This window comes from Roseomonas sp. CAU 1739, assembly GCF_039839775.1.
Lineage (GTDB): Bacteria > Pseudomonadota > Alphaproteobacteria > Acetobacterales > Acetobacteraceae > Neoroseomonas.
Genome location: NZ_JBDOQQ010000006.1, coordinates 1 through 56,198, shown reverse-complemented (window position 1 = coordinate 56,198; position 56,198 = coordinate 1). Strand labels below are relative to the sequence as shown.

Sequence of the window (56,198 nt, the reverse complement as noted above, 5' to 3'; positions counted from 1 at the left end):
CGATCGCCTGCGGCCCGATATTGCCGAGCAGCAGGGTCGTGCCGTCGGGGCGGGAGCGCACCACCTCCAGCGAGCCGATGGTGCCGCCGGCGCCCGTGCGATTTTCCACCACCACCGCGCTGTTCCAGCGCGGATGCAGGAATTGCGCGAGCATGCGCGCCATGATGTCGGTGGTGCCGCCGGCCGCGGCGGGCACGACGATGCGGGTCTGTCCGGGCGGACGCCAGGCCTGCGCGCGGGCCAGGCCCGGCAGGGCGATCAAGGGCGCGCCGAGCGCGGCGCGACGGGTGATGGCGGCCATGTGGTCCTCCCCGGGACGTTTCGTTTGCTTGCGGGGAGCATGACGCGGCGAAGGCGGGCGGGGAAGTCCCTCGCCCGCCGCCCGGGATCAGGCGGGAGAGAGCATCGGCATGATGGTCTTCCAGGTGTCGATCTCCGCGCGGATCAGCTGCTCGAATTCGGCCGGGGTGCCGAAGCGCGCGGTGACGCCCAGCGGGGCGAAGCGTTCCAGCACGTCGGGCTGGCGCAGGATCCTGTGGAACTCGGTGTTGAGACGGGCGACCACGGGCGGGGGCAGCCGGCGCGGCCCGATGATCCCGTTGTAGCTGGTGTGCAGATAGGGCACGCCGCGCTCCATCGCAGTCGGAATGTCGGGCAGCGTCGTCGTGCGCTCGCGCCCGGTTGTCGCCAGCGGACGCAGGGCGCCGGACTGCACGAGCGGCAGGGTCGGGGCGATGACCTCGATCCCGGCGTCGAGATTGCCGTTCGAGATGGCGGTCAGCAGGTCCGGCGTCGTGCGGAAGGACACCGCCTCGACCTGCAGGTTGCCCTGCATCCGCAGCTTGTCCACGCGGGCCGGGCCGACGGCGCCGACATTGACGTGCCCGGGCCTGGCCCGCACCGCCGCCATGAAGTCCTCGAAGCTGCGCAGCGGCGAATTGCGTGCGACCAGGATGACGTGGTCGAAATAGCCGCATTGGGTGACGAAGGAGAAATCCTCCAGCGGCCGATACGGCAGGTTCGGCACGATGAAGGCCGAGGTCGCCAGCGCCTCGGATGACAGCATCAGCGTATGGCCGTCCGGCTGCGCCTGCGCGGTGAACTCGGCGGCAAGGACGCTGCTTGCACCGGGCTTGTTGTCCACGACGACGGGCTGGCCCAGCGCCTCCGACAGTTTCGGCGCCATCAGCCGCGTCATGATGTCGGCAACACCACCCGCGGCGAAGCCGACGACGATGCGGATCGGCCGGTTCGGCCAGGGCGCGTCGCGGCCCTGGGCGAAGGCGGGCAGCACCGGTGACAGCGCAAGGGAGCCTGCCAGGGCGGCAAGCCGGCGTCTTTGCATCGTTGTTCCTCCCCGAAGTCGTATCCCACCCGTTTGGGGTGGTTCAGCTACCCAGCAGCGCCGCCGCGTTGCTGGCGATCAGCTTGCGGATGGCCGCCTTGGGCATCTGCTGGTCGAGCAGCAGGTGCACCACCTCGCGGAAGCCTTCGACCGGCTTGGGTCCGCCAAGCAGGCCGAGATCAGACGACAGCACGGTGTGGTCGACGCCGGCGACGTCGATCAGATGGACCAGCTCCTCCGGCGTGAACTTCTTCTTCGGGCCCACCCACATGCAGATGGAATGCTCGATCTGCGCGCCGATCGACACCAGCGTGCGGATGTCGTCATCCGTGCAGCCGATCAGGAAGGTCGGATGGTTCACCAGCATGCGGTTCACGCCGCGGCGCTTCGCTTCCTCGAACACCTTGATCATCTCGGCGACATCGAGGTGGCCGCCGGCGAGGATGATGTCGGCCTCGGCGATCAGGTCGAGCACCTGAAGCGTATTGTCGGTCAGCCGGCCATTGGCATCCGTCGCGCGCAGCGGGATCGGGTCCAGCATCTTCTTCGCCGTCTTGGGGAAGTTCTTGCCCGCGCCGGACGCCTGGTCGATGTGGTTCGCCGCCGAGAGCGTCGGCATCCAGATGATCTTCGCGCCGAGCTTCGCCGCATGGTCCACAGCATGCGGGTTTATGCCGCCCGAGGCGTTGTTCAGCGCCAGTCCGGAATACAGTTTCACGCCAAGCTCGGGGAACAGTTTCTCCAACATGATGGCGTGGGCGGTGCCCAGGTAGAAATGATCCTTGTAGAGCAGCGCACTGAACTTCGCCGCCGCGCAGTCGAGCAGCGCCTCATGGTGGTCGAGGGTGCGCGGCATGGCGGCCGGGCCGGAATGGCAATGCAGATCGACGGCGCCGACCAGCAGCTCGGCAACCTCCGCGTCGCGTTCCTCGGTGCGGTCCAGGGTGGTGGTGCTCATGATGCGGTGTGTCCTGGCGATGGTCGGGATGGCGGGATCAGGCGGCCGCGGCGGTGCCGAGCGCGCGGATATCGGCGAGCGCCTTGCGCGCCGCCTGCTTCATCAGCCCCTGGTCGGAGGAATAGACGAAGGCGCTGGCCCCCATGCCGCGCAGCCATTCGGCTTCCTTCATGCCGCCGACGAAGACCATGACGGGCTTGCCGGCACGCTTCGCGGCCTCCCCGATGCGGGCGACGACGTCGCGGATGCGGGGTGAATCGCTGCTCGCCTCGCCCATCGCGGCCGTCAGGTCGCCGCGGCCGATGAACAGCGCGTCGATGCCGTCCGTCGCGGCGATGGCGTCGATCTCGTCGAGCGCCTCGGGGTCCTCGATCTGCGCGACGACGGTGGTCGTGGAATCCGCCGCCTCGATGTAGTCCCACATCTTGCCGCCGCCGTAGCCGGCCGCGCGGACCGATCCGGAATATCCGCGCTTACCGCCGCGATAGCGTGCCGCGGCCGCGATCTGCGCGGCGATCGCCGCAGTCGCCACATGCGGCACGAGCACGCCGGTCGCGCCGCAATCGAGCACCGAGAGCAGATGATGCGGCGCGGGGCTCTGCACCCTCACGAAGCCCGCGGCACCCGTAGCCCGGGCGGCGAACAACGCGGCGTCGGTGGATTGCCGGTCGAAGGGCGAATGCTCCTCATCCACGATGACGAAGTCGAAGCCGAGGCTGCCCATGATCTCGGCCCCATGCAGGGTCGGGGTCTTGAGGAAGGTACCGGTCAGGATATCGCCGCGCTGCAGGCGGGCGCGAAAGCTCTCCGGTTGCGTGCTGGTCGCCATGGACGGTTTCCTCGGGGCACGGCCCTTGACGAGCCGATGTTTGTTCTGATAAACGGAACATGATATTTACAATCAGAACATCCGACACGCCCCAGGCAGTGTCAAGCGTGATGTGACCGCTGAGGGAGCCTCGCCATGCCGCGCATCAACGGCCCGTCGCAGGGCGAGGGGTTGCAAGCCGTCGCCATGGCGTTCCGCATCCTGGAATTTCTCGCGGCGCAGCGCGGCGGTGTCGGCGTCACCGATCTGGCCCGCGCGCTCGACACGACGAAAAGTCGCATCCACCGGCACCTGCGGACCCTGGTCGAAAGTGGCTACATCCTGCAGTCGCCGGAATCGGAGAAGTATCGGATCGGCAGCCGGTTGGTGACGCTCGGCCGCGCCGTCGCCGAGAATTTCGACCTGACGGCGATCGCGCGCGACGAGATGTATGCGCTGCGCGACGCGCTGGGCCAGACCGTGGTGCTGAGCCGTGCGGAGGCCGCCGGCGCCGTCGTGCTCGCCACGCTTCCAGGGCCCGAACCGATCGAGATCGGCGTGAAGCCCGGCTCCATCATGGCCATGCACCCGACCGCGCAGGGCAAGCTGGTGCTGGCCTTCGGTGATCCGGTGCTGCGCGACCGCGTGCTGAATTCGCGCCTCGACATGCGCACGCCGCGCACCATCACCAGCCCCAGCGCGCTGCGCGAGGAACTCGACCGCGTGCGCAGCCGCGGCTGGGCGGTGGCACCCGGCGAAAGCCTGGTCGGCGTGAACGCCCTCGCCGCGCCGATCTTCGAGGGCGGTGGGCATATGGTGGGCGCGATCGCGCTGCTCGGCTCGATTCAGTTCATCGAGGCCGAGCCCTCCGAGGCTCAGATCCGCCGCGTCTGCCTGGCGGCGGCGCGGATCTCCGCCCGGCTCGGCCACGCGCCGCGCAGTCCGCTTGACGTGGCATGAGGTGCGCGGCAGCCTTATGGAACAGCGTTCCGAAGAACGGAACGCACAGCGAGAGGAATGCTCCATGGCCTATGACGCCTCGGACCCGCGGGCCAGCCTCGTCACCGCCTCGAAGGCGGTCACCGGCCGATTCACGGCGGCGCAATACGCCCGCTTCTACGAGACGAAGCCCGATGAGGAATCGCCCGGCATCCGCACCTGGTACGCGCGCGGGCAGAACTTCATCATCGCCTATTCCGAGGTGGAGGCCGGCGCCGTGCTGTCGCGCAGCGCCCAGCCGGACGAATACGCGCTGCTGCTGCCCGATGCCCCGATGGCTGTGACCATCCGCGCGGGGACGGAGGAGAAGCCGCTCGGCGGCTATTCGCTCGCCTTCATCCCGCCGGGTGCGAGCAGCATCACCGCCACGGCGAAGGGCCGCCTCACCCGGCTGTTCACGCCGCGCTCGGCCGATCTCGCCGCGCTGTGCAGTAATGCCGCTGCCTTTGCCGAACTCGATCCGCGCATCCCGCCGCTGCAGGACTGGCCGACGCCACCGGATGGCTTCCGCATCCGCACCTACAGCCTGGACGTGCCCAAGGAACCCGGGCGCTTCGGCAAGATCTGGCGCAGCACCACCTTCATGGTGAACTACCTCGACCCCGCCGCCGGTCCCCGCGACAAGACCAAGATGTCGCCGCATCACCACGATGATTTCGAGCAATGCTCCCTCGTACTCGATGGTGCCTACACCCACCACATCCGCTGGCCCTGGACCACGGACATGACGGCCTGGCGGGAGGACGACCACGAATACTGCAAGGGGCCGTCGGTGACGGTGATCCCGCCGCCCTCGACCCATACCTCCCGCGCCGAGGAAGCCGGGCAGATGGTGGACATCTTCTGCCCCCCGCGGATGGACTTCTCGCTGAAGCCGGGCTGGGTGCTGAACGCGGCTGACTATCCGATGCCGAAGGGCTGACGACGTCGGCGCGGAAGCGGCCTGGCTGGTTCGAGGTAGGAAGGTAGAACCGGAGAGGGCTTTGCCCCCTCCGGACCTCCCCCACCAAAGGCCTAAGGCCTTTGGAAATCTCGACTTGGTGCCTGGCCAATACCGCCGCCGCCACGGGGAAAGGCGGGCCGGGCGCATGACAGAATCCGGACAGTGATCCCGCCGCCAAACGGATCAGCCAAGGTCCGCTGGGGCGGGGATAACTATCCGGGTACCGCTTCTGTCAGTTCCGCCCTGGACCCGGAATCGGTTTCCAAAGGCCCTGGGCCTTTGGCGGGGTGGCTTGGAGGGACAGCGCCCCTCCAACCTTCAGCCCATCCTGGCGCACCTGAAGAACCCGCCCCTCCCGGCCTCAGGTCGCATCCATCTGCAAACCTTCGCGACGGATCACCCCGCCCCACTTCTCGATCTCGCTGCGCACGAAGGTCGCGAAATCCTCAGGCGAGCCGGGGGCCGGCACGCCGCCCATCTGGGCGAAGCGTGCGCGCGTGTCGGGCTGGGCGAGCAGCGCCTGGATCTCCGCATTCACGCCACGGATGGCATCCGCCGGCGCGCCAGCCGGCATGAACAGCCCGAACCAGGTGGACACGTCGTATGGGGCGAGCGCCGGCATGGTCTCGCGGATTGCGGGCAGGTCGGGCAGTTCGGCGCTGCGCTCGGCGCTGGTCACGCCCAGCGCGCGCAGGCGCCCACCACGGATGTGGTCCATCGAGGATGTCAGGTTATCGAAGGCGAACTGCACATTGCCGCCCAGCAGGTCGATCAGCAGCGGCCCGGCACCGCGGAAATGCACCGCCTCCGCCTGGGTGCCGGCCAGCTGGTTGAACCACACGGCGGACAGATGCGGCGACTGCCCCATGCCCGAAGTGCCATAGGTGGCGCGCCCATTTTCCCGCTTCAGCCAATCGACGAATTCCGGGACGGAGCGCGCCGGCACCGAAGGATGCACCACCAGCACGTTCGGCCCGCGGATGACGTTGGACACGGCGGCCAGGCTGTCGGGCCGGTATTGCAGGTTGCGGAACAGCGCATAGCCGATCGCCTGCGGGCCGATATTGCCCATCAGCATGGTGCGGCCATCGGCGGCGGCGCGGACGACTTCCATGGTGCCGATGACGCCACCGGCGCCGGAGCGGTTTTCCACCACCACCGGCGTGCCCCAGCGGGTCTGGAGGAACTGCCCGAGCAGCCGCGCCATGATGTCGGTGGTGCCGCCCGGGGCGGCTGGCACGACGATGCGGCTGGTCTGGCCGGGGCGCCAGTCCTGGGCCCGTGCGGCGATCGGGAACAGGGCGGGCAGGGTCAGCGCGGCGCGGCGCGTCAGGCGGTTCATGGGTGTTCCTCCGGTTCGTGGCGGCGTTATCGCGCAGCCGCGCGGCTGCGTCACGCGCGGCGGTGGCCGGTGGCGAGGCGTGCGACGGCGACGAAGGATCGCGGCCCGTCCGGCCCGCCGGCGAGGTAGGCGCGGCGTGCCAGCGCCTCGACACGCGGCAGGCGGTCGGGCGGCAGGGTGGCGACGAAGGCGCCGGCGATGCCCTGCCCGCCGCTCGCCCAAGGGTCCCACCAATCGGCGAAATCCGTGAAGTCCTGGCGGATGACCAGGTCGCGCTCGACGACGTCGCGCATCCCGGCATCGCGCAGCAGTGCCGACAGCCGGCCGGGCGAACCCACCGGATCGGACCAGTAGCGGGCGCGAAAGGCCTCGCCATCCGGTTCCGTCGCGGCGACCGTGTCGGCGAAGGCGCGCAGGAACGAAAAGCCGCCGGTGAAATCCCACATCGCCGTGGCGACCAGGCCACTGGGCTTCACGACGCGTGCCATCTCGGCGAGGGCGGCGGCGCGGTCGGGGACGAATTGCAGCACCAGCAGCGACAGCGCGGCGTCGAACGCGGCATCCGGCAGGTCGAGCCGCGTCACATCCCCCGTGCTGAAGCGGCCGCCCGGCACCCGCGCCTGCGCGGCGGCGACGAAGGTTTCGCTGAGATCGACGCCGGTAATGCGCGCCGTCGCGTCGCGCGCCGCGATGGCGGCGGACAGGGACCCGGTGCCACAGCCGGCATCCAGCACGGCGGCGCCGCTCGGCAGCGCCAGCGCATCGAGCATCACCTCGGCGAGGCGCGCGCTCCAGCGACCCATGCTGCGGTCATAGGCCTCGGCGCTGGTGGCGACATAGGCCGCCATGCGCTCACTCCTCCATGCGGTAGCGGAAGTCGCAATGGGTCGCGCCGCCCATGATGGTCTGCGTGCGTTCGAGTTTCAGCCGCGGGTCGTAGCCCTCGCAGAAGGCGCCGTCGCGGTTGCAGGACAGCACGGCGCCAAGCTCGGCGATGCCCATCTCCTTGTACATCTCGGCATAGCGGCAGCGGGTGACGTTGAAGTCGTACTGCGTGGCGTCCTTGCGCAGCGTCTCGATGCGCAGCGCATCGCCCTTGGTCCACAGCGGTTGCAGGGCGATGAAATGTTCGAGACTCGGCTGCCCGCCGGGTCCCTCCTTGGCCATCTCGGCGGCGGTGGACTTGGCCAGCTTGACCACGGCGCGTGACAGGATGGCCTTGGCCTGCACCTCGCCGAGTTCGGCCTTCATCTCCTCATAGACCCCCTTGGCGAAGGCGGCCTCGATGCGGCGCTGTTCCAGGATGCCCAGGCGGTCCTCGGCCATGATACGAAAACTCCCCGACGTCGGTGACGCCGGGGAGCCTATCGCGCGGCCGGCGCTGCGGCGAGCGGGTTACTGCGCGTAGAGCCCACGATTGGTGACGACGATGCGGCTGGCGCGGCAGATGTTGATCTGGCGCAACTCGGCGGCGCCGCCGCCATTCCAGGTGATGCGGAAATCATAGAGGCCCGCATTGGCCGCCTGCGCATTCCACACGCCGTTCACCGGGATCATGCTCTGGCCGAGTTGGTCGGGGCCCCAATCATTGCGGCTGGCGTGGCTGTATTGCAGCGAATAGATCGGACGGGAGGAATTGTTCACAACCTGGAAGCGCGTATCGCAGCCCGGACCGACGGGAACCTGTGGCACCCCGACGGGCGTCGGCACATACACGGTCTGGGGCGCGCAGGCCGAAACGGCCGCGGCGCCCATCAGGGCCAGGATGGCAGGCAGCAGGCGGCGGAACATCGTGGCACACTCTCCCGGTTCGTGGTGCGCGCCGGCAGGCCCGCCCATTTGTCGACCCCGCGACGGTATGCAAGGGACGTTGCGCGGGCAAGATGGCGGTGGCTTGCGCGGCGCCGTGTCGCCGTGGTGCTGTGAAGTGATTCGGCGGGAAGGATCGGGCGGATGACGATCGGGCAGTGGTTCGGCTTCCAGGGGCGCATCGGGCGGAAGACCTGGTGGCTCGGCTATGTGCTGCCGATGATCGGCATCTCGGTGCTGTCGACCGTGCTCGACATCGGCTTCGGCTTCATCACGCTCGAGGATGCCGCGCCGGTCGATGGCTATGGGTTCGAGACGCGCGGCGTCGGCGTCTTCGGCCTGCTGTCGCTGATCCCGCTGGTCTGGATCAGCCTGGCGGGCCAGGTGAAGCGCTGGCACGATCGCGACAAATCCGGCTGGTTCGTGCTGGTCAACTTCATCCCCTTCATCGGCGTCATCTGGGCCTTCGTTGAAACCGGCTTCCTGCGCGGCACGATGGGCACCAACCGCTTCGGGCCGGATCCGCTGGGCGGGGCGCCGCAATGGCAGCAGCCGGGCATGCCGCCGCAGCAATGGCAGCAGCAGGGGCCGCCCCAGCAGTGGCAGCAGCCCGGCCAGTGGCAACAGCCGCCGCAATGGCAACCGCCGCCGCAGCAGGGTTGGCAGCCCCCGCCCCAGCAGGGCTGGCAGGCGCCGCCGCAGGGCTACCCGCCGCCGCAGAACCCCGGCGGGCCGCCACCGGGCTATGGCCAGCAACCGCCACCCGGCTACGGCCAGCCGCCGCAGCCGCCAGGGCAATGGGGCGGACCCGGGCCGGGCGGCAGCGTACCGCCGGTGCGTCGCGACTGACATGGCGAGGCATCGAAGCGCCGATGCCGCGGAACCATCCCGGCAGCGTCGCATGTGACGCCGCCTGGGCCAGGCAGGCCGCAGGCACCGCTGGCCTGCCTGATGGCGACCGGCGATGACCATCGGCGCGTGGCTCAGCTTCCGGGGGCGGATCGGCCGGCAAAGCTGGTGGTTGGCCTATCTGCTGCCGATGATTGCAGTCAGCGCCGTGGTGGGCGCCGCCTACAGCACCTCCGTCGGGATGGCGGCACCGGGCATGAGCCGTTCGGTGGGCCAGCAGGGCCTTCTGGTCCTGTCGGCCCTGTTATCGCTGCTGTCGATCTGGCCCATGCTGGTCGGGGCCATCAAGCGGATGCACGACCGCAACCGCTCGGGTTGGTGGATCGGCGCCCAGACCCTGTTGCTGGGCTCCCTTGTTCTCCTGACGTGGCAGGTGGATCAGCGCGGACGCCTGCATGACCCGATCGTCGCGGCCGCCTTGATCGGCGCGGCGGCAGGCGTGGGCGTCCTCAGCCTGTGGGTTTTCATCGAGATCAATGTCCTGCGCGGCACCCGCGGCTTCAACCGCTTCGGTCCGGACCCGCTGGTCACGCCGGACATGGCGCTGTGGCAGCAGACGGCGCCGGACGCCTGGCAGCAGCCGGGCTGGCCGCCGCAGTCACCGCCGGGGTGGAAGTCGCCGCCGCCGCGCCAGGGTTGCTGGAATGGATCGCCGCCGGGGCGGCGGGACTGAACGCGCGGGCGGCGTTCAGCGAGGATCGACAGGCGAGGCCGGCACGCCGGCAGCCTCGATCACCGCGCCAGCCTGCAGCAGCACGTCCTCCCGATACCGCCCGGCCAGCAGTTGCACGCCGACCGGCACGGTGCCGACCAGCCCGGTCGTCACGGTAAGCCCCGGCAACCCCATCAGCGGCAGGCCGACCTGCGTCAACTGCGCGTCCATGATGCGGCGGAAGGCCTCGGGGCTTTCGACATCCTCCTGGTCGCGGAAGGGCAATTCACCCGACACCGGCGTGATGGCGACGGGGAAGCGCTCGAAGAATTCCATCCATTCCCGCACGAAGGTCGCGCGCTTCTGCAGCCCATCCATGAAGGCGTTAAGGTCGGGCTGCGGGCAAAGCGCCTCCATCTGCGCGAAGACGAAGCTCGCATCCGGGTCGGCTTCCTGGTGCAGCGCGGCGTTCATGCCGCGGCGGGATTCCGCCAGCCACAGCATGGCCTGCAAGGCCGCCGGTTCGCGCAGCGGCGGCGTGTCGGCTTCCTCGATGGTCCAGCCGGCGGCCTCCAGGCGCTTCGCCGCATCGCGCAGCGCCGCGGTCACCGCCGGCTGCACCGCCATGCCATCCGGATTCAGGCAGAGTGCGGCGCGCTTCGGCACTGGCGCACCTTCCAGCGGCGCATCCACCCACCAGGGGTCGCGGACATCGCGTGCCGCCATGGCGGCGAAGGCCAGGCGCAGATCCCCGATCGTTCGCGCAATTGGTCCCGACACGGCCATCAACTGCCCGCCGGCATGCCGTTCTGCCCCGGTCTGGTTCCAGGCTGGGATGCGCCCCAGCGTCGGCCGCAACCCATGCACGCCGCAGGCATAGGCGGGGTAGCGGATCGACCCGCCGATATCCGTGCCATGCCCGATCGCCCCGATCCCCGCCGCGACGGCCGCCGCCGCCCCGCCGGATGACCCGCCCGGCGTGATCGACGGATCGCGCGGGTTCTTCGTATGCCCATGCAGGGAATTGCGCGTGAACCAGCGCAGCGAGAACGCCGGCGTGTTGGTCCGACCCAGGATCACCGCCCCGGCACGGCGCAGATTGGCGACAACCGGACTGTCCGCCTTCGCCACCAGGTCCTTCTGCAACCGCAGCCCGTTGGTGGTCGCGTAGCCCTGCTGGTCCGCATTGACCTTGATCGTCACCGGCACGCCGCCGAGCGGCCCCGCATCCCCGCCACGCGCAATCGTCGCGTCGATCGCGGCGGCCTGGGCCAGGACATCCTCCGGCCGGTGGTCCACCACGGCATTGATCCTCGGGTTCGCCGCATCCAGCCGCGCCAGCGCATCGCGCGCGACCTCGGTAGCGGAAACCTGCTTCGCACGGATGCGGTGGGCGAGGTCGGTGGCGGGAAGGCGCCAGAAATCGGTCATGGGGGCAGGGTCCACGAAATGCGATCGCGCATGCTTTCGCGCACTCCGAGAACGGTCAATGCGGATCGAGGGGGCAGCCGCCCCCTCGAGCACCCCCGCCAGGGAGGCTACGGCCTCCCTGGACCCGCGGAAATCTATAGAAAACCGCCGGATTGGCGTTTCCACAGCGAGGCATAGGTGCCGCCACGGTCCAGCAGCGCGGCGTGCGAACCCTGTTCCACCACGCGGCCATGTTCCAGCACCACCAGGCGGTCCATGCTGGCCAATGTGGACAGACGATGCGCAATGGCGATTACCGTCTTGCCCTCCATCAAGCCCACCAACTGTTCCTGAATGACGGCTTCCACTTCGGAATCGAGCGCGGAGGTCGCCTCATCCAGCACCAGTATCGGCGCGTCCTTCAGCAGCACGCGGGCGATGGCGATGCGCTGGCGCTGGCCGCCCGACAGCTTCACGCCGCGTTCACCGACATGCGCCTCATACCCCGTGCGGCCGCGCCAATCGGCGAGTTGTTCGACGAAGTCATGCGCGGCGGCACGACGCGCAGCGGCGATGATCTCCTCCTGGCTCGCGGAGGGCCGGCCATAGCGGATGTTGTCGCGGATCGACCGGTGCAGCAGCGCCGTGTCCTGCGTGACGACGCCGACCGCGCCGCGCAGCGATTCCTGCGTGACCGTCTCGATATCCTGCCCGTCGATCAGGATGCGCCCGGCCTCGGGGCTGAAGAAGCGCAGCAGCAGGTTCATCGCTGTCGTCTTGCCCGCGCCGGAATGGCCAACCAGGCCGACGCGTTCCCCGGGCGCGATCGCCAGGTCGAAGCCGTTCAGCACGCCACGTTCCTGGCCGTAGCCGAAATGCACGTCCTCGAAGCGGATCTCCCCGCGGGTGACGACCAGGGGCTTCGCATCGACCGGATCGGGTGCGGTGGGCGGCACCGCGATGCTTCCCGAGGCTTCCTGCACCACGCCCACATTCTCGAAGATGCCGGTGACGTTGAAGGCGACCCAGCCGGAGATATTAGCGATCTGCCAGCCCATCGGCAGTGCCGCGGCGACGGTGCCGAGGCCGATCTCGCCTTTCTGCCACAGCCAGATCGAGACGATGCCGAGCGCGGTCAGCAGCAGCGCGTTCAGCGTGGACAGCACCAGCCCGTTCAGCGTCACCAGCCGCATCTGGCGCTGGAAGGCGGCTGTCAGCTGCGCGATGCCGTCGCGCACGAAGCTGTCCTCATCCTCGGCGCGCGCGAACAGCTTCACGGTCAGGATGTTGGTGTAGCTGTCGACGATCCGTCCCGTCAGCAGCGAGCGCGCCGCCGACGCCGCCTTCGACCGGTCCCGCATGCGCGGTACCAGGAAACGCAGCAGGATGATGTAGGCGGCGAACCAGACCAGCACGGGCAGCGCCAGCCTGACATCGGCCTGGGCCAGCCAGATCACCGCCGTGCTGCCATAGACGAGGATGTACCAGACGGCCGTCACGCCCTGGACCACGCTTTCGCGCACCGCAGGGCCGGCCTGCATGACGCGGGTGGCGATGCGGCCGGCGAAATCCTCCTGGAAGAAGGCCCAGCCCTGGCGAACGACATGGAAGTGGGACTGCCAGCGGATCATGCTGGTGACGTTGGCGCTGATGCCCTGCTGGGCGACCAGGTTCTGCGCCGTGATGGTCAGCGGGCGGGCGACCAGCAGCACGGCGGCCATGGCGGCCAGTTGCGGCCAGGTCTCCGCCAGCAGCCGGTCAGGGCCGTGGATCGTCAGCATGCCGATCACGCTGCCGATGAAGATCGGGATCAGCGCATCGAGGATCGCGACCGCCATGCCGAGCACGAACAGCAGCACGAACAGCGCCTTCGCCTGGCGGATGAAGTACCAGTAGAAGGCAATCAGCCCGGCGGGAGGCGGGCTGTCCGGGACGGGAGTGCCGGACAGCCGGCTGGCGGTCGCACCCGGCGGCGCGACCGGATCCACGGTGGATTCGAAGGGCAGAGCCATGCAGCCATCCACGCTTGCCGGAAGGCCCTGTCAATCGCGCGGCGGGAAATCGAGCCTCATCGTTGCTGTTCCTGCTTGCGGGCTGCTGATGAGAGCCTCCAACCACGCACGGCTTCGATCCACAGGGAGGGCTCGCCGCGGTGCGCGGAGGCATTCCGGTGGGCATAATGCCTGAAAATTACCGTGCCTTCCGAAGACAAGCTGGATACGGTCGCCACTCACAAAACTGTGTAGGGCTCTCCGATGAGCACGCCGGACGGTGCCGAGAAGATCGGCCGCGATCTCTATCTTTTCCGGTCCCAGACCGACACCACGACCTGCGCCATCGACGCCCATGGCGGATACTATTTCGAAAATCGATCCTTCAAGGTTCCCGAGGGCGTGACACTGAAATTCTACGCGTCGCACGGGAATGCCTTGATGGATGAGGGCCTGCAGGGGCTCAAATTGGCAACGAAGGCCTTCAAGCCTATCGAGGAAATCACCGGTGGCGAGGACTGCCACGACTACCTGCTGCAGAAAGCTTGGGACGCCCACACTTTCAAGAATGAGGCCGACGAGGAATTTCGCATTACCTATGAGCGCGCGAAGGCTTTCCTCGAACGAACCGACCGGAAGTGGCAGAAGGAATACATCGGCCACACATTCGACGATGTCGCTTCGCTCGTTACGATCAGGAACCGTTGGGACAATCTATGCGGCGTTACGATCAAAGACGTCATCCACGACGTCCGAAAGGTCATGCCGGCGCTTACGACCTTTCATTGCTCGTTCTGCCGCACTTGCTTGCTCAGCCCCGGTGGGCAGGACACGGCGCAGCGGCTCTGAGGCGCCGTATCGACCTGGGCCCTACAGCGTGATGGCCGCAGGTGCGAATGCACCGGAGCTCTGAATCACGCGATCAAACAATAGGCTGGAGCGTGATCGGTGAACGAATGTGAACCAATCATGCTCCAGCTCCTTCAGCCCGGCAGCCCCAGCACGTTCTTCGACAGGATGTTGCGCTGGATCTCATTCGACCCACCATAGATCGTGGCCGGCCGCGCCTGGATGTACTGCCCAGTCGGGTTGAGGTTGCGGTTGCCTTCCATCGGTTCCAGCAGCCCGGCATTCTCGCCGGCGATCTCCAGCATCGTGTCGGTGATGCGCTGGAACAGTTCCGTCTGGAACACCTTCAGCATGGATACATCCGCACCGAGCGTCTCGCCCCGCCGCAGCTTGTCCACGAAGGTGCCGTACAGCGACTTCAGGTCTTCGAGATCAAGGCGCAGGCGCCCATAAGTGTCCTGGAAGGCTGCGTCCTCCCAGACCCCCATGCGTTCGGCCAATTGCCGCAACCGTGTGAAGGCGTAGGCCGACAGGCGCGGTGACCCGAGATAGATGCGCTCGAAGGACAGCAGCGCCTTCGCCATGTCCCAGCCGCGGTTCGGCGTGCCCACCAGGTTCTTCGCGGGCACGCGGACATTGTCGAAGAACACCTCGCAGAATTCGTCATGGTATTCGAGGTTGATGATCGGCTTCACCGTGATCCCCGGCGTCGCCATGTCGACCAGCAGGAACGAAATCCCCTCCTGCTTCTTCGCGTTCTTGTCCGTGCGCACCAGCAGGAAGCACCAGTTGGCGTCGGACGCGAGCGTGGTCCAGATCTTCTGGCCGTTGACGACGTAGTGATCGCCATCCAGCACCGCTTCCGTGCGCAGCGCGGCGAGGTCCGAGCCGGCATTGGGTTCGGAATACCCCTGGCACCACACATGCTCGCCATTGAGGATCTTCGGCAGGAAATGCGCCTGCTGTTCATCCGTGCCGTGGTTGATCAGCAGTGGGCCGACCATGACGATGCCGTGGTCGTTGGTGCGCGCGCAGCCGTGGCGCTCCACTTCCTCAGTGAAGATGATCTGCTTGGCGGGTGCGAGGCCCAGCCCGCCGAACTGCCGCGGCCAGCCCGGGCACAGCCAGCCCTTCTCGGCCAGCATGAAGTACCAGGGCTTGTTCTCCTCCCAATGCAGGCGCTTGGGCGGGTTGCGGAGGTCCGTGGGATAGTTCGCCTCGATCCACGAGCGGACATGGGCGCGGAAGGCCTCGTCCTCCATCTGGTTGAGGTCGGTCGTTTCCTTCGGTGCGATGCTGACGGCCATGGCTCAGCCTCCAAACTTCGGCTTGCGCTTCTCAAGGAACGCCGCGCGGCCTTCCTGGAAGTCGGATGTGGTGAACAGCAGGCCCTGGAAGGTCTGCTCATCGGCCAGCGCCTCATCGAGACCTTCCGACAGGACCTTCTTCGTCAGCTCGATCGGGCCGGCGGCTTCGGCGGCGAGGAAGCGCGCCTTCTCCATCGCCACCTCCAGCGCCTTGCCCGGCGGCGCCAGGTAGTCCACCAGGCCGATCCGCTCGCCTTCCGGCGCGTTCACCACCTCATGATAGAACAGGATGCGGCGCGCCCGCCCGACACTGACGCGGCGCGGCAGGAAATACGGCAGCCCCATGTCGGACATCAGCCCGATCTTGTGGAAGCCGGCGACGAAGCGCGCATCCTCGGCGGCCACGATGGTGTCGCACGCACACGCCACGGCCATGCCTGCCCCGGCCGCCCAGCCTTCGACCGCGGCGACGATGGGCTTCGCCCCACGCGCCATCAGCCGCACCAGCCGGTGCGTGCGGCGCATGCGTTCCCGCCCGTCCAGTGCGCTGCCGACATCCATCGCCGAGATATCGCCACCCGCGCAGAAGGTCCCGCCCGCACCGGTCAGCACGATGGCGCGCACCGCCTTGTCGGCATGGGCGCGCTCGATCGCTTCCTCCAGCGCCTGGCGCACGCCGAGCGCAATCGCATTCTTCCGCTGCGGATAATCGATAGTGAGGACGAGGACGTTGCCGTCCATCTCCTCGCGGACGCGGGCGGCCTCGCTCATTCCACATCCTCCGGCGCGAGCGCCATGAATCGCCGGCGATGCAGGCTCGCCGATCCGTACTGGTTCGCGATCACCATGCCGCGCCGCAGATACAGCCCGACATCGTATTCATCGGTGTAGCCGATGCCGCCATGCAGCTGGATGCATTGGCGCAGCACCAGCAATCCGGATTCCGCCGCACGATGCTTGGCCTTGGACACGGCAGCCTGGCGCACCTCGCCCGTCGCGCCGGAATCCAGCACCGCCGCGGCGGTCTCCACCGCCGCCCGCGTCAGCGCGATATGGATCTTCAGATCCGCCGCGCGATGCTGCAGCGACTGGAAGGTGCCGATGATCCGCCCGAATTGCTGCCGCGTCTTGAGGTAGCCGAGCGTCAGCTCGAACGCCTTCTCCATCAGCCCGAGCATGTGCCCGGCCGTGGCCAGCGCGGCTTCGTCGATTGCCTCCGCCAGCACCGCGCCGACGTCGTCGGCGACGCGCGTCGTGCGCGTCAGGTCGGCGCGCAGCGTGCCGACCGTGCCGCCATCCATGGTCTTTTCCAGGACGACATCGGCACCCGCCGCCGGCAGCGACACCAGCGCGATGCGATTGCCTTCCCGCACCGGCAACAGGAACGTATCGGCGCCCGCCGCCATCGGGATGAAGACGCGCGGCGCATCCCCCGTGCCAGGCACGGCGATGCTGTCCGCTTTCTCCTGCCAGGCGGTCAGCACCACCTGTCCGCCTTCCAGCAGAGACCCCAGCAACGCCGCGTCATCAGAAGCCGCCAGCAGGCGTGCCGACAGCATCGCCGGGATCAGCGGCTCAGGCGCCAGGCCCGAGCCCATCTCCTCGGTCAGCGCCACCGCCTCCGACAGGCCAAGGCCGGCACCGCCGGCCTCCTCGGGCACCGCCAGGCCGATCCAGCCGAGCGCGCCCATCTCGGCGAAGACGGCGCGGTCAAAGCCGGGGCTGGTGAAACGCAGGGCGCGCACGCGCTTGGTGTCGCCACCGCGCGGGGCCACCGCACCCGCACTGTCGCGGATCATGCGGATGGATTCGGATCGGTCGTCCAATGCTTGGCTCATTGTTCCCTCAAGGAAGGCCGGGGGAGAGAACTCCCCCGAACCCCCTCCTTTTTCTGCCTGGGCGCCTCGCCGTTGGCGGGGCGCAGCAAATCACTGGGTATGCAGCACGGCACCGGAAGCGGCCTGGGCCTGTTCCAGCGTCACGCCGGGGGCCAGGTCCACCACCACGAAACCCTTCTCGGCCGAGACGTCGAAGACGCCGAGATTGGTGTAGACGCGCTTCACCGCGCCTGGCGTGGTCAGCGGATAGCCGCACGTCTCGACCAGCTTGGGGCGACCATCCTTCGTGGTGTGTTCCATGATCACCCACAGGCGCTTCGCCCCGGCGCCGAGGTCCATCGCACCGCCCACGGCCGGCGCGGTGTCGTTCTCGCTGGTCGCCCAATTCGCGATGTCGCCATTCTGCGCGACCTCGAAAGCGCCAAGCACGCACAGGTCGATGTGCCCGCCGCGGATCATCGCGAAGGAATCCGCGTGATGGCAGTAGGATCCGCCCGGCCGCAACGTCACCGGCTGCTTGCCGGCATTCACCAGCCACGGGTCGATCTTGTCCTTCGCCGGCGCGGGACCCATGCCGAGAATCCCGTTCTCGGAATGCAGGATCACCTCACGATCCAGCGGCACGAAATCGCCGACCATGGTCGGGATGCCGATGCCGAGATTCACGTACCAGCCCTCGGGAATGTCCTGCGCCAGGCGCGCGGCCATGGCCTTGCGGTCAAAACCTGACATGTCCTGCTCTCCTTCTGTCTGGGGCATCCGGTTTGCGCCTCCGGGAGCTCGGGCCCGCGGCCCTGCGCCCTCCGGCGACCGGATGCCCGGTTGCCTTCGCGTTACGCCCAGTCCGGCCCGCGATCCACATGGATCACGCGGTTCACGAAGATGCCGGGCGTATGAACATTCTCCGGCACCAGGTCACCCAGTTCGCGAATATGCGACACCTGCGCGATGGTCATGTCGGCCGCCATCGCCATCACCGGATTGAAGTTCCGCCCCGACGACCGATAGGTCAGGTTGCCCCAGCGATCGCCTTCCCAGCCCTCGACCAGCGCAACATCGCCGTACAGCGCGTGCTCCATGACGTAGCGGCGGCCGTTGAACTCGCGTTCCTCCTTGCCGTTCGCCAGGATCGTGCCGACCGACGTCGCGGTGAAGAAGGCCGGCACGCCCGCACCCGCGGCGCGCATGCGTTCCGCCATCGTGCCCTGCGGCACGATCTCCAGTTCGATCCTGCCGGCGCGGTACAGCTCCTCGAACACCACGGAACCGGCTGAACGCGGGAAAGAACAGATGATCTTCCTGACGCGGCCGAGTTCCATCAGCTTCGCCAGCCCCACACGCCCATTGCCGGCATTGTTGGCGACGCAGACCAGGTCCTTGGCGCCCTGCTCGATCAGCGCCTCGATCAGTTGGTCCGGCTGTCCGACGGCGCCGAAGCCGCCGATCAGCACCGTCGATCCGTCCTTGATGCCGGCCATGGCATCCGCCATGGACTGCACGATCTTGTTGATCACGTCGGTCAGTCTCCTTCGCCGCGCATGGCGGCATTCAATTCAACCCCGGGCGGTATGCTCGCCAGTCGCGGCAGATCGCCCGCCAGCATCGCCCGCGTCAGGTCCAGCGTATGCGCATAGGCCGCGCGCGCCAGTAGCCCGCCGGCACTGACGCGCCGGACGCCGCCATCGGCCAGCACCGCCATCGGCACGAAGCCCGATCGCGGCCCGGCCAGGACATTGACGGGCTTCGGCGCCACCGCCGCCACCGCTTTCCGGATGGCGTCCATGTCCGGCAGGAACGGGGCGTAGAGGCAATCCGCGCCCACCTCGGCGAAGGCGACCAACCGGCGGATGGTATCGTCCAGGTCCGGTCGCCCGTTGAGGAAATTCTCCGCCCGCGCCGTCAGCACGAATGGACGGCCAAGCGCGCGCGCCGCCTCGACGGATGCGCGGATGCGCGCCACCGCATGGTCGAAATCATGGATCGGCGAGGCCGGGTCGCGCGTCGTGTCCTCGATGGTGCAGCCGGCCAGCCCGGCCTCTCCCGCGGCACGCACCGTCCGCGCGCAATCCTCGGGTGACGGACCGAAGCCATCCTCAAGGTCGGCTGATACCGGCAGGTCGGTCGCCGCGATCAGTACCCGCGCATTCTCGAGCGATTCCGCCAGGGACACCGCATAGTCCCGCCGCCCCAACTGCCAGGCGATGCCGGCCGAGGTCGTGGCGATGGCGACCGCCCCGGCATGCGCCATGATGCGCGCGCTGCCGGCATCCCAGGCATTGGGCAGGGCGAAGCAGCCGGACTCATGCAAGGCCGCGAAGCGCGCGGCGCGCTCGGCGGCGTTCATGTCGCCGCATCCGGGTGGCGGAACAGCCCGTTGCTGACCACCACCTTGTCACGCTCGACCACACGGGCGCGGAAGGCGGCCCCGCCTTCCTCGTGCCAGATCTCGGTGCGGATCGTCTCGCCCGGAAACACCGGGGAGGAGAAGCGCAGATCCATTCGCCCAAAGCGTGCCGGATCGTATCCGCACAACGCCTTCATCAGCGCATGGCAGACCACGCCGAAGGTGCACAGTCCGTGCAGGATCGGCTGCTTGAAGCCCGCCTTCGCGGCGACCTCCGGGTCGATGTGCAGCGGATTGTGGTCGCCGTTCAGCCGATAGACGATCGCCTGCTCCGGCCGCGTCGCCAGATCGACCGTCAGGTCCGGCGCGCGATCCGGTTCCGCATGCGGCTTCTTGATCGGCCCGGATGGCCCGCCGAAGCCGCCATCGCCGCGCGCGAAGGTGGTGCCTTCCAGCGTGGCGAGCTTCTCGCCCGTCTTCGCATCCGTCACCACGCGCTCATTGTAGAGCATCGCGCCCTTGCCCGGCCCGCGATCGACGATGGACGTGATGCGCGACTTCCCGATGATCTCGCCTTCCGCCGGCAGCGGCTTGTGCAGGATGATCGACTGCTCGCCATGCAGCACCTGCGTCCAGTCCACGCCGGTGTCAGGATTGCGGATCCAGAAGCCGGGATAACCCAGCACCACCGCCATCGACGGCATCGCCCGCAGCCGCGGCTCATAAAGGAAATCCAGCTGCGCCTGATCCATCGGGTCCTGCCCGAGGCCGATCGAGAAATTGTACAGCGCGGTGTCCTGCCAGCGGATGGTCTGGCGGATCTCCGGGATCGGGTAGTTCAGCAAATGGTCGTGGTCGATGGCCATCAGTGCATGTCCTCGATCTCGATCACTGCATCGGCGGCGAAGGCGCCCTGGCCCTCGGGCAGCACCAGCAGCGGGTTCACATCCACGCCGGCAAGCCGGTCGCCGGCACCGGCCGCGAAGCGTGACAAGGCCGACAGCGCGGAAGCGAGCGCCGCCACATCCGCCTTCGGCCGCCCCCGCGCGCCATCCAGCAGCGGGAAGCCCTTCAGCGACCGGATCATCGCCTCGGCTTCCGCATCGCCGAAGGGACAGCGGCGGAAGGACACGTCCTTCAGGATCTCGATGAACACGCCGCCCAGGCCCACCATCGCCACCGGCCCGAACACCGGGTCCCGCGCGACGCCAAGCGCCATCTCCACCGCGCCCTTGATCTGCTTGGCGATCAGCACGCCTTCGATGCGCGCGCCGGGGGCGCGTTCGGCGGCGCGGGACAGCAGCGTCGCATGCGCCTCCCGCACCGCATCGACGGAGGCCAGGTCGAGGATGACGCCGCCGATCTCGCTCTTGTGCAGGATGTCGGGCGACAGGATCTTCGCGACCACCGGGAAGCCAAAGGACTGCGCCGCGGCGACAGCCTCCTCGACGGAACCGCAGGCCTTCTCCGGCACCGCCGGGACGCCGGAAGCCGCCAGGATGCGCTTGCCCTCGGCCTCGGTCGGCGTCGTCGCCGGCAGGCTCACCTGCGGGACGACGACCTCCTCCGGCGCCGCCGCCGCGAAGCCCGCCCCGAAGCGGCCCATCGCCTCGATCGCGGCCACGGCGCGGGTCGGGTCCTCGAAGACGATGAAGCCGTCTTCCTCATACCCGCGCACCTTGTCCGGCGAGGCGATGACGGACAGCACCCAGAGACGGTCGGCGAATTTCTCCCGCGCCTGCTTCAGGTATGGCCGCAGCTTCGGCGCCATGGTGGTGGACCCGCCGGTCTGCGTCAGGAACACCAGCATCGACTGGTATCCGCCGGCCTCCGCCGTGACTTCGAGGAAATGCTCGAACATCTCGGTCTGGTTCACCGCCTGGGCGGTGCAATCCACCGGGTTGCGCGGCGCGGAGAAGGAGATCAGCGACTTCAGATGCGCCTGCGCCTCCTCCGGCATCTGCGGCATCGGCACGCCCATCGCTTCCGCGGCATCGGAGATCAGCACCCCCGCCCCGCCGCTGACGGTGATGACGCCGAGGCTGTTCTTCGCCGGATAGATCCGCCGCGACGCCGCATAGGCGATGTCCAGCATCTGTTCCGTCGTGCCCGCGCGCACCACGCCGAATTCGCGCAGCACCGCATCCGTCACCGCATCGTCGCCGGCGATCGACGCGGTATGCGACTTCGCCGCATGGCCGCCGAGCTCCGAATGCCCGACCTTCATCATCACGACCGGCTTGCGGTTGCGCCGGGCAAGGTCGAGGGCCGCGATGAAGCGCTCGCTCTCGCGGATGCCCTCGGCATAGGCGCAGATCACCTCGACTTCCGGTGCCTGCGCCATCCAGCCGATCACCTCGCCGAGCGAGACGTCGCTCTCATTGCCCGTGGTGACGCAGACCGTGGTGCCGAGGCCCCCCGCGCGCGACGTCGCGAAGAGATGCGTCCCATACGCCCCGGATTGCGAAGCGATGCCGATATTGCCGCGGATCGGCCAGCCTTGTTCGAAGGACGTCGAGAACATCGGGTAGAAGCCGACCGCCGCGTTGAACAGCCCAAGGCAGTTCGGCCCGAGGATGCGCATGCCGTGCTGGCGCGCCGCCGCCACCAGGCGGTCCTGCATCGCGGCCCCGGCCTCATCCACCTCGGCGAAGCCGGCGGTGAAGACGATCGCCGCGCGGCAGCCCTTGGCGCCAAGGTCCGCCACCGCCTGCACCGCGCCCTCACCAGGCACGGCGACGATGGCGACATCGGGCACCTGCGTCAGCGCCGTCACTGACGCGAAGGCCGGCAGCCCCTGCACCGTGGCGCGGTTCGGATTCACCGGCAGGATGGCGCCGGCGAATCCCTGGTTCATCATGTAGGCGATCGGTCGACCACCGATCCGCGTTGCATCGTCCGAAGCGCCGATGACGGCGACCGAGCGCGGCCGGATCATGGCATCGAGAGCAGCGAAGGCGGTGCCGCGCGGCGCAGTATTCGGGTAACCGCCTTCGGCGGGCATGGACGTTTCCTCTTCGACGGTCGCCGAAAGGTGACGCCAGCCGCCGCCCGCGGCAAGGGGGGTGTACGCGTTGTCGTGGCAGGCCAGATGCCGGCCAAAAGCATGCACCGCAGATCATGCCCAACCGACCGGTCAGTCGGCGGGATGGTATTCCTGCAGGGGCTCGGCGCAGGTCACTGGCGGAGTGGGACGGCGTGCGCCGTCAATGCTGCGACCGAGCCTGCCCGGGGCGCCCCATTGGGCACCCCGGTTTCCGATCACGCGCCGGGCGCGACCACGGTGCAGTCGCCACGTCCGCGCAGGCGCGAACAGGCCTGCTCGGCGGCGGCGCGGGTCATGCCGGTGACGCGCGCGCGATACAGGGTCGAAGACCCCTGCCGCACCGGCGTCACCGCGGTCCGGGTCCCCATCGTCGCGACCGTATCGCGCGCATGGTTGGCCGTGGTGCGGGCGAGGTTCTCCGACGCGAAGGCGCCGACCTGCACCGACCAGTTGCTGCCACCGCCGGCGGGGGCGGAAACCGGCGTTGGTGCCGGGGCGACAAGGCCCTGGCGGGCCGGCGGGGTGGGCAGCGGCGGCGGCAGGGTGCTCGCCTGCGCCGACCCGACCAGGCCGAAGCCGCGGAAGGGGGAGGCGGCAGGCGTGCGGCGTTCCGGCGCGGCAAGCGCAGACGCCACGATGGCCGGGGCGCGCGACGGGGCGGGCTCCTCGGCCTGCTGCTGGCCGCGCTCGATCTCCGACTGCCGGGCGGCTTCGGCGAGCGCCGCACGGGCGCTGGCGGTCAGCGTCGGATTCTCGGCACCCGTCATGTAGGTGGGCGAACCGCCCGTGGGGGCCGGCGGCGGCGGGGCCATCGGCGCGAGGCTCGCCACCTGCACCGTGGTGGCCGCGGGCGGCGGCGGCGGGGCGGAAGCGACCATGACCGGGGCGGGCGCCTGGCGCTGCTCACGCAGGGCGAAGGCGGTGCCGCCCGTGATCGGGCGCGGGCCGGGTGCGATGCGCGTGCCGATATCGGCGGCGGCATAGACCTCGGCCGGGGCACGCCGATTCGGGTGGGTGCCTTCGATGCGCGGGCCGATTCGGGCGACGTAGTTGCGCGTCTCATTGGGCAGGCCGCGACCGCCCCACAGATAATCCTCCAGGCGACGAGGCCCGGCATTGTAGGCCGCCAGGAAGGCCGGGCTGCCGTACAACTCGTACATTTCCCGCAGATAGGCCGCGCCGGCCTGGATGCTGTCATACGGGTGGTAGGGGTCGTTGCCGAGATTGTAGCGGGCCTGCAATTCCCGATAGGTGCCGGGCATCACCTGCATCAGCCCCATGGCGCCGACCGGGCTGGTGGCGGTGGCGCGGCCGCCGCTTTCCTGGCGCATGACCTCGCGGATCCAGGTCTCCGGCACGTCGAACCGCCGCGAGGCGTCGCGGATCCATGGCCCCCACGGATCACCCGGCGGGCCGGGCGGCGAAGTGCTGTCAGGACGGTTGTAATAGGGCCCGTTGCCCGCACTGCGTTGGCTTGTCTGCGCGCAGGCTGCCAGCAGCGACAGCACCGCGGCGACCAGAACGGCTCTGCTGCCGTCCCTCAAGCGTCCGGTCATTCCCCCTGGTCTCCATAGCGCCGGATCGCAAAGCCAACCCGTTGTGGTGAAGTGCCGGAATCCCCCTCCGGCCCCTCCGGGCAGGCCCGCTCACGGGCGTTGAGTGCAATACGCTGAAACGTTGCGTAGGCCAGCGCCGGCCACCCGGTCAAGCATTGCGGACGCATCGCAGCATGTGGTGTGTCCCGCTTGGCCGTCTGTCCTACGGGTGGACGTCATCACCATACTGTGGCCAGACCGGGGCAACCTGCGTGATGATGGCCCCATGCCGCTTGCAACCAGTTGGAGAGTTGCCTGATGTTCGAACTCCGCCGCCTCGCGCCTCTCGGTATCGTGCTGGCTCTTGGGACCGGCCTGGCCGCCTGCGCCCCGGCCGGCAATTCGACCGTGGACCGTTCGGCGCTTGGCTCCTCCGGCTATGTCTCCTCCGGCACCATCGTCGGCATGCGCCCGGTCGCGGTGCAGGGGACACGGTCTGGCGTCGGAGTCGGGGCGGGCGCCGTCGCCGGCGGGCTGGTCGGCAGCACGATCGGCGGCGACTGGCGCGCCCGCACCGTGGGCGGGGTGATCGGTGCCCTGGCCGGTGGCCTCGCCGGCGGGGCGATCGAGGAAGGGGTCACCCGCGGCAATGCGATGGAATTCATCATCCGCGACGACAACGGCCAGATGCGCTCGGTGGTTCAGACCAATGAGATGAACCTCGCGGTCGGCGAGCACGTGATCATGACGCAGACCGACCGGGTGCGGCTGTCGCGCTCGGGGACCGGCGGGGCGGTGGGCTATGGCGCGTCCTATCCGCCCGCCTATGGCGGCGGACCGATCGACGCCCGCGGCGGGAAGTGATCGACGGGCCGCCAGACCGCCTGGACGGCGAATGGGGCGCTACGCCCCCTGTATCCCCTTTTGCCGAACTAGCGGCCACGGCTTTTGTGCAACCGCGTCCGCACCGCGTGCGCCGGCAACCGAGGTAGCCTTGCCCCAGGGCAGCGAAGGGGCCGCCGCAGGTACCGCAGACCACTTTGCCGCTCAGCGGGCGCTTCGCTCGCCGCCGCTCCCGGTATGCCGGGGCGGCCTGCTCGCGCTTCGGTGCGGCCTCCCGCATCACGCGGGCTTGGCGCGCCCCCGGACCGCCTGGTCGATAAAGCGCAACGCGGGGACCTCGGTTTCAGCCGCCGCTGAGCGCCTGCCATGGTTGTTCTCGTAATGGCTGGCCAGCAGGCGCTCGGACAGGCCCTGCAGCCTTGATGGCTTGAAGCCCAGAGGGGCGACGGCTTGGGCCATGGCGTCCATTCCTTCCGAGATGCGGCTGTCACGCGCTGAGCGAATCCCGGGCGCAGCGCGACGAAAGATACATGTGTTTCATTGATACGCTCATGTGATATGGTCGCCATATCGACAAGCCGATATGCCCGCCAGGACCCCATAGGATGAGCCTGCCAGCACCGACTTCGCCCGATCCCGCGGATATGCGCCGTATCCTCTGGGCCCGCGGTATGCGGGCCTTCGGTGATGGCTTCGCCGCTATCCTGTTGCCGTTGCACCTGTCTTCGCTTGGCTTTGCGCCGATCGCAGTGGGTGCGATCTCGACCGCCGCCCTGCTTGGTTCCTCGCTGCTGGCCCTTGGCCTGGGCGCGGTCGGCCACCGCGTCCGACGGCGTCCGGCGCTTCTCGCAGCCAGTATTCTGATGGTCGGCAGTGGCTTCGGATTCGCGGTGATCGACGATTTCTGGCCGCTGCTGTTGATCGCCTTCGTCGGTACGCTCAGCCCGACGGGCGGCGATGTCGGGGTCTTCCTGCCGCTCGAGCATACCGTACTCACGCAGTCGGTCCCGGCGGAACAGCGGACGGCAGCCTTCGCGCGATACAGCTTCGTCGGATCAGTGATCGGTGCTGTCGGCGCCTTGGCGGCTGGCGCGGTGGATTGGCTTGCCCCAGTCGCGACTCCGCGCATGGTCACCGATACGCTGTTCCTGCTGTATGGCGCCCTCGGCGTGGCCAGCTTCATGCTATATCGCGGATTGTCAGCGCGCGCCGAGGCGCCGGGCCATGCGCTTCCGGCGCCGCTCGGCCCTTCGCGCCGGCGCGTCTACGGGCTGGCCGCGCTCTTCGCGCTCGATAGCTTTGGCGGCGGGTTCGTCGTGAACTCGCTGCTGGCGCTCTGGCTGTCCGAGCGCTTCGGCCTCGACATAGCGACAGTCGGGACGATCTTCTTCGCGACGAGCCTTTGCTCGGCCGTGTCCTACTTTGCTGCCGTCCCCCTGGCAGCCCGCTTCGGTCTGGTGAACACGATGGTGTTCACGCATCTCCCATCGAGTGTCTTCCTCATCCTCGTCGCCTTCGCGCCCGACGCCACTTTCGCCTTCGGCCTTCTGGTCCTGCGCGCCCTGCTGTCGCAGATGGATGTTCCGACGCGGTCCTCCTACGTGATGGCGGTCGTCGAGCCCCGCGAGCGGCCGGCCGCAGCGAGCGTCACCGCCGTGCCGCGAGGCTTGGCAGCGGCCGTGTCGCCGCTGATTTCAGGCTGGCTCATGGGGCTGAGCCCCTTCGGGTGGCCGCTGATCCTCGCCGGGGGACTGAAGATCACCTACGACCTGCTGCTGCTCCGGGCCTTTTCGGCCGTGCGGCCGCCCGAGGAAGCGGCGGTCCCAGCGCCGAAAGGCGGACTGCGCAATACGGGAAGCCGATGAGCCGGACTGCCGATCGCAGCACGAGCACGGACGAGGCACCCGCGGAAGCCGAGAGCAGCGCCCGCTGGTTGCTTCTCGTCTTCCAACTGCCGTCGAAGCCGGCCTACCTGCGCGTCAAGATCTGGCGTCGCCTGCAGGTGCTTGGGGCAGTGGCCGTCAAGAACGCGGTCTACGCGTTGCCTGCCGGCGAGCAGGCACAGGAAGACCTTGAGTGGCTACTCAAGGAGATCTCCGAAGGCGGAGGCGATGCCATGATCTGGGAGGCCCGCCTGGTGGACGGGCTCTCGGATGACGACGTCCGCAGCCTGTTCAATGCAGCGCGCGGCGAAGACTACGATGCCGCGGCCAAGGAGGCACGCACCCTGTCGGAAGCGGCGCGATCCCAGGTCGAACCGGCCGATGCGAGAGCGCGGCTGGTGCGGTTGCGCGCCGAGGTGGCCCGGATCGCATCGATCGATTTCTTCGGGGCGAACGGCCGCGAAGCAGTCGAGGGCTTGATGTCTGGTCTCGAGAAAGAGCTCCAGGAGGAGACGGCCATGTCGGATGAACGCCCGGAGCAGGCGGCGGACGGACGGACGGCGGAAACGCTGACGGGTAAGGTCTGGGTCACGCGGCGCGACGTATATGTCGACCGGATCGCATCGGCCTGGCTGATCCGGCGGTTCATCGATCCGGCAGCGCGGTTCAAGTTTGTCCCGGCCAAAGGGTATTCACCTCAGCCGGGCGAGTTGCGCTTTGACATGTACGAAGGCGAATTCACGCATGAGGGGGACCGTTGCACCTTCGAGGTGCTCCTGGGCCGTGCTGACCTGGAACGCGACGGTGCCCTCGCGGCTGTGGCAGAGATCGTTCACGATATAGATCTGAAGGATGGCAAGTTCGGCCGGCCAGAGGCGGATGGCGTTCGCACGCTCATCGCCGGTCTTTGTGCCGCGACGGCTGATGACGAGGAGAGGTTGGCGCGGGGATTTTCCATCCTCGACGACCTATACAGGTTCTTCGCGAAACCAGCACGAGGTCGGCAATGAAGTGCTGCCTCGTACCGCAGACATTTTCTTCCCGATTCCGGCCGCCGCATCAGGGCCGGCCGCCGAGGACAGGAATTCGGCAATCTGGAGCGTGATGGCCGCAGGTGCGAACGCACCTGAGGTCTGAATCACGCCGTCAAACAATAGGTTGGAGCGTGATGTGTGAACGAATGTGAACCGATCATGCCCTCAGGCGCGGCACCTGCACTATTTGACGTTTGCGCGCCTCAACCGTAGCGAATTGCTGACGACACTGACCGACGACAGCGCCATGGCCGCCGCTGCAATCAGCGGGGACAACAGGACACCGAAGAACGGATACAGCACCCCGGCCGCCAGCGGCACCCCTGCGGCGTTGTAGGCGAAGGCGAAGAACAGGTTCTCCCTGATGTTCCGCATGACTGCCCGCGACAGCCGTCGCGCGCGCAGGATGCCGGTCAGGTCGCCGCCGAGCAGCGTGACACCCGCGCTTTCCATCGCGACATCGGTGCCGGTCCGTCCCCATGGCGATGCCGACGTCGGCGGCAGCGAGTGCAGGCGCGTCGTTCACCCCGTCCCCCGCCATGGCAACACGACGCCCTTCGGATTTCAGGCGTTCGACGATGCGCTGCTTGTCCTCGGGAAGCACCTCCGCCTCGACCTCGCCGATGCCGAGGCGCCGGGCCACCGCCTCGGCCGTCGTGCGGTTGTCGCCAGTCAGCATGACAACCCGCACCCCTTCCGCCGCGAGACCCGCAAGGGCGATGGGCGTGCTCTCCTTCACCGGGTCGGCGACAGCGATAAGGCCGGCGGCTTTGCCCGCCACGGCCACGAAGAACACGGTCGCGCCTTCTCCGCGCAGTCGCTCGGCCTCGCCTGCCAGGGCCGCAGCGTCGATGCCGCCTTCGGACATCAGCCGCGCATTCCCGACCGCGACGGGCTGCCCGTCGATCCTGCCCGTCACTCCGCGGCCGGTCGGGGCGTCGAACGCCTCGACCTCGGGCAGCCGCAGGCCGCGCGTCTCGGCCGCCTTCACCACCGCCTCCGCCAGCGGATGCTGGCTCGGCCGCTCGAGCCCCGCGGCAAGGCGCAACAGCTCCGCCTCCGCCATCCCCGCGGCCGGCACGATGGCTACGACCTCCGGCCGCCCGCGCGTCAGCGTCCCCGTCTTGTCCACCACCAGCGTGTCGATGCGTTCAAGCCGTTCGAGCGCCTCGGCGTTCTTGATCAGCACGCCCGCCTGCGCGCCGCGCCCGACGCCGACCATGATGGACATCGGCGTGGCGAGGCCGAGAGCGCAGGGACAGGCGATGATCAGCACCGTGACCGCCGCGACGATGGCATAGGCCGCGCGCGGCTCCGGCCCCCAGGCCAGCCAGCCGAAGGCGGCGAGGATCGCGACCGCCACCACGCTCGGCACGAACCAGGCCGAGACCTCGTCGGCAAGCCGCTGGATCGGTGCGCGCGACCGCTGCGCCTGCGCCACCATCCGCACGATCTGCGCGAGCACCGTATCCTGCCCGATGCGGTCGGCGCGCATGACGAAGGCGCCCTGGCCATTCAGCGTGCCACCCGTGACGCGCGAACCGGGTGCCTTGGCGACCGGAACGGGCTCCCCGGTGACCATGCTCTCATCGACGTTGCTGCCACCCTCCAGGACTTCGCCGTCGAGCGGCACCTTGTCGCCCGGGCGCACCCGCAGCCGGTCCCCGACCGCGATGGCGGCGAGCGGCACCTCCTCCTCCGCCCCGTCATCCAGGATGCGGCGCGCCACGGGTGGCGCCAGGTCGAGCAGCGCGCGAATGGCGCCGCCGGTCCGTTCCCGCGCGCGCAACTCGAGCACCTGTCCCAGCAGGACCAGGACGACGATCACCGCGGCGGCCTCGAAATAGACGGCGACCGAGCCATCCGCGCCGCGGAAGGCCGGCGGGAAGACCTGCGGCGCCGCGGTAGCGACCACGCTGAAGACCCAGGCGACGCCGGTGCCGAGTGCGATCAACGTGAACATGTTGAGGCTGCGGGTGACGACCGATCGCCAGCCCCGCTCGAAGAACGGCCATCCCGCCCAGAGCACGACGGGGGTGGCGAGCAGCAGTTGCAGCCAGTTCGATGCGCCCCGCTCCAACAGGTGATCGAGGCCGAGCAGATGCCCGCCCATCTCGAGCACCACGACGGGCAGCGTCAGCAGGAGGCCGATCCAGAACCGCCGCGTGAAGTCGCGCAACTCCGGGTTCGGCGCCTCCGCGCCCGTCGCCACCTCGAGCTCCAGTGCCATGCCGCAGATCGGGCAGTTGCCCGGCCCGACCTGGCGGATCTGCGGGTGCATCGGGCAGGTGTAGATCGTGCCGGGCGCCACGGCCTCCGCCCGCAGCGGCATCGGCGCGCCATGCACGTACCGTCCTGGTTCGGCGACGAACTTCGCGCGGCAGCTGGCCGAACAGAAGTGGTAGGCGACCCCCGCATGCTCCGCGTGGTGCGGCGTGGAGCGGGGGTCCACCTCCATGCCGCAGACCGGGTCCTTCACCATCGAGGGTGCGGGGGTTGCCGGCTGGTGGTGGTGGCCGTGATGGGCGTTGGCCGGCTCAGCGCTCATGGCGGCTGGTCTCCAATCCGTGGGGCGGTGCGGCGCTCAACCACCATGACGATGCCCGCGATGCATCAGCAGATGCATCAGCGGGCAGGCGAGCAGCACCAGGTAGGGCAAGGCGCCCAGCGCGTGCCCGAAGTGTTCCCGCAGGACATAGAAGATGCCGACCAATGCGAGGCCGAGCATCGTGACGCCGGTTGCCGTCCGCCACCACGGTGCCTGCGTGTTCTCATGCATCGCGTGATGCCTCCCGCGTCAGGGCATGCGCATGCCGCGCATATGCTCGCCCATGAGCTCGTCGGCGGCGCGCTTCTGCTCGTCGCTCAGCGCCGCGTAGAGCGGGGCGAGGGCCGTGGAGACCGCCCGCATCGCCTCGACCTCGGCCGACCGCAGGGCGATGCGGCGGTCCAGCAGTTCGGGCGCCGTGGCAGGCTGGTCGGCGCGCTGCATCGCCTGCGTGACCGTCTCCCGCATCCGCTGCATCTGCGCGCGCACGGCATCGGCGAAGGCATTCCATTGCGGCATCTGCGCGTCGGTGATCCGCAGTTCCGCCCGCAGGAAGGCGAGCGACCCTTCGATGCGATGGAAGGGCGCCATGCCGCCGCGGCGCATCCCCTCCATGCCTGGCATGCCGGCGCCCATCGGCCCGGCCTGGCCACCCATGCGGCCCTGCATCATGGGCATCATCTGACCCGGGCCGCCTGGCATCATCATCATGCCGCCCGGACGCCCCATGCCGGGTGCGGCAGGCGCGGTGGGGGCGGGGGCGGGCTGCGGCGAGGCCTGCGCGGTCTGCTCGCCGCCGGGATGGTGCGCCGCGTGGTCGTCGCCGCCCTGGGCCGGCGCCTGGGCGGAGGCCCCGCCGGCCATCGACAGGGCAAGGGCCAATGCGGCGCCGCCGATGGTGATGCGATGCTGGGTGCTCATTCTGTCCTCCGGTTCCTCGAACCTGATGTGTCCGGGCCTTGGCGGCGGGCGTCAGGCGGCTGGCCGCTGCGTCCGTGGGTGACCGATGGGATCATGCGCATGGCCACCCTGCGGCAGCATCAGCGGCTGATGACAAAGTGTGTCGGGGTGAAGGCGCCCGCAGCCCCGGCGCTGTAGCATGGGGCATGACCCGCACCGGCATCCTGCTCGCGCTGGCCTCGGCCGTCCTGTTCGGCGCCAGCACACCCTTCGCGAAGCTCCTGCTTGGCACCGTGGACCCCTGGATGATGGCCGCGCTGCTGTACCTCGCCTCCGGCATCGGCCTTGCGGTTGTGTATGGGTCGCGCGCCCTGCTGCACATGCCCGCGGCCGAGGCCCCGCTGCGGCGCCCCGACCTGCCGTGGATCGCCCTGGTGATCCTGTCGGGGGGCATCGCCGGCCCGGTTCTCCTGATGCTTGGCCTGAGCCGGACCGACGCCGCCGGCGCCTCGCTGCTCCTCAACCTTGAAGGGCTGGCCACCATGGGCATTGCCTGGCTGGCGTTCCGCGAGAATGTGGACCGGCGGCTGCTGACTGGCGCGCTGGCGATCCTCGTGGGCGCGGCGTTGCTGTCCTGGCAGGGCGGCGCCACGCTCGACACCGGCGCGGCGCTGATCGCCGCGGCCTGCCTCTGCTGGGGGATCGACAACAACCTGACGCGCAAGCTGTCCTCGGCCGATCCGGTGCAGATCGCCATGGTCAAGGGGCTGGTCGCCGGAGGGGTGAACCTGATCCTCGCCCTGATCGGCGGCGCGGCCTTGCCGCCCCCGGGCCTCCTCGCCTCCGCTGGTATCGTCGGCTTTCTCGGCTATGGGGTGAGCATCGCGCTTTTCGTGCTGGCGCTGCGCCACCTCGGTACGGCCCGCACCGGGGCATACTTCTCGCTCGCGCCCTTCGTCGGGGCGGCGCTGTCGGTCGTCATGCTGGGCGAGCCGCTCTCCGGACGCCTGCTGCTGGCCGGACTGCTGATGGGGATCGGCCTCTGGCTGCACCTGTCGGAGCGCCACGACCACCTCCACACCCACGAGGCCATGGAGCATGAGCACCGCCACCGCCACGACGAGCACCACCAGCACGCCCACGGACCGGACGACCCGCCCGGCGAACCGCATACCCACCGGCACCGGCATGAGCCGATGACGCACCGGCACGCCCACTACCCCGATCTGCACCACCGGCACGGGCACAAGGCAGAGCAGGCGAGCGGCTGACCTGATATGTCGGGCGGTGGCGCGGCGCCGGATCGTCAGGCTGGCTCGGAACCCCGGAAGCGCATGAAGGTTCGGTGCGGCCTGCCGCCGAAGGCGATCACGTCATAGGTGTCGGGCGGCTGGCCCGGGATCTCCATCCCGGGCGTGCCGGCCGGCATGGCCGGAACTGCGATGCCCAGGATGCCCGGCGGCCGTGTCGCCAACAGGCGGCGCAGCGCGAGCTCGGGCACATGCCCTTCGAGCACATAGCCATCCACCCGGGCCGCGTGACAGGAGAGCAGGTCGGGCGGCGTGCCGAGCATCCGCCGCGCGGGCGCGACGGAACCGGCCACATTGTCCTGCACGGCAAAGCCTTCCCGCCGCATATGATCGACCCAGCCGCCGCAGCAGCCGCAGGCCGCGTCGCGCCAGACTTCGAGGCGGCGTGCCTGGCCCGCCCGCGCTGCCATGGAGACCAAAGCGGCCCCCAACCCGGACAGCAGGATGGTCCTGCGAGACCGCATCCCGTTACTCCTTTCGCACGTCACGACGCCGAACGCGGGAGCCGGACCACCGCGGCCAGTCCGCCTTCCGCGCGGTTCGCCAGGGTCAGCGTGCCGCCCTGCTGTTCCACCGCACGCCGCGCGATCGTCAGGCCCAGCCCCGATCCGCCGGTGCCCCGGTTGCGGGAGGCTTCGAGCCGCCGGAACGGCTCGAAGACAGCTTCCATCTGATCTTCCGGGATCCCCGGCCCGTCATCCTCGATGCGGACGACCAGGCCAGGGCCGTCATCCTGCAGGATGACCCGCGCCCCGCCGCCATATTTCACCGCATTGTCGATGAGGTTGGCGAAGGCGCGCTTCAGCGTGACCGGGCGGCAGAGAAGGCGGGCCTGCGGGGGCGCCTGCAGCGTCACCACAGCGCCCGCATCGGTGGCCGCATCGCACAGCGTGCCGAGCATCGTCACCAGGTCGGCCTGGCGCTGTTCCTCCGTCTCGGCCTCGCCGCGGAGATAGGCGAGCGTCGCCGCGATCATCGCCTCCATCTCATCGAGGTCCGCATCGATTTCGCGTGCGACCTCGGGGTCCTCGACGAAGCCGGCGCGCAGGCGCAGGCGCGCGATCGGCGTGCGCAGGTCGTGGCTGACGGCCGCCAGCGCCTGAGTGCGATCGGTGATGAGGCGTTCGATGCGGGCCTGCATGCGGTTGAAAGCCTGGGCGGCGTGGCGCACCTCGCTGGGGCCTTCCTCCGGCATCCGCGCGGTCTGGCCTGGTTCGCCGATCCGGTCTGCGGCGGTGGACAGGGCCCTCAGGGGCCGCCCGATTAGGCGCACCACGACCAGGCCCAGCAGCAGGATGCCCGCCGCCATGGCGGTGGTGGAAGCAAGGGTCGCGTGCTCCGGCGCCGCAGGCCTGAACAGGGCGGCCGAAAAATTCAGCCAGGTCCCGTCGGGCAAGGGCAGGGCGCCCAGCAGCGCATGCGGCCCGCTTCCGCTGTCCCCGGCGGCGTAGCCGAGCCGCAGCCCCGCCGTGTCGAGTTCCTGCACCAACTCGCCCAGGCGGGCGCGCACCGCCTCGATGCGCGGGCTGGTCTCGGTTCCCAGGCCAACGGTCGGCGCCGGGGTCCAGTGCAGGTCGAGGCTCGCCGAGGACAGCGCGTGGGCCATCCGGTCACGGTCCTGCGCGGGCAGTGCCGCGATCGTGCGCTTCGCGGCGGCGAGGCGTTCCGCCAGCTGTTCCTCGCGCGTGTTGCCGAGAGTCGCCTCGGTGCCGATCTGGTGCAGCCACAGGCTGCCGAGATGGAACACGATCAGGCCGACGAAGAGCACCAGCATGATGCGCCCGCCGAGGGTGCCGGGCACGAGGCGCGACAATGGCCTCACGTGGCGCGCTTCACGGCCGGCACCAGCATGTAGCCGGCGCCGCGGATCGTCTTGATGACCGGCGGGCCGTCCTCGGTCGGTTCGAGCTTCCGGCGCAGGCGGCTCACCATCACGTCGACCGCGCGCTCCGTGCCGTTGAAGGCCATGCGGTTGCGCGCGAGGTCGAGCAGCTGCTCGCGGCTGAGGACGCGCTGGGCGTGCTCGCAGAAGGCCAGCAGCATGTCGTATTCGCCGCCCGACAGGTCGATTACGGTGCCATCGGGCGCCGCCAGTTCGCGCCGGCGCGTGTCCAGCGTCCAGCCGCCGAAGACCAGGCGCTCACCCGCCATGCCGGCCACCGGCTGCCCCGCCTCGCCGCGCGACCTGCGCAGCAGGGCGCGCACGCGGGCTAGCAGCTCCGCCCGCCCGAAGGGCTTCGGGATGTAGTCGTCCGCCCCCAGTTCCAGGCCAAGCACGCGGTCCGTCTCCTCCCCGCGCGCGGTCACCATGATGATGGGCACGCCGGATTTCGCGCGCAGCGCGCGGCAGAGGTCGAGACCCGACTGGCCCGGCAGCATGACGTCGAGCAGCACCAGCTCCACGGGGCTGCCCGCGAGGGTTTCCCACATCTCCCGCCCATCGCGCGCGCCGGTGACGCGGAAGCCGTTCTGGCGCAGGAACTTCGCGATGAGGGTGCGCATCTCCCCGTCATCCTCGACGACGAGGATGTGGGCTTCCGGATCGAGCAGGGAGCCGGGTTTCGCTCCCGTGTCGGCGTCCTGGTCCTTCATGGCGGGCGACATGGTCGCGCGATGCTCACGCCGGGTCGAGCGGTGTGAAGCGCGCCTGTGCCGTCCGCTGGCCCGGCAGGCTCAGTGTCACCACGGCCCTGACGCCGCGCGCCTCGGAGAGGTCGCCCGTGCCCCGCAGCAGGTTGCCCTCCATCGGGGTGAGGGGGACTGTGGCCTGCCGGCCGTTCGCCAGCAGGATGGCCTGGGCCGTCGCGCCGGCGACAGGCACAGGCCGTTCATTGTGGTCGAAGACGAAGACCAGGATGTCGTTGCCGCGCAGCACGAGCTCCGCGTGATAGGAACCGATGTCCTGCACTTGGCCGCCATTGGGGCCGCGGGCCCCGGCGGGCAGGTGCGCAAGTGCCACGCCCGGGGCAAGACACAGGGCGGCGAGGATGAGGCGGCGGGTCGGCATGGCAGTCTCCGTCATGGTCAATAGGCTTCTGCGAGGCGTGTCTCGGCCTGGTGCGCGCGCAGGCGTTCCAGCGCCGGGCGGCCGAAGCGGTGGAACAGCAGCGGCGTCAGGAAGGTGTCGAGCAGGGTTGCGGTGACGAGCCCGCCGAAGATCGTGATGGCGACGGGATGCAGGATCTCCTTGCCCGGCTCGGTGGCGCCGATCATCAGCGGCACCAGCGCGAAGCCCGCGGACAGCGCCGTCATCAGCACGGGGGTCAGGCGTTCCAGGCTGCCGCGCATGACGAGGCCGAGGCCCCAGGGCTCCCCTTCCAGCAGCGCCAGGTTCAGGTAGTGGCTGACCTTGAGGATGCCGTTGCGCGTCGCGATCCCGGCCAGCGTGATGAAGCCGATCATCGAGGCGACGGACAACGGCTGCCCCGCGATCCACAGCGCGGCGATGGCGCCGACGAGCGCGACCGGCACATTGCCCATGATGATCACGGCGAGCACCGCCGACCGGTAGCGCGCATAGAGCACGAGGAAGATCATCGACAGCGAGACGAGCGAGAGGCCTGCGATCAGCCGCGACGCCTCCTCCTGCGCCTGGAAGGTGCCTTCCAGCGCGAGGAAGGTGCCGGGCGGCAGGTCGGTCGCCGTCATCTCCGACCGCACGCGGGCAACGATCGCCGCCATGTCCGAGCCATCGGTGTTGGCCAGCACGACGATCCGCCGGCGGCCGTTCTCCCGCTGGATCTGGTTGGGGCCATCGGTGTCGCGAAGCTCCGCCAGCAGGGACAGCGGGACGCGCCCGGCCGGCGTCTCGATGGTCACGGCGGCGAGGCCAGCGCCGGTGCGGTCCGTATCGGCCAGGCGCAGCATCACCTCGAAACGGCGGGAGCGGTCTACGACCTCGCTCACCACCTGCCCACCGGACAGGCCGCGCAGGACTTCCGCCACATGCGCCACGGAGACGCCGTAGAGCGCCGCCCGGTCATGGTCCACGACCACCTGCAGCTGCGGCACGCGCACCTGGCGTTCCACCTGCAGGTCGGTCAGGCCGGGAATGGCGGCAAGGCGCGCGCGCATCCGTTCGGCGAGCGCGCGCAGCGTGTCGAGGTCGTCGCCATAGATCTTCAGCGCGAGTTCCGCCCGCACGCCCGACAGCATGTGGTCGAGCCGGTGCCCGATCGGCTGGCCGACATTGGCGCTGCCCGGCAGCAGGCCGAGGCGCGCGCGGATATCGGCCGCCACCGTCTGCTTGCCGCGCGCGGAAGGGCCGAGGGAGACGTCGATCTCGGCGGAATGGACGCCCTCGGCGTGCTCGTCCAGCTCGGCGCGGCCGGTGCGCCGGCCGACCGTGCGGACCTCCGGCACCTGGAGGATCAGGGTCTCCGCGGCACGGCCGAGGCGATCCGCCTCCGCGAGGCTGATGCCGGGCTGGAACTGCAGGCTGATGGTCAGCGTGCCCTCGTTGAAGGGCGGCAGGAAGGCGCGCGGCAGGAAGGGCACCGTCGCCACCGCGCCGACCACGGCGATGCCGGCCAGCAGATAAACGAGCCGCGCCCGCGCGAAGGCCCAGAGCAGCGCCCGCTCGTTCCACGCCTTCAGCCGGCGCACGAGCCAGCTGTCGCCATGCTCCATCCGCTTCATCCGCGGCAGCAGCCAGTAGCAGAGCACCGGCGTGACGGTGATCGCGACCAGCAGCGAGGCGAGGATCGAGACGATGTAGGCGACGCCGAGCGGGGCAAACAGCCGGCCCTCGATGCCCGAGAGCGCGAAGAGGGGCACGAAGACCAGCACCACGATCATCGTCGCGTAGACGATGCCGGAACGCACCTCCTGGCTCGCCCGCGCGATGACCAGCAGCACCGGCTGCGGGTCAGGGCGCTGGCGGTTCTCGCGCAGGCGGCGATAGACGTTCTCCACATCCACCACCGCGTCGTCGACCAGTTCGCCGATCGCGATGGCGAGGCCGCCAAGCGTCATGGTGTTGATCGACAGTCCGAGCAGCTGGAAGACCACGACGGTCACCAGGACCGAGAGCGGGATGGCGGTCAGCGAGATGATCGTGGTCCGCCCGTTCAGCAGGAACAGGAACAGCACCGCCGCCACCACGGCGACGGCCTCCAGCAGCACGCGCTCGACGTTGCGGATGGAGGCCTGGATGAAGTCGGCCTGGCGGAACTGGACATGGTCGGCGGTCACGCCCGCCGGCATCGACCGCTGGAGCGCGGCGAGCGCTGCCTCGACCTCGCGCGTCAGGCGGACGGTGTCCGCCGCCGGCTGCTTCTGGATGGAGAGGATCACGGCGGGGCGGCCCATGCTGCCGGCCTCGCCGCGCTTCAGGCGTGCCGCGTAGTCCACCGTCGCGACCTGGCGCAGCAGGATGGGCTGGCCGGCACGCCACGCCACGGGGACATTCGCCAGGTCCTCGAGCCGCGTCGTCCGGCCGAGGTTGCGGATCATGTATTCGCGGCCCGCCTGGTCCACGAAGCCGCCGCCGGTGTTGGTGCCGAATTGCCGCAGCGCCTGGACGAGCTGGTCCTGCGTCACGTCCAGCGCGTTCATGCGGACGAGGTCGGGCGTCACGCGATACTGGCGGACCTCGCCGCCGATGGGGATGACCTGGGACACGCCGGGGATCGTCAGCAGTCGCGGGCGCACGACCCAGTCCGCCAGCTCGCGCAGCTCCATGGGGCTGGCGCGGCCGTCGGAGGACATCGCCACCAGCATGATCTCCCCCATGATGGAGGAGACCGGCGCCATCTGCGGCTGCACGCCGGCAGGCAATTGCGCCCGCACGAGGGAAAGCCGCTCGGCCACCTGCTGGCGGTTGATCCAAATGTCGGTCCCCCACTCGAACTCGACATAGACGATGGACAGGCCGACGCCCGAGACGGAGCGCACCCGCGCCACGCCTGGCATGCCGTTCATCGCCGTCTCGATCGGGAAGGTGACGAGAAGCTCGACCTCCTCCGGTGCCAGGCCCTCCGCTTCCGTCATCAGCGTGACGACGGGGCGGTTGAGGTCGGGGAAGACATCGACCGGCAGGCGCTGCAGCGTGAGGACGCCATAGACCGTCAGCGCCACGGCCGCCGCGAGCACGAAGAGCCTGTTCCGCAGGCTCGCGGTGACGATCAGGTTGAACACGGGGTCAGCGCACCTGGGCGACGAGGCCCGCGGCCTCCGTCACCACGCGCATGCCCGGCTCGAGCCCGGCGGTGACCAGCACGCGGCGGCCATCGAGCGGCTGCACCCGCACGGGGCGCGGCACGAAGCGTTCCGCGCCCGGCATCTCGAAGACGATGGGCGGGCCTTCGGCGCTGCGCACCACGGCCTCGGCGGGCAACACGATCCCGGCCAGGCGCCGGGGGGTCTGCACCGAGACGGTCACCGGCTGGCCGACGACGAGGCCGGCGGGCACGTCCTCGATGCGGAACTGCAGCGGCAGGGCCTGTTGCCGCAGCGCCAGGCCGCGGCCGACGAAGGCGAGGCGGAGGGGCTGGCCGCCGACCGTGACGGCCGCGGCGCCGGTGATGTCCGCGACGGCTGCGGGGTCGAAGGCGATCGCCTCCACCCAGAGGCGCGCAGGGTCGACGATGTCGAAAAGCGGCTCACGTGCATCGACCACCTGGCCCGCCGCGACACGGACCACGCTGACCACCCCGGAGGCGGGTGCCAGGATCGGTTCCCGCCCAACCACGGCCGGCAGGTTCGCGGCGCGGCGCTGACGGAGGCCTTCGAGTTCCGCCCGCGCGTCGCTGATCTCCCGCGCCGCGACCGTACCGGCGAGCGCCGTCAGGCGGCGGACGCGGGCTTCGGTGATGACGATCTGCGCCTCGATGTCGGCGATGCTGGCGCGCACGCCGGCGCGGTCCTGGGCGGCGATGACAGGCACGGCGTAGGCGAGGAGTTGCCCGCGCTCGACCCGCTGGCCGATGACGGGGAAGCCGTCCTCGGGGGCTTCGATCCGGCTCGCCTCGGCGGCTTGGACGCGGCCGGAGGCGTTGGGATCGGCGATGATCTAGCCGACGAGTTGCAGGGAAACCGACGCGTCGCTCCGCTCCACCGCCATGGCGCGCAGGCCGAGGAGGTGCTGCGTCGGCTTGGGGACGAAGACGCTGCCATCCGGCTGGCGGCGTGGCGCATCGATCGGCTGTGCCTGAGCCAGCGCCGGCAGCAGCAGCAGCAGGGCCAGTGCCGTCGACCGTGCCACCGCGCGTTCCGGTCGCAGGGGGCGGACGATGTCGTCGCTCGTGGGCAAGGGGATAGGGGCGGCGTGCGGCGGCAGCAGTCTCGGCGCGGCGAAGCGGCCGATCGTGACACCGAGGAGGAGAAGCAGGAGGCCAGCGGCCCAGGCGAGCGGCTGTTGCATGAGTTCGCGCCAGTCCGTTGCGGCCGAGGCATTGCCGCCGGCCGTCACCGGGGCGGGCACTTCCAGCGTTGCCGGCAGCAGGTCCATCTCGTTCCCAGCCGTCACGGTGAACAGCAGGTTGCGGCTTCCTGGCTGCGCGAGTGCCGGATGGGTGGCGAGGTGGGTGTAGGAACCGGTCGTCGCGACCTCCGCCGAGTTCCCGTCCACGGTAACGGTGATGGTCGCACCGGGCACGGGCTCGGCCGTCGGGTAGCGATCCAGGTGAACGCGAAGGCGTCCGTCTGGCTCGAGGACCGCAACGATCTCAAAGAGGTCAGAGTGGGTCTCCGCGCGCGGAGCCGCTGCCGCAGGTGGCGGCGGGGCTGCGCCGTGGTCGTGGCCCTCATGCGCGGTGGCCGGCGCGAACTGGCCGGCAACGAACGCGAAGGTCAGCGAAGCAAGAAGAATCGTCAGTATGCTGAATGGGCGACCCACCCGTTTCTCTCCTCGACGCAAAAAAGAGATTTGCCGGTCGCGAACGTCCCGTGGGTTTCCTGATCATGACAAAACATTGCAGCCAGGCTGCGGCGGCTCGCTGCTCTCGGGCCGAGCGATATTTCAGACAGATCCCGCCGCGCTGATGCCGCTTCAAGCGAGCAGGACCTGCTCGCAAGGTCACCGTGCTTCGGTGGAGTGGGCGACATGGGCCGGGTCGGGACGCATGGGTGAGCCGAGGTCGATGTAAGAAAGCGCGCCGGCGTCTTGGGGCATCGGGCTACCCGGTGAGCAGCAAATCAAGACGCTTGCGTATCCCCGATTGGAACCGGCAATCGCGGCTCAAGGGTTCTCAGCGGCGCCCAATGGCTGTTCGGTATGCAGGGGTGCCGCTCCTCCAGACCACCCCGCCAGCGGCCAGCGGGCCCCTGGACCACAGGCTTCTGGCGCCCCGCACCGCGGTCCGGTCGCCGCCCCAAGCGGAACCATCGGGCCGGGTACCCGAAATCCTGCCCCACGGCCGACCAGACCGCTCCTACCTAGCCCTGCCGCCCAGCGCCAATTCAAGGTGTCCAGAGGCCCTTAGGCCTCTGGTGGGGTGAGGTCCGGAGAGGGGCAAAGCCCCTTTCCGGTCCCCCCTTGTCGCCACGACCGATCATTGCCTTTCCGCCGCCCGCCCTTCCGGTGCGGTCAGCCAGGGTGTAGAGCCCGCGCCCATGCATGCCACCGTCACCCCCGTCCATGGCTTCGACGCCGCGAATCCGCGGCGGCGGGAGCTCGCGCTCGAGGATCTGGAAGGCGGCCTCGCCCGCTGGCGGCTCGCCTGGGCGCTGGCGCGCGGGGACATCACCCATCGCTATCGCGGTTCCATCCTCGGCCCGCTGTGGCTGACGCTGTCCACCGCGGTGATGCTGGGCGCGCTGGGCTTCCTGTATGCCAAGCTGTTCCGCATCGACATGACCGACTACCTGCCCTGGCTCACGGTCAGCCTGATCGTGTGGAACACGCTGAACCAGACGGTCACCGACGCCAGCGGCTGCCTGACCGGGGCAGAGGGCATCATCCGCCAGATGCCCCTGCCCTATTCGGTCCATGCGCTGCGCGTGGTGATGCGCAACGCCATAATCGCAGCGCACAATCTGCCGCTGATCGCGGTGATCTTCTTCATCTTCGGCGTGGCGCCGCACTGGACGATGGTGCTCGCGGTGCCGGGCTTCGTGCTCCTGGCGATCGGCGGCTTCGCGGCCTCGATCTTCCTGGGCATGGTCTGCGCCCGCTTCCGCGACATCCCGCCGATCATCGGCTCGCTGATGCAGGTGGCGTTCTTCGTCTCGGCGGTGATCTGGAAACCCAGCCAGGTCGGGTATTGGGAACCCTATCTGCCCATCAATCCGATCTTCGCGGTGATGGAAACGGTACGGGCGCCGATCATGGGCGACACCGGCAGCCTGGTGCTGTGGTTCGCGGCCATCGCCTGGACCGCGATCCTGGTCGCGGTCTCCTGGGCCTTCTTCGTCCGCTTCCGCGGGCGCATCGCCTTCTGGGTTTGATCGCATGGCCGGCATCGACGCGGCGGGGCTCGCCATCGAGTTCCCGCTTTATCACCACAATGCGCGGTCGCTGAAGCAGCGCATCCTCGCCTCCTCCGGCCTGCGGCTGAAGAAGGACGAGGACAACCGCATCGTCGTCGCGGCGCTTCGCGACCTGGCCTTCACCATCGGCAAGGGTGAGCGCGTCGCCCTGGTGGGGCCCAACGGCGCGGGCAAGACCACCCTGCTGCGCACCATCGCCGGGGTCTATGAACCCGTTGCCGGCCGGCTGCGCGTGGAAGGGGAGATCGGTTCGCTGATCGACCCGGCCGCCGGCATGGACCAGTTGCTGACCGGACGGGAGAACGTCGTCCTCCGCGCCCTGTTCCGCGGCATGACCGAGGCGCAGGGCCGCGCCTTGGCCGAGGACGTGGCCGGCTTCGCGGGCCTGGGCGACTTTCTCGACGTGCCGATCCGCGGCTATTCCGCCGGCATGAATGTCCGCCTGGCCTTCGCCATGGCCACGGCCATGACGCCCGACATCCTGCTGATGGACGAATGGTTCCTCGCCGGCGATGCGGACTTCATGAAGAAGGCCGAGGAACGGCTGACGCACCTGGTCAGCGGGGCGGAGATCCTGATGATCGCGACGCACGACATGGGCATCGTGCGCAAATGGTGCACCCGCGCGATCCGGCTGGAGGGTGGCCGCATCACCGCCGATGGCCCGGTCAAGGACGTGCTGGCGGCCGCGGGGCTGTAGGGCGTCCTTCGGGGCGAAGGGCGCCGCCGGCCACCGCGTCCTGCAAGGATCTCGTGACTCGGCTGTTACGCTGCGTTACGCCTGGTTCATGAGGGATGCATCTTCACGCGCGACCCCCTCCCCGCCAGCGGCATGCCCCATGGCGGATCGCGACTCCGACCTTCAATGCCCGCGCTGCGGGGCGGCGCTGGAGGCGCTGACCTGCACGGGCTGCGGCGCTGCCTACTCCCGCGTGCTCGGCGTGCCCTTCATCGGCGATTTCGAGGCCGCCGACGCGCTCGGCCTGATCGAGATCGTCGCCAATGCGCCGAACCGCGCCAGCCTCGTCATCGCCGCCGGCGTGGTCGAGCAGATCGACGCGCTGTGCGCGGGCTTCCATGCAGCCGGGGACAAGGATGCCTTCCGCGCGACCCACGCTGAAGCCCAGGCGCCGTGGTTCAGCCATCGCTACGCCGAATGGCAAGCGGTCGAGACGCTGCTCACGGGGATCGACCTCACCGGCAAGGATGTCCTCGATATCGGCGCCGGGCAGGGCTTCGACGCGTGGCGCCTCGCCCTGCGTGGCGCCCGCGTGACGGCGCTGGAGTTCAGCCCGGTCGTCGCCGAGGCGGGGTCGACGGGCTTCCCCTCGCTGCGCTGGGTCGGTGGCTTCGGCCACGCGCTTCCGTTCCGCGCCGCCGCCTTCGATCACGTCTTCGTCAATGCGGCGCTGCACCATATGCGCGACATCCCGGCGACGATCGCCGAGGCGCTGCGCGTGCTGCGCCCGGGCGGAACCCTGATCACCACTGGCGACCCGTTCCGTGCCGATGGCGCGGACCAGTCGCTCGAGTTCGACATCTTCGACCGGCATGAAGCGGTGCTGCTCGGCATCAATGAGCAGATCCCGCGCGCCGGCGACTTCCTGGCGACGCTGGAAGCCCATCGCGCCATCCTCGCGCCGGAACTGTTCACCCAGGTTCTGTATGGCGGCCGCTCGGGCGATGACCCCGCACTGACGGACTGGACGGCGTGGGATTTCGATGCCGACGCGGCACTGCTGAAGGCGCGGTCCGGCACGCTGGCGATGCGCGTGCGGCTGTTGGCCGCCTGGCTGGAGGACCGCGCCATGCAGCGCGACGGCGTCCTGTCACCGGCCACCTTCGCCGGCTGGCTCGACGATCCGGTGAAGGCGGTGGCCGAATTGGCGCGTATCGTCCCGCGCGCGCTGCTCGACACACCGTTCCCCGGCCCACCGGCGAAATTCGACCTGATCAATGGCTGGCGCGTGAAGCAATCCACCGCAAGGACGCGCACCGCGCATCGCCGCGCCCGTCTGTTCCGCACGCGCGGCGCAGCACGCGTGCTGCTCTTCCAGATGCGCAGCAGCATCCCAGCCGCGATCACTTTGCGCGTCAACGCGCGGCCGGTGGGCAGGGCCACGATCGGCCCGGTCTGGACGCTGGTGGAGGCGAATGTCGACGCGGTGCCGGCGGGCGAGCCCTTCCTCCTCGAATTCCAGCGGGAAGGCGAGCCGGCCGATTTCGACTCGGGCGACTTCCAGGTCCGGCTGCCCGGCCTCCTCGCTCGCCTCACTCACCGGATCCGGACCTCACCGGGCCCCAGGCGGTAAGCCACCCATCGGTCATACCAACGGCACGAGTCATTGACTCGTGCCGAGGCCGCGAGGGCGGCCCGCCGGTCGTCCGGCGAAAGCCAAGCAAATCGGAGGTTTGCGCATCACGCCATGGGCGTGCCTTCGGCACGACGCGTCCGAGGGCAGGCCGAAGCCGATACCAACGGTCGAAGAATTCGGCCGTTGGTATCAGACCACGTCCGGGTCAATGCCCTCTACGCCGTCGGCGGTTCCAGCACCGCGAGCAGTTGCCCCGCCATCGCATCCCAGTCGTTGAGGCGACGCCCCGTCTCGCATGCGCCCTCGGCGAGCGCGGCGCGCCGGGTGGGGTCGCACAGCATCGCCATCGCCTCGGCGAAGGCTTCGGCCGTCACTGCCTTCGCCAGCACGCCATCCACGCCGTCGCGCAGCTGCTCGGTCAGCCCGCCGACCGGCGTGGCCACCACCGGCACCCCGAAGCCATGGGCGATCGGGGCGACGCCGCTCTGACTCGCCTCCCGATACGGCAACACCACGACATCGGCCTCGGCGATCAGCCGCGCCAGTTCCGGCTCCGCCAGCCAGGCCGCGCGTACCTCGACACCGGGCAGCGCCGACAGGCCGGGCGCGAGCGCCTCGGCATCGCCCTCCCCGGCCACCAGCAGCCGGGCGGTGGGGAAGCGCGGCTGGAACAGCCGCCAGGCGTCGCGCAACAGGTCGAGGCCCTTGTAGGCGCGCAGCCGCCCAGGATTGACGAAGCGCAGCCCCGACCCCGCAGGACGCGCCGCGGTGTCCGGCGCCCCGGACAGGGCAGCACCCAGCGTCATCCGGTGCACGGGCAATCCCGGGCGGCGCCGATGGATCCCCGCAGCGACGTTGTCGGAAAAGGCGATCGCCGATTCCGCCGCATCCAATTCCCGCGTCAGCCGCCATTCCCACAGCAGGCCGGCGTCGCCCGGATGCGGATCCGCGTCATGTACCATGGGCACGAAGCGCAATCCGGCCTGCTTCAGCCCTGGCGCGACCAGCGGCGTCCACAGATGCGTCATCACCGAGACCACGGCATCGGCCTGGAACGCCCGCGCCTGGCGGCGCAGGCGGCGAGCCAGCGAGGGAACGCGCAGGAAACCCGTCGCGAACCCCGCCGCCGACCGATAGGTATCCACCACATCGACCGGCAGGCCGAGGCTGCGGACCTCCTCGATCAGGTCGGATTGCGCCGACAGGGACAGCGCCACCGCGACATCGCTGCGCCGCGCCAATGCCGAGGCGAGGGCAAGCGTCTGCTGCCCGCCGGCGCCGCGGCGCCCCCAGTACCACAGCAGCAGCCGCACCGCTCACGCCCCCCTTGGAACGGAGGGCGGCCAGCAGGCACGGCCGCCAGGGGGCGTCGGCCGGGTCACCCGCGGTGGCGCAGCCCGCTGCCGCGCAGCAGGCGGACGACAAGGCCGCGAAGCCGCCAGAAGGGGCTCTTCTTCATGGCTTCGATCTCGGCCAGTGCCCGGAGCAATTCGCCCGAAGGCATCGCCGGAGCCGCGGGACCGCCACCGCCGCCGGTGCTCGCCAGCGCCTCCATGGCAAGGTCGGGCCGCCGCTGCAGCCAGTCCTGGATGGCCGCCTGATAGGTGCGGAACTCGCGCCAGCCATTCCCCGGCACCGCCCGCTTGTCGGCGGCCAGGTCATCGATGGTGGCACGGAAGGCCGCCAGCGCGTCGCGTGCCTGACCCGCCGTGGTGAACCGCGCCGCCTGGGCAATGCCCGCCGCCGCGCGGATGGCGCGGGTGGCGGGGTCCGACAGGGATGTGATGGCGTCGGCCACCGCCCCCGCATCGTCGGGGTCGACGAAGATTGCCGCATCGCCGCCGACCTCGATCAGCGAGGAATTGGCGCAGGTGATGACAGGACAGCCGCAGGCCATGGCTTCCAGCACCGGCATGCCGAAGCCTTCGTAGCGGGACGGATAAACCAGCGCCTGCGCACCGGCATAGAGCAGCCGCAGCGCCGCATCATCGACCTTGACCCGCCGCATCGGCACGGAAGGCGCCGCGGCACGGTAGGCGGGCTCGATATCGGCCAGCCCGCCGACGCAGACGATCTCGAAGACCTGACCGCGCTTGGCCGCGATCTCGGCGGCGCGGAAGGCGAGGATGCCGTTCTTGTAGCCGCCGGCCCCGCTGCGGTCGCCGACCATCAGCAGGTATGGCCGGGTGAGGTTCAACTCGGTGCGGGCGGCCGCCAGTTCCGCCTCGGACGCCGGCGTGAAGATGGGCGGCAGGCCGCAATAGGTGAGGGCGACCTTCTCCTCCGCGACCTCGGGGAACAGGCGCGCGAGGTCGCGCGCCGAGGAGCGCGAGATCATCGCATGGCCCGCGGCGTGGCGGATGGCCCGCGCCTTCTCCTGCCAGCCCTCATCGGTCAGGTCGAGGCCGGTGACCTCGGGGATCATGTCGTAGCCGAAGAAGAAGGAGGGCGTCGTCGTCGGCGTCGAGTAATAGGTCGAGACGAACAGGTCGGCGCCGAGATCGCGGCACACGCGTTCGAGATACAGGCTGTCGGCGCCGCAGCGACCATAATCATGCGCGCCGATGGTATGGTAGTGGACGCCCGGGATGCGCGGCGCTGAACCGGCGCGATCGAGCACGACGAAGTGATCCGTCAGGCCATCCTTGACCCACTCCTCGAGCATGCTTTGCCAGACGCGGCCGATGCCGGAAGAGAGATACTGCCAGTAGACGCCATCGACGACGATGCGCGGGCTGGCGGGCAGCGGGCCGCGATCCTTGACGCCGGTCGGCGCGGTGAAGCTCCAGCCGCCGGCCGCATCGCGCCGCGCAATCGGTTCCACGCGATGCGCCTCCGCGTCGTCGAACATCGTCCGGTCGGTCACCCAGCCGAAATAGTCGGCCAGCAGCCCCGAACCCTTGTGCGTGAGAAGTTCGCGCCAGCGCGCCGTCGCACCGGCATAGCCGTAGTAGGATTCCTTGAAGCCGAGCTGGGCTTCGGTGACGTAGGCGAAGTGCTGGAAGACGGCGCCATGGGCTTCCGTCTCATCGTGCATGAAGGGCGACAGGGTGGCGATGTTCACCGGCTCGCCGCCCTCGGCGCGCGGGCGCACCAGTGTGGGTGGCTCATGCGCCGCCCAATGGTCGCCGGGTTCGAAACGCCAGGTGCGCAGCCAATCCTGCCCGGGATTCTGCGCGTAGTTGTAGCGCGTGCTGATCAACTGGCGGGGGCCGACGAAGTACCAGCACCAGTAGTAGGCGGCGCCGCGCTCGGGGGCCGCGATGAACAGGCGGCGCATCTCGACGACCTGGTCAACCGTCCACAGCTCATCGGCATCCATCTGCCAGAGCAGGCAGCCTTCCTGGATGTCGGGCAGGGGCGCGTTCACCATCTCCTTCTTGCCATCCCAGAAGACGCCGGGCGGCTTGCGGTGGATGGTCACCTGGCCGGGGAAGCGGCGCGCCAGGTCATCCAGGTATTCGCTGGTGCCGTCGTTGCTGCGGCCGTCGCGGTGGATGTCGTCGGCGACATGGCCGCCGCTTGCGGTGGACCAGGCGGTGTCGTGGCGCAGCGCCGCCACGCCCTCGACCACGTGCCAGTGCCAGCGGAAGGGCAGCTTCGCCAGCATCGTTTCATGATAGCGGATGAAGGGTTCGCCGTTCAGAACGATGGTGAAGAAGTGGACCGGCAGGTCCTCGGCGCGCGGCAGGCGGCGGAAGGCGGAGAAGCCGTTGCGCAGCTCCTGGTCGTCGGCAATCACCTCATAGTCCGGATGGGCGAGCAGGATCTGGCGGGCACGGAAGCATTTGAAGGTGTTGGTATCGTCGAGCAGGATGAGCCTGGCGCCGATCACCTTGGCCAGCTCGACCTCCCCGGTGAACTCCGACCCGTCGATCAGCACCATGTCGAAGGCATCGATGCCGTGCTCGGCCTTGATGCGTTCGACCGCGCCGGCATCGACGCCGGCGTCGCGCACATAGGCGATGTCCTGCGCCAGCCAGCGCAGAACTTCCGGCAGCGGAAACTTGGCGAGGCCCGACGCCTCGGTGTTGTAGAAGTCGGTGACCTGCTGCTCGGTGGGGAATTCCTCCGGCGCAACCGAGGACATGTTGTAGCACTGCACGAAGGGCCGGTCGGCATAGGTCTGGCGCAGCACCTCGAAGCGCGGCTTCGACACCTCGATGCAGAATAGCCTGGGGCTGCCCTTGTTCTGCGACAGCCCGGCGACGAAGGCCTCGGTGCTGCCACCGCCGGCGGACGAGCCGATCTCGAGGACGTGGCGCAGCTTCTCGGTGGCCGCGAGCTCGCGGATCAACGTGTAGAATGCGTCGTCCTTGATCTCGGGCGGGATGATCCGATCGAGGTCGGAGGTCGCCGCCGGCGTGGCTTCGGTCATCGGGGACTCCGGAGTTGCATGGCACCGGGGCGCGTGCACGGCGCGCACCTCTGGACCGTCAATGAAGCAGGGGCGCTAGATCACGTATTGCAGTGCGTCAAGCCAGACAGCCGCAAGGCCCCGTTCAGCCGCCCGGCGGAGGGAAGCGGAAGGTCCCGAGATAGAGGTCGGGCCGGTTTTCGTTGCACGGGGCATCGAACGCGGTCGGAAACAGGCCGGTTTCATCCTCGAACGCATAGGCATCGCGCCGGGCGAAGGTCAGCTCGAGCACTCGCGGAAACGCGATGCCGCCCAGCAGGACAACGCCACCCCAGTTGTTGGCGTGGACATGGACCATGGCGTGGCTGCGATGCAGATGCGTGAGGGCCTGTTCGGCCGCGGCGAACCAGTCATCCTCGGCAATGCGTTCGAACCAATGGAATTCGACGACGATCTGCCGGAACCGGCCGAGCGGAGCGGCGGTCTCGCCGGCGCCAAGGGCAGCCCATTCCGCCGATTCGGCATCGAGCTTGAGCAGCAGGTCGCCTGTTTGCGGCAGCCCGGACAGCGAGATCAGCGACCGCAGCGACCGCAGGTTGTTCACATCCTCGGCAGCGATGCCGAGCGGCTGCCAGGCCAAGCCGGGCCCTGCGAAGGGCGGGGCGGTGATGGTATGGTCGTATTGAGCCACGGGGATGCCCCGGCCGACCAGGTCGCGGTCCCAGCCATCGTCGTTGCCGATCCCGATCGACAACGCCCCGGCGATCCCGGCCCAGTCGTCGAGCATGACGTAGCCGCCGTCATGGGCAGGCCCGACGCGGCATTTGGCCAAGCCGGGCACGCGCTGCGGAACGATCAGCGCAGCCAGCGACCGCAAACGGCGGCCGCTCTCGGGTGTCGCCAGCGCCTCGAAGGCAGCCGCACCCTGCCCGCCCGTCGCGAGCTGTTCCTGCAGCATCGTCGCCGAGCGGACGAATTCCTGCTGCACGGTCCGGACCAGGGCCTTGTGGGCGGCCTCGACCCGGGCGTCGATCCGGTCGACCTCGCGGCCCATGGTGCTGCCCATGATGGAGACAGCCCGTTCGAGGGCTTCGAGGCGGTCCGCCTGCAGGCGGCCGAACGTCACGGCCTGCTGCCCGTTCAGCCGCAGTTCCCCCAGGATCGCCTTCAGCCGCGCCAACGGATTGAACATGCCCGCCCTGTCCCCAACGAAGCGTTCAGTAGCAGGAATACGCTCCTTCGCCGCAGGACAGGCCATGCAAGGCGATGCGATGCAAGCCCCGGCCCGCACAAATTCGGCTTGGAAAGGGCGAGGGAGCGTCTATGAACCGCCCCCGGCCCGCCATCGCGGGCGAGGTTGCCAAGGGCCCGATGACCATGAACGAGGACAGCATGCCGGCGGCGGGAGCGGGCGGCCAGCCGCTGGTCAGCGTCATCACCGTCTGCCGCAACGCCGCGGCAACGCTCGAGTCCTGCCTCGCCAGCGTCGCCTCCCAGAGTTGCCAGCGGGTCGAGCATATCGTCATAGACGGCGCCTCGACCGACGACACCGCGGCGATCCTGGAACGCCACCGCACCGGCCTGGCGGTTGTCGTCTCGGAACCGGATCGTGGGCTCTACGACGCCATGAACAAGGGCCTGGCGCGGGCCAGCGGCCAATTCGTCATCTTCCTCAATGCCGATGACGTCTTCGCCGGCCCCGACGCGCTGCGCGACGCGATGCGCGAGATCGCCAGGCGGCCCGATGGCGATGTCTACTACGGTGCCCTGGATGTCACGATGGATGGCCACCGCCATCGCCATGTCCCGCCACCGCCGGACCAGGCCGCGCAGGAGATGGTGCTCGGCTGCCTGCCCCACCAGGCGACCCTGGCGCGCCGCGCGGTGTTCGCGCGCACCGGCCCATTCGACCTGCGCTGGCGGCGGCACGCCGACTACGATTGGTGGCTCAAGGTGCTGGCCGATCCGGCCATCCGACTGCGCCAGATCGACACGGTCGTGGCCTGCTTCGCGCTGGGTGGCGCCTCCTCCGACCTCGCCAAGGGCCAGCCGGAGGTGTTCGCCATCCAGAACGCCTCGCCGCTCTACAGCAATGCGGAATGGGACCGGCGGCGGATCGACATGTTCCAGAAGGCCTGGCTCGCCGCCCGGCTGGAAAGCGCCAGCCTGCGCGAGGCGGCACGGGCGGGGGGCGGCGCCACGGCGCCCGCCCTGCCAGGCCTGTCGTGGAAGGCGCGCCTGGCCGCGGTGCTTCCGGCGCCGTTGGTAAGGGCGATCCGCGACGCGAAGCGCCGCCTGGCCGGCCCCGGGCCGGGCGACTGATCCCAGGGACCGAAGGCTCCTGTCCGACCCGGGGCGCCGGCACGGGCTTCCATGCGCCCGGCCTCCGCGCCGCGCGAAGTCGCGCCGGCGCCAGCGGCAGGGTGGGGCGCGGTGGCGCCACGCGATCCCGGCCCGATGCGGGGCGTGGGCGGACACGCGTCCGGCCAGGGCACACGCCGCCGTTGCGGGCAATCCGGACCGGTGACCGTCGCCCGGCCCTTTCGGAGCGCCGCCTTGGCTGCTAGAGCGTTCCGCCAATGCGGAAATGCACCGACCCGCATCCCATCCGGCCATCCAGCGTCCGACGTCGTGATGGTTGGCCTTGGGGCGTCCGGGTCGGCGCCGTTCCATTGCCACAGGCCTCAGACAGTCGGCCGCCCGGCCGCCGCCCATCGTCGCGCGGGCCACCCGACCACGGAAGGATCAGGATGTCGGATCGTCGCAAGGTCGCCCTCGTCACCGGCATCACCGGGCAGGACGGCTCCTATCTCGCGGAACTGCTGCTCGCGAAGGGATATGAGGTGCACGGCATCAAGCGCCGCTCCTCCTCCTTCAACACCGGCCGCGTCGATCACCTGTACCACGACCGCCACGTGCCGGGCGCGAGCTTCAAGTTGCATTACGGCGACCTGACGGACGCCACCAACCTGATCCGCGTGATGTCGCAGGTGCAGCCGACCGAGATCTACAACCTCGGCGCCCAGTCCCACGTCGCCGTATCCTTCGAGACGCCGGAATACACCGCCAATTCCGACGCGCTCGGCACGCTGCGGCTGCTGGAGGCCATCCGCATCCTCGGCATGGAGAAGACCACGCGCTTCTACCAGGCCTCGACCAGCGAACTGTACGGCAAGGTCCAGGCCGTGCCGCAGGACGAGACGACGCCCTTCTACCCACGCAGCCCCTACGCCGCCGCCAAGCTGTATGGCTACTGGATCGTGGTGAACTACCGCGAGGCCTATGGCCTGCACGCCTCGAACGGCGTGTTGTTCAATCACGAAAGCCCCCGCCGCGGCGAAACATTCGTCACCCGCAAGATCACCCGCGCGGTGGCCGCGATCAGCCTCGGCAGGCAGGAAGCGCTCTGGCTCGGCAATCTGGATGCGCAGCGCGACTGGGGCCATGCGCGCGACTATGTCGAGGGCATGTGGCGCATCGTCCAGCACGACACGCCGGACGACTATGTGCTCGCGACCGGCGAGACCTACACGGTCCGCCACTTCTGCGACCTGTCCTTCTCCGAGGTCGGCATCGCGCTTGAATGGCGCGGCGAAGGCGTCAACGAGGTCGGCGTCTGCAAGGCGACAGGGCGTGAGCTCGTGCGCGTCGATCCCGCCTATTTCCGCCCCACCGAGGTCGACCTGCTGATCGGCAGCGCGGCCAAGGCGAAGCGCGTGCTCGGCTGGTCGCACACCGTGAAGCTGCCGGAACTGGCCGCCGAGATGGTCGCCGCCGACGTCGCGGAACTGAAGTCCAATGGCTGACGCGCCACTGGCCGAGATCTTCCCGCTGCGCGGCAAGCGAATCTACGTCGCCGGCCATCGCGGCATGGTGGGCTCGGCCTGCGCGCGGCAATTGGCGGCGGAAGGGGCGGAGGTCATCACCTCCGACCGCGCGACGGTCGATCTGCGCCGGCAGGACCAGGTCGAGGCCTTCATGGCCAAGGCGAAGCCGGATGCCATGGTCGTCGCCGCGGCCAAGGTCGGCGGCATCCTCGCCAACGACACCTATCCGGCTGAGTTCCTCTACGAAAACCTGATGATCGAGGCGAACCTCATCGAGGCGGCGCACCGCAGCGACGTGAACCGGGCGCTGTTCCTCGGATCCTCCTGCATCTATCCGCGTGAGGCGCCGAATCCGATCAACGAGGACGCGCTGCTGACCGGCCCGCTCGAGAAGACCAATGAGTGGTACGCCATCGCCAAGATCGCCGGCATCAAGCTGTGCCAGGCCTATCGCCGGCAGTACGGGCGCGACTACATCTCGGCCATGCCGTGCAACCTGTACGGCCCGGGGGACTACTTCCACCCCACGCGCAGCCACGTCATTCCCGCGCTGCTGCAGCGGTTTCATGACGCGGCGCAGAACAAGGTGCCGACCGTCACCTGCTGGGGAAGTGGGACGCCGCGGCGCGAATTCATGCATGTGACGGATGTGGCGGAAGCCTGTTCCTTCCTGCTGCGCCACTATTCGGGCGAAAGCCATCTGAACATCGGCACCGGCACCGACTTCACCATCCGCGAACTGGCCGAGACGATCGCCCGCGTCACCGGTTTCAAGGGCGAGATCGCCTGGGACACCACCAAGCCCGACGGGACCATGCTGAAGCGCATGGATGTCTCGCGCATCGGCACGCTGGGCTGGCAGGCGCGGATCGGGTTCGCCGAGGGGCTGGAAGCGACCTATCGCTGGTTCCTCGAGCAGCCCGCGCTGCGCACCTGACAGGCGCGCGGATGCGCGTCGCCTTCTTCGGCCTCGGCTACCATGCGAAGACCGGGTCGAGCCGCTTCCTGCTCGACCTCCTCGAACGCCACGCGACCGTAGATGCCTTCTTCGCCGAGGCCGATGCCGCCGCGGTGCGCCGCGCCGCACCCGGCTTCGATGAAAGCGCCTACGACGCCATCGTGATCTGGCAGTTGCACGAAGCCTTCGCGCTGCTGTCCGGCCGGCATCCCAACGTCACCTTCGCGCCGATGTATGACGCGATGTGGCGCGGCGGCGCCTTCACGTGGAAGCCATCCTTCAGCGCGGCGAAGATCCTGTGCTTCTCCTGGGCGCTGGCAGCCGAGGTGATGTGCCGTGCCCCGGTCCATACCCGCGTTCAGTATTTCCCCGACCCGTCGGCCGCGCCGCCGGTGACGGATTTCGACACGCTACGCGGCGTCCTGTGGTACCGCCGCCGCGACATCCCGCCCGAGGCGGCCTTCGCGCTGACGGCGGGCACGCCTTTCGCGTCGCTGGCCATCCACGATGCCCCCGACCCAGGCCATGAGGCACCCTTCCCTGACACCGCGCCGGCGCATATCGGCCGCTTGATCCGCACCACATGGTCGGCGGATGGCGCGGCATTCGCGGATGTCTTGTCGGACGCGAACGTGTTCTTCGCCCCCCGGCCGCTGGAAGGGATCGGTATGGCGTTCCTCGAGGCCATGGCACGCGGCCTGTGCGTCGTGTCCCCGGACGCGCCGACGATGAACGAATACATCTCCCACGGCACCAACGGCCTGCTGCATGCGCCGGGCAACCGCGCACCGCTCGGCTTCGCGCATGCGCGCGCAATCGGCGCGCGGGCACGCGACAGCATCGTGCGCGGCCGCGCCCGGTGGGAGGCCGGCATTCCCGCGCTGCTCGACTTCCTCACCACGCCAAAAGCCACGATCGCCGGGCGGGGTGCGAGCATCGTGAGCCCGCCCGCACCGCCCGATGGCTGGCAACTCCTCGATGGTGAGGGCGTCGACCACGATGCCGCCGCCCTGCACCGCGCCATCACCGAAGCGCCGCCGGAGGCGCAAGTCATCCGCGGCCACCACGTCGCCCGCGATCTGCAAGGCCGCGAGACGCTGCACCGCATCGGCGATTTCGAGGCTGCCTGGGCGCGCCTGTTGGCCGGCGATGTCGGGCCTAAGGGTCCGCGCGGCCTTGGCGTGCCGGAAGCGACGCTGATCCGCGACAGCCTGCTGCATCGCCTGGACGCCGCGGCACCGCAGACCGCGCAGCAATTGGTGGCGCTGCTGCTGCGGGCGGGCGTCGCGGGTGCCGCGATCCACGACGTGGAAGATGTCCTGGCCTGCCGCAACCTTCCCGAGGATTGGCCGGCGCAGCGCCGCGCCTGGTACCAACTGGTTGCCGCCGAGGCGGGAGCGGCGGCGGCCGCGCGCGCCCTGGCGGCGCTGGACGACAGCGCCGCGGCGGCCGAGGCCGCCCATGGCGACGCCCGGCCGGCGCGGCTGGCGATCCGCCTGATCGCGCTGTGCGACCGGCTCTCACCGGCACTCGGCCGGACGGCGGAATCCTTCATCCTCGGCGGTGGGCTGCGACGCCTGCGCGGGCTGGTCCGGCGATGACAGCGCCGCGCTTTTCCATCGTCACGCCGTGCCTGAACCGCGCCACAACGATCGGCGCGGCGATCGACAGCGTGCTGGCGCAGGGCCATCCCTCCTTCGAGCACATCATCGTCGATGGAGGATCGACCGACGGCACCGCCGAGGTGCTGGCCCGCTACCCGCACCTGACAGTGATCCGGGAAGCCGACCGCAATCTCTACGACGCCATCAACAAGGGGCTGCGAAGCGTGCATGGCGAGATCGTCGGCCTGCTGAACAGCGACGACCTGTTCGCCCCCGGCGCCTTCGCCGCGGCCGAGGCGGGTTTCACCGACCCGGCGGTCGAGATGGTGCTCGGCGCCGCAGAGTTCTTCTCCGAGCAGGACGGGCGGGAGGTGGTGCAGCAGCTCCTCACCGGTGCCGCCAACGACCTGGCCGAGGCCAATGTCATCGGTGGCATCACCACCATGAACGCAGCCTTCTACCACCGCACCCTGATCGAGCGCGTCGGCCCCTTCGACGACCGCTTCCCGCTTTCGGCCGACAAGGATTTCTGGCTGCGCCTGGTGCTGCTGGCGCCGCGCCTGGCCAGGACCGAGGCGACGATCATCCGCTACCGGTCGCATGCCGGGTCGTTGACCTTCGCCGCCGGCGACCTGCGGGAGAAGCTGTCACGCCACAACCTGGCGACGGCGCGGACCCGGTTGCCGGAAACGCCGCCCGGTTCCGCCGCACGGGCAGCGTATCGCCGCTGGCATGGCTGGGCGACCGGCTACCGCATGCTGGTGCAGGCCCGGCAGGGGGCGCTGGGACCGGCACTGGCGACAATGCGGGCGGGCTTCGCAGCCGACATGGCCTGGCTGGCGCGGTTCCTGGCTGTTCTGCCAGGGCATTGGCGGGGCCGCGCGACGCGGCGCGGGGCCGTCTAGATGCTGCCGTTTTCCTTCGGTACATCCGCGATGACAATGATGTCCCCGAGGGACGGATCGAATCCCGCATGACCCTTCTGATCACTGGTGGCCTGGGCTTCATTGGCTCGGCGGTGCTGCGGCGGCTGTTGTCGACCACGGATGAGGTGGTGGTGAACGTCGACCGCATGACCTATGCGGCGAGCCCCGAGAGCCTGGGC

Annotated in this window: 50 protein-coding genes and 1 pseudogene (1 of these 51 running past the window's edge); 18 read left to right on the top strand and 33 right to left on the bottom strand. The window is 69.3% G+C overall.

Annotated elements, in window-relative coordinates; translation table 11 throughout:
* The 4 genes from AAFN86_RS11895 to AAFN86_RS11880 form a co-directional block, all read right to left on the bottom strand.
* Window positions 1-301, bottom strand: partial view of a tripartite tricarboxylate transporter substrate binding protein gene (locus AAFN86_RS11895; protein WP_347543540.1) — the beginning only. The gene continues 683 nt to the left of window position 1, outside the view; only the first 301 of its 984 coding nucleotides appear in the window; the start codon lies at window positions 299-301; the stop codon falls past the left edge of the window.
* Window positions 302-388: 87 nt separating this feature from the next.
* Entirely contained in the window at window positions 389-1,345 is a 957-nt protein-coding gene (locus AAFN86_RS11890) for a tripartite tricarboxylate transporter substrate binding protein (RefSeq protein WP_347543539.1), read from the bottom strand.
* A gap of 43 nt (window positions 1,346-1,388) precedes the next feature.
* A complete protein-coding gene (locus AAFN86_RS11885) occupies window positions 1,389-2,303 on the bottom strand; it encodes a DUF6282 family protein (protein WP_347543538.1) in 915 nt (304 codons plus the stop codon).
* A gap of 37 nt (window positions 2,304-2,340) precedes the next feature.
* Entirely contained in the window at window positions 2,341-3,132 is a 792-nt protein-coding gene (locus tag AAFN86_RS11880; RefSeq protein ID WP_347543537.1) for an aldolase/citrate lyase family protein, read from the bottom strand.
* A 135-nt stretch (window positions 3,133-3,267) separates the two neighbouring features.
* On the opposite strand from AAFN86_RS11880, the gene AAFN86_RS11875 reads away from it, so the two are divergent.
* Both AAFN86_RS11875 and AAFN86_RS11870 read left to right on the top strand, forming a co-directional pair.
* On the top strand, window positions 3,268-4,071 hold the full coding sequence (locus AAFN86_RS11875; RefSeq protein WP_347543536.1) for an IclR family transcriptional regulator: 804 nt from the start codon (window positions 3,268-3,270) through the stop codon (window positions 4,069-4,071).
* Window positions 4,072-4,135: 64 nt separating this feature from the next.
* Window positions 4,136-5,032: a hypothetical protein gene (locus AAFN86_RS11870; protein ID WP_347543535.1), complete on the top strand. Its 897-nt coding sequence runs from the start codon at window positions 4,136-4,138 to the stop codon at window positions 5,030-5,032.
* A gap of 382 nt (window positions 5,033-5,414) precedes the next feature.
* Here the strand turns inward: AAFN86_RS11870 and AAFN86_RS11865 are convergent, their stop codons facing one another.
* The 4 genes from AAFN86_RS11865 to AAFN86_RS11850 all read right to left on the bottom strand — a co-directional run bounded on the left by AAFN86_RS11865 (window position 5,415) and on the right by AAFN86_RS11850 (window position 8,186).
* Window positions 5,415-6,395 (bottom strand): tripartite tricarboxylate transporter substrate binding protein, encoded by a 981-nt coding sequence (locus AAFN86_RS11865; protein ID WP_347543534.1) that lies wholly within the window; start codon window positions 6,393-6,395, stop codon window positions 5,415-5,417.
* Between the two features lie 50 nt (window positions 6,396-6,445).
* Window positions 6,446-7,243, bottom strand: coding sequence for a methyltransferase domain-containing protein (locus tag AAFN86_RS11860; protein WP_347543533.1), 798 nt, complete (start codon window positions 7,241-7,243; stop codon window positions 6,446-6,448).
* A gap of 4 nt (window positions 7,244-7,247) precedes the next feature.
* Window positions 7,248-7,721 carry an L-2-amino-thiazoline-4-carboxylic acid hydrolase gene (locus AAFN86_RS11855; RefSeq protein ID WP_347543532.1) on the bottom strand — a complete coding sequence of 158 codons (474 nt, stop codon included), beginning with the start codon at window positions 7,719-7,721 and terminating at the stop codon, window positions 7,248-7,250.
* 69 nt (window positions 7,722-7,790) lie between these two features.
* Window positions 7,791-8,186, bottom strand: coding sequence for a hypothetical protein (locus tag AAFN86_RS11850; RefSeq protein ID WP_347543531.1), 396 nt, complete (start codon window positions 8,184-8,186; stop codon window positions 7,791-7,793).
* A 162-nt stretch (window positions 8,187-8,348) separates the two neighbouring features.
* Here AAFN86_RS11850 and AAFN86_RS11845 point away from each other — a divergent pair, with 162 nt between their 5' ends.
* Window positions 8,349-9,053, top strand: a complete 705-nt coding sequence (locus AAFN86_RS11845) for a DUF805 domain-containing protein (RefSeq protein ID WP_347543530.1) — start codon at window positions 8,349-8,351, stop codon at window positions 9,051-9,053.
* Between the two features lie 115 nt (window positions 9,054-9,168).
* Complete coding sequence (locus AAFN86_RS11840) at window positions 9,169-9,786, top strand: DUF805 domain-containing protein (protein ID WP_347543529.1); 618 nt, start codon at window positions 9,169-9,171, stop codon at window positions 9,784-9,786.
* 15 nt (window positions 9,787-9,801) lie between these two features.
* Here AAFN86_RS11840 and AAFN86_RS11835 read toward each other — a convergent pair whose 3' ends face one another.
* Window positions 9,802-11,196: an amidase family protein gene (locus AAFN86_RS11835; protein ID WP_347543528.1), complete on the bottom strand. Its 1,395-nt coding sequence runs from the start codon at window positions 11,194-11,196 to the stop codon at window positions 9,802-9,804.
* A gap of 134 nt (window positions 11,197-11,330) precedes the next feature.
* A complete protein-coding gene (locus tag AAFN86_RS11830) occupies window positions 11,331-13,187 on the bottom strand; it encodes an ABC transporter ATP-binding protein (protein ID WP_347543527.1) in 1,857 nt (618 codons plus the stop codon).
* A 243-nt stretch (window positions 13,188-13,430) separates the two neighbouring features.
* Here AAFN86_RS11830 and AAFN86_RS11825 point away from each other — a divergent pair, with 243 nt between their 5' ends.
* Complete coding sequence (locus AAFN86_RS11825; RefSeq protein ID WP_347543526.1) at window positions 13,431-14,015, top strand: putative adhesin; 585 nt, start codon at window positions 13,431-13,433, stop codon at window positions 14,013-14,015.
* A 134-nt stretch (window positions 14,016-14,149) separates the two neighbouring features.
* On the opposite strand, the gene AAFN86_RS11820 is transcribed toward AAFN86_RS11825, so the two are convergent.
* The 9 genes from AAFN86_RS11820 to AAFN86_RS11780 all read right to left on the bottom strand — a co-directional run bounded on the left by AAFN86_RS11820 (window position 14,150) and on the right by AAFN86_RS11780 (window position 24,106).
* The gene (locus tag AAFN86_RS11820; RefSeq protein WP_347543525.1) at window positions 14,150-15,322 is read right to left on the bottom strand and encodes an acyl-CoA dehydrogenase family protein; all 1,173 of its coding nucleotides are present in this window, start codon (window positions 15,320-15,322) and stop codon (window positions 14,150-14,152) included.
* A gap of 3 nt (window positions 15,323-15,325) precedes the next feature.
* Window positions 15,326-16,093: an enoyl-CoA hydratase-related protein gene (locus AAFN86_RS11815; RefSeq protein ID WP_347543523.1), complete on the bottom strand. Its 768-nt coding sequence runs from the start codon at window positions 16,091-16,093 to the stop codon at window positions 15,326-15,328.
* Window positions 16,090-17,160 (bottom strand): acyl-CoA dehydrogenase family protein, encoded by a 1,071-nt coding sequence (locus tag AAFN86_RS11810; protein ID WP_347543522.1) that lies wholly within the window; start codon window positions 17,158-17,160, stop codon window positions 16,090-16,092. Before AAFN86_RS11810 ends, AAFN86_RS11815 begins: the two co-directional genes overlap by 4 nt.
* Window positions 17,161-17,250: 90 nt before the next feature.
* A complete protein-coding gene (locus AAFN86_RS11805) occupies window positions 17,251-17,892 on the bottom strand; it encodes a 3-oxoacid CoA-transferase subunit B (RefSeq protein ID WP_347543521.1) in 642 nt (213 codons plus the stop codon).
* Window positions 17,893-17,993: 101 nt separating this feature from the next.
* The gene (locus AAFN86_RS11800; protein ID WP_347543520.1) at window positions 17,994-18,674 is read right to left on the bottom strand and encodes a 3-oxoacid CoA-transferase subunit A; all 681 of its coding nucleotides are present in this window, start codon (window positions 18,672-18,674) and stop codon (window positions 17,994-17,996) included.
* A gap of 5 nt (window positions 18,675-18,679) precedes the next feature.
* On the bottom strand, window positions 18,680-19,504 hold the full coding sequence (locus AAFN86_RS11795; RefSeq protein WP_347543519.1) for an isocitrate lyase/phosphoenolpyruvate mutase family protein: 825 nt from the start codon (window positions 19,502-19,504) through the stop codon (window positions 18,680-18,682).
* Entirely contained in the window at window positions 19,501-20,370 is an 870-nt protein-coding gene (locus AAFN86_RS11790; RefSeq protein ID WP_347543518.1) for a MaoC/PaaZ C-terminal domain-containing protein, read from the bottom strand. The genes AAFN86_RS11795 and AAFN86_RS11790 overlap by 4 nt, the downstream gene beginning before the upstream one ends.
* Window positions 20,370-22,508: an acetate--CoA ligase family protein gene (locus AAFN86_RS11785; protein WP_347543517.1), complete on the bottom strand. Its 2,139-nt coding sequence runs from the start codon at window positions 22,506-22,508 to the stop codon at window positions 20,370-20,372. The genes AAFN86_RS11790 and AAFN86_RS11785 overlap by 1 nt, the downstream gene beginning before the upstream one ends.
* Before the next feature lie 257 nt (window positions 22,509-22,765).
* Entirely contained in the window at window positions 22,766-24,106 is a 1,341-nt protein-coding gene (locus AAFN86_RS11780; protein WP_347543516.1) for a transglycosylase SLT domain-containing protein, read from the bottom strand.
* A gap of 297 nt (window positions 24,107-24,403) precedes the next feature.
* Here AAFN86_RS11780 and AAFN86_RS11775 point away from each other — a divergent pair, with 297 nt between their 5' ends.
* The gene (locus tag AAFN86_RS11775; RefSeq protein ID WP_347543515.1) at window positions 24,404-24,949 is read left to right on the top strand and encodes a glycine zipper 2TM domain-containing protein; all 546 of its coding nucleotides are present in this window, start codon (window positions 24,404-24,406) and stop codon (window positions 24,947-24,949) included.
* Window positions 24,950-25,207: 258 nt separating this feature from the next.
* Here AAFN86_RS11775 and AAFN86_RS11770 read toward each other — a convergent pair whose 3' ends face one another.
* The gene (locus AAFN86_RS11770) at window positions 25,208-25,387 is read right to left on the bottom strand and encodes a hypothetical protein (RefSeq protein WP_347543514.1); all 180 of its coding nucleotides are present in this window, start codon (window positions 25,385-25,387) and stop codon (window positions 25,208-25,210) included.
* 146 nt (window positions 25,388-25,533) lie between these two features.
* Between AAFN86_RS11770 and AAFN86_RS11765 the strand changes: the two genes are divergently transcribed.
* Both AAFN86_RS11765 and AAFN86_RS11760 read left to right on the top strand, forming a co-directional pair.
* Window positions 25,534-26,793: an MFS transporter gene (locus tag AAFN86_RS11765; RefSeq protein ID WP_347543513.1), complete on the top strand. Its 1,260-nt coding sequence runs from the start codon at window positions 25,534-25,536 to the stop codon at window positions 26,791-26,793.
* Window positions 26,790-27,821 carry a chromate resistance protein ChrB domain-containing protein gene (locus AAFN86_RS11760; protein WP_347543512.1) on the top strand — a complete coding sequence of 344 codons (1,032 nt, stop codon included), beginning with the start codon at window positions 26,790-26,792 and terminating at the stop codon, window positions 27,819-27,821. Before AAFN86_RS11765 ends, AAFN86_RS11760 begins: the two co-directional genes overlap by 4 nt.
* 207 nt (window positions 27,822-28,028) lie before the next feature.
* Here AAFN86_RS11760 and AAFN86_RS11755 read toward each other — a convergent pair.
* The 3 genes and pseudogenes from AAFN86_RS11755 to AAFN86_RS11745 all read right to left on the bottom strand — a co-directional run bounded on the left by AAFN86_RS11755 (window position 28,029) and on the right by AAFN86_RS11745 (window position 31,314).
* Window positions 28,029-30,393, bottom strand: a pseudogene (locus tag AAFN86_RS11755) (heavy metal translocating P-type ATPase).
* Between the two features lie 36 nt (window positions 30,394-30,429).
* A complete protein-coding gene (locus AAFN86_RS11750; RefSeq protein WP_347543509.1) occupies window positions 30,430-30,624 on the bottom strand; it encodes a DUF2933 domain-containing protein in 195 nt (64 codons plus the stop codon).
* Window positions 30,625-30,642: 18 nt separating this feature from the next.
* Complete coding sequence (locus tag AAFN86_RS11745) at window positions 30,643-31,314, bottom strand: Spy/CpxP family protein refolding chaperone (protein WP_347543508.1); 672 nt, start codon at window positions 31,312-31,314, stop codon at window positions 30,643-30,645.
* A gap of 185 nt (window positions 31,315-31,499) precedes the next feature.
* Here AAFN86_RS11745 and AAFN86_RS11740 point away from each other — a divergent pair, with 185 nt between their 5' ends.
* On the top strand, window positions 31,500-32,564 hold the full coding sequence (locus tag AAFN86_RS11740; protein ID WP_347543507.1) for a DMT family transporter: 1,065 nt from the start codon (window positions 31,500-31,502) through the stop codon (window positions 32,562-32,564).
* A gap of 35 nt (window positions 32,565-32,599) precedes the next feature.
* On the opposite strand, the gene AAFN86_RS11735 is transcribed toward AAFN86_RS11740, so the two are convergent.
* From AAFN86_RS11735 to AAFN86_RS11705, 7 genes are all read right to left on the bottom strand, one after another.
* Window positions 32,600-33,067: a DUF411 domain-containing protein gene (locus tag AAFN86_RS11735; RefSeq protein ID WP_347543506.1), complete on the bottom strand. Its 468-nt coding sequence runs from the start codon at window positions 33,065-33,067 to the stop codon at window positions 32,600-32,602.
* 20 nt (window positions 33,068-33,087) lie between these two features.
* Window positions 33,088-34,425 carry an ATP-binding protein gene (locus AAFN86_RS11730; protein ID WP_347543505.1) on the bottom strand — a complete coding sequence of 446 codons (1,338 nt, stop codon included), beginning with the start codon at window positions 34,423-34,425 and terminating at the stop codon, window positions 33,088-33,090.
* Window positions 34,422-35,207, bottom strand: a complete 786-nt coding sequence (locus tag AAFN86_RS11725; RefSeq protein WP_408906598.1) for a response regulator transcription factor — start codon at window positions 35,205-35,207, stop codon at window positions 34,422-34,424. The genes AAFN86_RS11730 and AAFN86_RS11725 overlap by 4 nt, the downstream gene beginning before the upstream one ends.
* A gap of 13 nt (window positions 35,208-35,220) precedes the next feature.
* A complete protein-coding gene (locus AAFN86_RS11720; protein WP_347543504.1) occupies window positions 35,221-35,610 on the bottom strand; it encodes a hypothetical protein in 390 nt (129 codons plus the stop codon).
* 17 nt (window positions 35,611-35,627) lie between these two features.
* On the bottom strand, window positions 35,628-38,741 hold the full coding sequence (locus AAFN86_RS11715; RefSeq protein WP_347543503.1) for an efflux RND transporter permease subunit: 3,114 nt from the start codon (window positions 38,739-38,741) through the stop codon (window positions 35,628-35,630).
* Window positions 38,742-38,745: 4 nt separating this feature from the next.
* Window positions 38,746-39,456 carry an HlyD family efflux transporter periplasmic adaptor subunit gene (locus AAFN86_RS11710; RefSeq protein ID WP_347543502.1) on the bottom strand — a complete coding sequence of 237 codons (711 nt, stop codon included), beginning with the start codon at window positions 39,454-39,456 and terminating at the stop codon, window positions 38,746-38,748.
* Between the two features lie 159 nt (window positions 39,457-39,615).
* Complete coding sequence (locus AAFN86_RS11705) at window positions 39,616-40,440, bottom strand: hypothetical protein (protein WP_347543501.1); 825 nt, start codon at window positions 40,438-40,440, stop codon at window positions 39,616-39,618.
* A 716-nt stretch (window positions 40,441-41,156) separates the two neighbouring features.
* Between AAFN86_RS11705 and AAFN86_RS11700 the strand changes: the two genes are divergently transcribed.
* The 3 genes from AAFN86_RS11700 (at window position 41,157) to AAFN86_RS11690 (ending at window position 44,344) form a co-directional block, all read left to right on the top strand.
* Window positions 41,157-41,990: an ABC transporter permease gene (locus AAFN86_RS11700; protein WP_347543500.1), complete on the top strand. Its 834-nt coding sequence runs from the start codon at window positions 41,157-41,159 to the stop codon at window positions 41,988-41,990.
* 4 nt (window positions 41,991-41,994) lie between these two features.
* Window positions 41,995-42,732, top strand: coding sequence for an ABC transporter ATP-binding protein (locus tag AAFN86_RS11695; RefSeq protein ID WP_347543499.1), 738 nt, complete (start codon window positions 41,995-41,997; stop codon window positions 42,730-42,732).
* A 139-nt stretch (window positions 42,733-42,871) separates the two neighbouring features.
* Window positions 42,872-44,344: a class I SAM-dependent methyltransferase gene (locus AAFN86_RS11690; protein ID WP_347543498.1), complete on the top strand. Its 1,473-nt coding sequence runs from the start codon at window positions 42,872-42,874 to the stop codon at window positions 44,342-44,344.
* 218 nt (window positions 44,345-44,562) lie between these two features.
* Here the strand turns inward: AAFN86_RS11690 and AAFN86_RS11685 are convergent, their stop codons facing one another.
* The 3 genes from AAFN86_RS11685 to AAFN86_RS11675 form a co-directional block, all read right to left on the bottom strand.
* A complete protein-coding gene (locus tag AAFN86_RS11685) occupies window positions 44,563-45,660 on the bottom strand; it encodes a glycosyltransferase (protein ID WP_347543497.1) in 1,098 nt (365 codons plus the stop codon).
* A 65-nt stretch (window positions 45,661-45,725) separates the two neighbouring features.
* Window positions 45,726-48,725 carry a glycosyltransferase family 1 protein gene (locus AAFN86_RS11680; RefSeq protein ID WP_347543496.1) on the bottom strand — a complete coding sequence of 1,000 codons (3,000 nt, stop codon included), beginning with the start codon at window positions 48,723-48,725 and terminating at the stop codon, window positions 45,726-45,728.
* A gap of 124 nt (window positions 48,726-48,849) precedes the next feature.
* Window positions 48,850-49,896, bottom strand: a complete 1,047-nt coding sequence (locus tag AAFN86_RS11675) for a hypothetical protein (protein ID WP_347543495.1) — start codon at window positions 49,894-49,896, stop codon at window positions 48,850-48,852.
* 131 nt (window positions 49,897-50,027) lie between these two features.
* Between AAFN86_RS11675 and AAFN86_RS11670 the strand changes: the two genes are divergently transcribed.
* From AAFN86_RS11670 to AAFN86_RS11645, 6 genes are all read left to right on the top strand, one after another.
* Window positions 50,028-51,026 carry a glycosyltransferase family 2 protein gene (locus tag AAFN86_RS11670; RefSeq protein WP_347543494.1) on the top strand — a complete coding sequence of 333 codons (999 nt, stop codon included), beginning with the start codon at window positions 50,028-50,030 and terminating at the stop codon, window positions 51,024-51,026.
* Window positions 51,027-51,454: 428 nt separating this feature from the next.
* The gene (gene gmd / locus AAFN86_RS11665; protein WP_347543493.1) at window positions 51,455-52,510 is read left to right on the top strand and encodes a GDP-mannose 4,6-dehydratase; all 1,056 of its coding nucleotides are present in this window, start codon (window positions 51,455-51,457) and stop codon (window positions 52,508-52,510) included.
* The gene (locus AAFN86_RS11660) at window positions 52,503-53,468 is read left to right on the top strand and encodes a GDP-L-fucose synthase (protein ID WP_347543492.1); all 966 of its coding nucleotides are present in this window, start codon (window positions 52,503-52,505) and stop codon (window positions 53,466-53,468) included. The genes gmd and AAFN86_RS11660 overlap by 8 nt, the downstream gene beginning before the upstream one ends.
* Window positions 53,469-53,479: 11 nt before the next feature.
* Entirely contained in the window at window positions 53,480-55,090 is a 1,611-nt protein-coding gene (locus AAFN86_RS11655; RefSeq protein ID WP_347543491.1) for a glycosyltransferase, read from the top strand.
* Entirely contained in the window at window positions 55,087-55,998 is a 912-nt protein-coding gene (locus AAFN86_RS11650; protein WP_347543490.1) for a glycosyltransferase, read from the top strand. Before AAFN86_RS11655 ends, AAFN86_RS11650 begins: the two co-directional genes overlap by 4 nt.
* Before the next feature lie 68 nt (window positions 55,999-56,066).
* Window positions 56,067-56,198: NAD-dependent epimerase/dehydratase family protein (locus AAFN86_RS11645; RefSeq protein WP_347543736.1), on the top strand; the 132-nt coding region annotated here is incomplete at its 3' end.

What these genes read in the sequence shown, in the direction of transcription:
- AAFN86_RS11805 (WP_347543521.1), bottom strand. Translation starts at nt 17,892, where the DNA reads ATGTCAGGTTTTGACCGCAAGGCCATGGCCGCGCGCCTGGCGCAGGAC.
- AAFN86_RS11655 (WP_347543491.1), top strand. Translation starts at nt 53,480, where the DNA reads ATGCGCGTCGCCTTCTTCGGCCTCGGCTACCATGCGAAGACCGGGTCG.
- AAFN86_RS11830 (WP_347543527.1), bottom strand. Translation starts at nt 13,187, where the DNA reads ATGGCTCTGCCCTTCGAATCCACCGTGGATCCGGTCGCGCCGCCGGGT.
- AAFN86_RS11740 (WP_347543507.1), top strand. Translation starts at nt 31,500, where the DNA reads ATGACCCGCACCGGCATCCTGCTCGCGCTGGCCTCGGCCGTCCTGTTC.
- AAFN86_RS11670 (WP_347543494.1), top strand. Translation starts at nt 50,028, where the DNA reads ATGAACCGCCCCCGGCCCGCCATCGCGGGCGAGGTTGCCAAGGGCCCG.
- AAFN86_RS11850 (WP_347543531.1), bottom strand. Translation starts at nt 8,186, where the DNA reads ATGTTCCGCCGCCTGCTGCCTGCCATCCTGGCCCTGATGGGCGCCGCG.
- AAFN86_RS11795 (WP_347543519.1), bottom strand. Translation starts at nt 19,504, where the DNA reads ATGAACGCCGCCGAGCGCGCCGCGCGCTTCGCGGCCTTGCATGAGTCC.
- AAFN86_RS11810 (WP_347543522.1), bottom strand. Translation starts at nt 17,160, where the DNA reads ATGAGCCAAGCATTGGACGACCGATCCGAATCCATCCGCATGATCCGC.
- AAFN86_RS11815 (WP_347543523.1), bottom strand. Translation starts at nt 16,093, where the DNA reads ATGAGCGAGGCCGCCCGCGTCCGCGAGGAGATGGACGGCAACGTCCTC.
- AAFN86_RS11865 (WP_347543534.1), bottom strand. Translation starts at nt 6,395, where the DNA reads ATGAACCGCCTGACGCGCCGCGCCGCGCTGACCCTGCCCGCCCTGTTC.
- AAFN86_RS11725 (WP_408906598.1), bottom strand. Translation starts at nt 35,207, where the DNA reads ATGTCGCCCGCCATGAAGGACCAGGACGCCGACACGGGAGCGAAACCC.
- AAFN86_RS11880 (WP_347543537.1), bottom strand. Translation starts at nt 3,132, where the DNA reads ATGGCGACCAGCACGCAACCGGAGAGCTTTCGCGCCCGCCTGCAGCGC.
- AAFN86_RS11770 (WP_347543514.1), bottom strand. Translation starts at nt 25,387, where the DNA reads ATGGCCCAAGCCGTCGCCCCTCTGGGCTTCAAGCCATCAAGGCTGCAG.
- AAFN86_RS11875 (WP_347543536.1), top strand. Translation starts at nt 3,268, where the DNA reads ATGCCGCGCATCAACGGCCCGTCGCAGGGCGAGGGGTTGCAAGCCGTC.
- AAFN86_RS11695 (WP_347543499.1), top strand. Translation starts at nt 41,995, where the DNA reads ATGGCCGGCATCGACGCGGCGGGGCTCGCCATCGAGTTCCCGCTTTAT.
- AAFN86_RS11650 (WP_347543490.1), top strand. Translation starts at nt 55,087, where the DNA reads ATGACAGCGCCGCGCTTTTCCATCGTCACGCCGTGCCTGAACCGCGCC.
- AAFN86_RS11840 (WP_347543529.1), top strand. Translation starts at nt 9,169, where the DNA reads ATGACCATCGGCGCGTGGCTCAGCTTCCGGGGGCGGATCGGCCGGCAA.
- AAFN86_RS11785 (WP_347543517.1), bottom strand. Translation starts at nt 22,508, where the DNA reads ATGCCCGCCGAAGGCGGTTACCCGAATACTGCGCCGCGCGGCACCGCC.
- AAFN86_RS11835 (WP_347543528.1), bottom strand. Translation starts at nt 11,196, where the DNA reads ATGACCGATTTCTGGCGCCTTCCCGCCACCGACCTCGCCCACCGCATC.
- AAFN86_RS11700 (WP_347543500.1), top strand. Translation starts at nt 41,157, where the DNA reads ATGCATGCCACCGTCACCCCCGTCCATGGCTTCGACGCCGCGAATCCG.
- AAFN86_RS11690 (WP_347543498.1), top strand. Translation starts at nt 42,872, where the DNA reads ATGGCGGATCGCGACTCCGACCTTCAATGCCCGCGCTGCGGGGCGGCG.
- AAFN86_RS11660 (WP_347543492.1), top strand. Translation starts at nt 52,503, where the DNA reads ATGGCTGACGCGCCACTGGCCGAGATCTTCCCGCTGCGCGGCAAGCGA.
- AAFN86_RS11760 (WP_347543512.1), top strand. Translation starts at nt 26,790, where the DNA reads ATGAGCCGGACTGCCGATCGCAGCACGAGCACGGACGAGGCACCCGCG.
- AAFN86_RS11775 (WP_347543515.1), top strand. Translation starts at nt 24,404, where the DNA reads ATGTTCGAACTCCGCCGCCTCGCGCCTCTCGGTATCGTGCTGGCTCTT.
- AAFN86_RS11885 (WP_347543538.1), bottom strand. Translation starts at nt 2,303, where the DNA reads ATGAGCACCACCACCCTGGACCGCACCGAGGAACGCGACGCGGAGGTT.
- AAFN86_RS11765 (WP_347543513.1), top strand. Translation starts at nt 25,534, where the DNA reads ATGAGCCTGCCAGCACCGACTTCGCCCGATCCCGCGGATATGCGCCGT.
- AAFN86_RS11890 (WP_347543539.1), bottom strand. Translation starts at nt 1,345, where the DNA reads ATGCAAAGACGCCGGCTTGCCGCCCTGGCAGGCTCCCTTGCGCTGTCA.
- AAFN86_RS11855 (WP_347543532.1), bottom strand. Translation starts at nt 7,721, where the DNA reads ATGGCCGAGGACCGCCTGGGCATCCTGGAACAGCGCCGCATCGAGGCC.
- AAFN86_RS11720 (WP_347543504.1), bottom strand. Translation starts at nt 35,610, where the DNA reads ATGCCGACCCGCCGCCTCATCCTCGCCGCCCTGTGTCTTGCCCCGGGC.
- AAFN86_RS11825 (WP_347543526.1), top strand. Translation starts at nt 13,431, where the DNA reads ATGAGCACGCCGGACGGTGCCGAGAAGATCGGCCGCGATCTCTATCTT.
- AAFN86_RS11750 (WP_347543509.1), bottom strand. Translation starts at nt 30,624, where the DNA reads ATGCATGAGAACACGCAGGCACCGTGGTGGCGGACGGCAACCGGCGTC.
- AAFN86_RS11745 (WP_347543508.1), bottom strand. Translation starts at nt 31,314, where the DNA reads ATGAGCACCCAGCATCGCATCACCATCGGCGGCGCCGCATTGGCCCTT.
- AAFN86_RS11860 (WP_347543533.1), bottom strand. Translation starts at nt 7,243, where the DNA reads ATGGCGGCCTATGTCGCCACCAGCGCCGAGGCCTATGACCGCAGCATG.
- AAFN86_RS11675 (WP_347543495.1), bottom strand. Translation starts at nt 49,896, where the DNA reads ATGTTCAATCCGTTGGCGCGGCTGAAGGCGATCCTGGGGGAACTGCGG.
- AAFN86_RS11870 (WP_347543535.1), top strand. Translation starts at nt 4,136, where the DNA reads ATGGCCTATGACGCCTCGGACCCGCGGGCCAGCCTCGTCACCGCCTCG.
- AAFN86_RS11845 (WP_347543530.1), top strand. Translation starts at nt 8,349, where the DNA reads ATGACGATCGGGCAGTGGTTCGGCTTCCAGGGGCGCATCGGGCGGAAG.
- AAFN86_RS11780 (WP_347543516.1), bottom strand. Translation starts at nt 24,106, where the DNA reads ATGACCGGACGCTTGAGGGACGGCAGCAGAGCCGTTCTGGTCGCCGCG.
- AAFN86_RS11820 (WP_347543525.1), bottom strand. Translation starts at nt 15,322, where the DNA reads ATGGCCGTCAGCATCGCACCGAAGGAAACGACCGACCTCAACCAGATG.
- AAFN86_RS11680 (WP_347543496.1), bottom strand. Translation starts at nt 48,725, where the DNA reads ATGACCGAAGCCACGCCGGCGGCGACCTCCGACCTCGATCGGATCATC.
- AAFN86_RS11790 (WP_347543518.1), bottom strand. Translation starts at nt 20,370, where the DNA reads ATGGCCATCGACCACGACCATTTGCTGAACTACCCGATCCCGGAGATC.
- gmd (WP_347543493.1), top strand. Translation starts at nt 51,455, where the DNA reads ATGTCGGATCGTCGCAAGGTCGCCCTCGTCACCGGCATCACCGGGCAG.
- AAFN86_RS11735 (WP_347543506.1), bottom strand. Translation starts at nt 33,067, where the DNA reads ATGCGGTCTCGCAGGACCATCCTGCTGTCCGGGTTGGGGGCCGCTTTG.